Annotated in this window: 54 protein-coding genes and 3 pseudogenes (1 of these 57 running past the window's edge); 14 read left to right on the plus strand and 43 right to left on the minus strand. The window is 70.2% G+C overall.

Annotated elements, in window-relative coordinates; genetic code table 11:
* The 11 genes from ACTYVM_RS25765 to ACTYVM_RS25815 all read right to left on the minus strand — a co-directional run.
* Positions 1-798, minus strand: partial view of a putative T7SS-secreted protein gene (locus tag ACTYVM_RS25765; protein ID WP_445528245.1) — the 5' portion only. The gene continues 597 nt to the left of window position 1, outside the view; the window shows 798 of its 1,395 coding nt (coding positions 1-798); the start codon lies at positions 796-798; the stop codon falls past the left edge of the window.
* A gap of 29 nt (positions 799-827) precedes the next feature.
* Positions 828-1,145, minus strand: a complete 318-nt coding sequence (locus ACTYVM_RS25770; protein ID WP_445528246.1) for a hypothetical protein — start codon at positions 1,143-1,145, stop codon at positions 828-830.
* A gap of 8 nt (positions 1,146-1,153) precedes the next feature.
* On the minus strand, positions 1,154-1,570 hold the full coding sequence (locus ACTYVM_RS25775) for a pilus assembly protein TadG-related protein (protein WP_445528320.1): 417 nt from the start codon (positions 1,568-1,570) through the stop codon (positions 1,154-1,156).
* A 41-nt stretch (positions 1,571-1,611) separates the two neighbouring features.
* Positions 1,612-2,040 carry a TadE/TadG family type IV pilus assembly protein gene (locus ACTYVM_RS25780; protein WP_445528247.1) on the minus strand — a complete coding sequence of 143 codons (429 nt, stop codon included), beginning with the start codon at positions 2,038-2,040 and terminating at the stop codon, positions 1,612-1,614.
* On the minus strand, positions 2,041-2,421 hold the full coding sequence (locus ACTYVM_RS25785) for a TadE family protein (RefSeq protein ID WP_445528321.1): 381 nt from the start codon (positions 2,419-2,421) through the stop codon (positions 2,041-2,043).
* Between the two features lie 113 nt (positions 2,422-2,534).
* Complete coding sequence (locus ACTYVM_RS25790; RefSeq protein ID WP_445528248.1) at positions 2,535-2,786, minus strand: hypothetical protein; 252 nt, start codon at positions 2,784-2,786, stop codon at positions 2,535-2,537.
* Between the two features lie 56 nt (positions 2,787-2,842).
* On the minus strand, positions 2,843-3,766 hold the full coding sequence (locus tag ACTYVM_RS25795) for a type II secretion system F family protein (RefSeq protein WP_445528249.1): 924 nt from the start codon (positions 3,764-3,766) through the stop codon (positions 2,843-2,845).
* Entirely contained in the window at positions 3,763-4,692 is a 930-nt protein-coding gene (locus ACTYVM_RS25800) for a type II secretion system F family protein (protein ID WP_445528322.1), read from the minus strand. The genes ACTYVM_RS25795 and ACTYVM_RS25800 overlap by 4 nt, the downstream gene beginning before the upstream one ends.
* A 44-nt stretch (positions 4,693-4,736) precedes the next feature.
* Positions 4,737-6,044 (minus strand): TadA family conjugal transfer-associated ATPase, encoded by a 1,308-nt coding sequence (locus tag ACTYVM_RS25805; protein WP_445528250.1) that lies wholly within the window; start codon positions 6,042-6,044, stop codon positions 4,737-4,739.
* Entirely contained in the window at positions 6,041-6,994 is a 954-nt protein-coding gene (locus tag ACTYVM_RS25810) for a hypothetical protein (protein ID WP_445528251.1), read from the minus strand. The genes ACTYVM_RS25805 and ACTYVM_RS25810 overlap by 4 nt, the downstream gene beginning before the upstream one ends.
* A 16-nt stretch (positions 6,995-7,010) precedes the next feature.
* Positions 7,011-7,739 carry an SAF domain-containing protein gene (locus ACTYVM_RS25815; RefSeq protein WP_445528252.1) on the minus strand — a complete coding sequence of 243 codons (729 nt, stop codon included), beginning with the start codon at positions 7,737-7,739 and terminating at the stop codon, positions 7,011-7,013.
* A 690-nt stretch (positions 7,740-8,429) separates the two neighbouring features.
* Here ACTYVM_RS25815 and ACTYVM_RS25820 point away from each other — a divergent pair.
* The 5 genes from ACTYVM_RS25820 to ACTYVM_RS25840 all read left to right on the plus strand — a co-directional run bounded on the left by ACTYVM_RS25820 (position 8,430) and on the right by ACTYVM_RS25840 (position 13,375).
* On the plus strand, positions 8,430-9,212 hold the full coding sequence (locus ACTYVM_RS25820; RefSeq protein ID WP_445528253.1) for a hypothetical protein: 783 nt from the start codon (positions 8,430-8,432) through the stop codon (positions 9,210-9,212).
* A gap of 146 nt (positions 9,213-9,358) precedes the next feature.
* Positions 9,359-10,243 (plus strand): HAD family hydrolase, encoded by an 885-nt coding sequence (locus ACTYVM_RS25825; protein WP_445528254.1) that lies wholly within the window; start codon positions 9,359-9,361, stop codon positions 10,241-10,243.
* A gap of 819 nt (positions 10,244-11,062) precedes the next feature.
* Positions 11,063-11,779 (plus strand): DUF8017 domain-containing protein, encoded by a 717-nt coding sequence (locus ACTYVM_RS25830; protein WP_445528255.1) that lies wholly within the window; start codon positions 11,063-11,065, stop codon positions 11,777-11,779.
* Between the two features lie 117 nt (positions 11,780-11,896).
* Complete coding sequence (locus tag ACTYVM_RS25835) at positions 11,897-12,547, plus strand: hypothetical protein (RefSeq protein WP_445528256.1); 651 nt, start codon at positions 11,897-11,899, stop codon at positions 12,545-12,547.
* Between the two features lie 357 nt (positions 12,548-12,904).
* Positions 12,905-13,375 (plus strand): hypothetical protein, encoded by a 471-nt coding sequence (locus ACTYVM_RS25840; protein ID WP_445528257.1) that lies wholly within the window; start codon positions 12,905-12,907, stop codon positions 13,373-13,375.
* A 76-nt stretch (positions 13,376-13,451) separates the two neighbouring features.
* Here ACTYVM_RS25840 and ACTYVM_RS25845 read toward each other — a convergent pair whose 3' ends face one another.
* From ACTYVM_RS25845 to ACTYVM_RS25870, 6 genes are all read right to left on the minus strand, one after another.
* Positions 13,452-14,150 carry a hypothetical protein gene (locus ACTYVM_RS25845; protein WP_445528258.1) on the minus strand — a complete coding sequence of 233 codons (699 nt, stop codon included), beginning with the start codon at positions 14,148-14,150 and terminating at the stop codon, positions 13,452-13,454.
* Between the two features lie 8 nt (positions 14,151-14,158).
* Complete coding sequence (locus ACTYVM_RS25850) at positions 14,159-14,674, minus strand: hypothetical protein (RefSeq protein ID WP_445528259.1); 516 nt, start codon at positions 14,672-14,674, stop codon at positions 14,159-14,161.
* Positions 14,675-14,805: 131 nt separating this feature from the next.
* Positions 14,806-15,324: a hypothetical protein gene (locus ACTYVM_RS25855; RefSeq protein WP_445528260.1), complete on the minus strand. Its 519-nt coding sequence runs from the start codon at positions 15,322-15,324 to the stop codon at positions 14,806-14,808.
* A gap of 149 nt (positions 15,325-15,473) precedes the next feature.
* Positions 15,474-16,865, minus strand: a complete 1,392-nt coding sequence (locus tag ACTYVM_RS25860) for a putative T7SS-secreted protein (RefSeq protein ID WP_445528261.1) — start codon at positions 16,863-16,865, stop codon at positions 15,474-15,476.
* A gap of 5 nt (positions 16,866-16,870) precedes the next feature.
* Positions 16,871-17,182: a hypothetical protein gene (locus ACTYVM_RS25865; protein WP_445528262.1), complete on the minus strand. Its 312-nt coding sequence runs from the start codon at positions 17,180-17,182 to the stop codon at positions 16,871-16,873.
* A gap of 112 nt (positions 17,183-17,294) precedes the next feature.
* Positions 17,295-17,609, minus strand: coding sequence for a WXG100 family type VII secretion target (locus tag ACTYVM_RS25870; protein ID WP_445528263.1), 315 nt, complete (start codon positions 17,607-17,609; stop codon positions 17,295-17,297).
* A gap of 269 nt (positions 17,610-17,878) precedes the next feature.
* Here ACTYVM_RS25870 and ACTYVM_RS25875 point away from each other — a divergent pair, with 269 nt between their 5' ends.
* Both ACTYVM_RS25875 and ACTYVM_RS25880 read left to right on the plus strand, forming a co-directional pair.
* A complete protein-coding gene (locus tag ACTYVM_RS25875; protein ID WP_445528264.1) occupies positions 17,879-22,621 on the plus strand; it encodes an FtsK/SpoIIIE domain-containing protein in 4,743 nt (1,580 codons plus the stop codon).
* Between the two features lie 143 nt (positions 22,622-22,764).
* A complete protein-coding gene (locus ACTYVM_RS25880; RefSeq protein ID WP_445528265.1) occupies positions 22,765-23,256 on the plus strand; it encodes a hypothetical protein in 492 nt (163 codons plus the stop codon).
* On the opposite strand, the gene ACTYVM_RS25885 is transcribed toward ACTYVM_RS25880, so the two are convergent.
* Together ACTYVM_RS25885 and ACTYVM_RS25890 are read right to left on the minus strand one after the other, a co-directional pair.
* Positions 23,249-24,961, minus strand: a complete 1,713-nt coding sequence (locus ACTYVM_RS25885; RefSeq protein WP_445528266.1) for a serine/threonine-protein kinase — start codon at positions 24,959-24,961, stop codon at positions 23,249-23,251. The genes ACTYVM_RS25880 and ACTYVM_RS25885 overlap by 8 nt on opposite strands.
* Before the next feature lie 42 nt (positions 24,962-25,003).
* Positions 25,004-25,852, minus strand: a complete 849-nt coding sequence (locus tag ACTYVM_RS25890) for a menaquinone biosynthetic enzyme MqnA/MqnD family protein (protein ID WP_445528267.1) — start codon at positions 25,850-25,852, stop codon at positions 25,004-25,006.
* A gap of 355 nt (positions 25,853-26,207) precedes the next feature.
* Here ACTYVM_RS25890 and ACTYVM_RS25895 point away from each other — a divergent pair, with 355 nt between their 5' ends.
* The gene (locus ACTYVM_RS25895; protein WP_004984723.1) at positions 26,208-26,411 is read left to right on the plus strand and encodes a cold-shock protein; all 204 of its coding nucleotides are present in this window, start codon (positions 26,208-26,210) and stop codon (positions 26,409-26,411) included.
* Between the two features lie 261 nt (positions 26,412-26,672).
* Here the strand turns inward: ACTYVM_RS25895 and ACTYVM_RS25900 are convergent, their stop codons facing one another.
* Positions 26,673-28,625: an AMP-dependent synthetase/ligase gene (locus tag ACTYVM_RS25900; RefSeq protein ID WP_445528268.1), complete on the minus strand. Its 1,953-nt coding sequence runs from the start codon at positions 28,623-28,625 to the stop codon at positions 26,673-26,675.
* A 283-nt stretch (positions 28,626-28,908) separates the two neighbouring features.
* On the opposite strand from ACTYVM_RS25900, the pseudogene ACTYVM_RS25905 reads away from it, so the two are divergent.
* A pseudogene (locus ACTYVM_RS25905) lies at positions 28,909-29,818 on the plus strand (MaoC family dehydratase).
* Between the two features lie 81 nt (positions 29,819-29,899).
* Here ACTYVM_RS25905 and ACTYVM_RS25910 read toward each other — a convergent pair.
* The 8 genes and pseudogenes from ACTYVM_RS25910 to ACTYVM_RS25945 form a co-directional block, all read right to left on the minus strand.
* Positions 29,900-30,211, minus strand: coding sequence for a DUF4229 domain-containing protein (locus tag ACTYVM_RS25910; protein ID WP_445528269.1), 312 nt, complete (start codon positions 30,209-30,211; stop codon positions 29,900-29,902).
* A 103-nt stretch (positions 30,212-30,314) separates the two neighbouring features.
* Positions 30,315-30,839 (minus strand): GNAT family N-acetyltransferase, encoded by a 525-nt coding sequence (locus tag ACTYVM_RS25915; RefSeq protein ID WP_445528270.1) that lies wholly within the window; start codon positions 30,837-30,839, stop codon positions 30,315-30,317.
* Between the two features lie 25 nt (positions 30,840-30,864).
* Positions 30,865-31,314: pseudogene (locus ACTYVM_RS25920) on the minus strand (uracil-DNA glycosylase family protein); the annotation flags it as partial.
* 56 nt (positions 31,315-31,370) lie between these two features.
* Complete coding sequence (mqnE, locus tag ACTYVM_RS25925; protein ID WP_445528271.1) at positions 31,371-32,534, minus strand: aminofutalosine synthase MqnE; 1,164 nt, start codon at positions 32,532-32,534, stop codon at positions 31,371-31,373.
* Positions 32,535-32,624: 90 nt separating this feature from the next.
* A complete protein-coding gene (locus ACTYVM_RS25930) occupies positions 32,625-33,080 on the minus strand; it encodes an Lrp/AsnC family transcriptional regulator (RefSeq protein WP_400033315.1) in 456 nt (151 codons plus the stop codon).
* Between the two features lie 100 nt (positions 33,081-33,180).
* Positions 33,181-33,852: a UbiX family flavin prenyltransferase gene (locus ACTYVM_RS25935; protein ID WP_445528272.1), complete on the minus strand. Its 672-nt coding sequence runs from the start codon at positions 33,850-33,852 to the stop codon at positions 33,181-33,183.
* A 212-nt stretch (positions 33,853-34,064) separates the two neighbouring features.
* Positions 34,065-34,733 carry an NAD(P)-dependent oxidoreductase gene (locus ACTYVM_RS25940; RefSeq protein WP_445528273.1) on the minus strand — a complete coding sequence of 223 codons (669 nt, stop codon included), beginning with the start codon at positions 34,731-34,733 and terminating at the stop codon, positions 34,065-34,067.
* Positions 34,734-34,771: 38 nt separating this feature from the next.
* Positions 34,772-35,749, minus strand: coding sequence for an EamA family transporter (locus ACTYVM_RS25945; RefSeq protein ID WP_445528274.1), 978 nt, complete (start codon positions 35,747-35,749; stop codon positions 34,772-34,774).
* Between the two features lie 40 nt (positions 35,750-35,789).
* Here ACTYVM_RS25945 and ACTYVM_RS25950 point away from each other — a divergent pair, with 40 nt between their 5' ends.
* Positions 35,790-36,719, plus strand: a complete 930-nt coding sequence (locus ACTYVM_RS25950; RefSeq protein ID WP_445528275.1) for a LysR family transcriptional regulator — start codon at positions 35,790-35,792, stop codon at positions 36,717-36,719.
* 80 nt (positions 36,720-36,799) lie between these two features.
* Here the strand turns inward: ACTYVM_RS25950 and mqnP are convergent, their stop codons facing one another.
* Entirely contained in the window at positions 36,800-37,702 is a 903-nt protein-coding gene (gene mqnP, locus ACTYVM_RS25955; RefSeq protein WP_445528276.1) for a menaquinone biosynthesis prenyltransferase MqnP, read from the minus strand.
* Complete coding sequence (locus tag ACTYVM_RS25960) at positions 37,699-39,156, minus strand: menaquinone biosynthesis decarboxylase (protein WP_445528277.1); 1,458 nt, start codon at positions 39,154-39,156, stop codon at positions 37,699-37,701. The genes mqnP and ACTYVM_RS25960 overlap by 4 nt, the downstream gene beginning before the upstream one ends.
* A gap of 86 nt (positions 39,157-39,242) precedes the next feature.
* On the opposite strand from ACTYVM_RS25960, the gene ACTYVM_RS25965 reads away from it, so the two are divergent.
* Positions 39,243-39,632 (plus strand): PLD nuclease N-terminal domain-containing protein, encoded by a 390-nt coding sequence (locus ACTYVM_RS25965; protein WP_400033202.1) that lies wholly within the window; start codon positions 39,243-39,245, stop codon positions 39,630-39,632.
* A gap of 26 nt (positions 39,633-39,658) precedes the next feature.
* On the opposite strand, the gene ACTYVM_RS25970 is transcribed toward ACTYVM_RS25965, so the two are convergent.
* Positions 39,659-40,426 (minus strand): CDP-alcohol phosphatidyltransferase family protein, encoded by a 768-nt coding sequence (locus ACTYVM_RS25970; protein ID WP_445528278.1) that lies wholly within the window; start codon positions 40,424-40,426, stop codon positions 39,659-39,661.
* Between the two features lie 140 nt (positions 40,427-40,566).
* Here ACTYVM_RS25970 and ACTYVM_RS25975 point away from each other — a divergent pair, with 140 nt between their 5' ends.
* Positions 40,567-41,091: a nucleoside deaminase gene (locus ACTYVM_RS25975; RefSeq protein WP_445528279.1), complete on the plus strand. Its 525-nt coding sequence runs from the start codon at positions 40,567-40,569 to the stop codon at positions 41,089-41,091.
* On the opposite strand, the pseudogene ACTYVM_RS25980 reads toward ACTYVM_RS25975, so the two are convergent.
* From ACTYVM_RS25980 to hemL, 8 genes and pseudogenes are all read right to left on the minus strand, one after another.
* Positions 41,015-41,404, minus strand: a pseudogene (locus tag ACTYVM_RS25980) (SRPBCC domain-containing protein); the annotation flags it as partial. The gene ACTYVM_RS25975 and the pseudogene ACTYVM_RS25980 overlap by 77 nt on opposite strands.
* 25 nt (positions 41,405-41,429) lie before the next feature.
* A complete protein-coding gene (gene ccsB, locus ACTYVM_RS25985; RefSeq protein ID WP_445528280.1) occupies positions 41,430-42,533 on the minus strand; it encodes a c-type cytochrome biogenesis protein CcsB in 1,104 nt (367 codons plus the stop codon).
* Positions 42,530-44,323 carry a cytochrome c biogenesis protein ResB gene (gene resB / locus ACTYVM_RS25990; RefSeq protein ID WP_445528281.1) on the minus strand — a complete coding sequence of 598 codons (1,794 nt, stop codon included), beginning with the start codon at positions 44,321-44,323 and terminating at the stop codon, positions 42,530-42,532. The genes ccsB and resB overlap by 4 nt, the downstream gene beginning before the upstream one ends.
* A gap of 3 nt (positions 44,324-44,326) precedes the next feature.
* On the minus strand, positions 44,327-45,088 hold the full coding sequence (locus tag ACTYVM_RS25995) for a cytochrome c biogenesis CcdA family protein (protein WP_445528282.1): 762 nt from the start codon (positions 45,086-45,088) through the stop codon (positions 44,327-44,329).
* A gap of 6 nt (positions 45,089-45,094) precedes the next feature.
* The gene (locus tag ACTYVM_RS26000; protein WP_400033214.1) at positions 45,095-45,760 is read right to left on the minus strand and encodes a TlpA family protein disulfide reductase; all 666 of its coding nucleotides are present in this window, start codon (positions 45,758-45,760) and stop codon (positions 45,095-45,097) included.
* Positions 45,761-45,826: 66 nt separating this feature from the next.
* Positions 45,827-47,119 carry a polysaccharide deacetylase family protein gene (locus ACTYVM_RS26005; RefSeq protein ID WP_445528283.1) on the minus strand — a complete coding sequence of 431 codons (1,293 nt, stop codon included), beginning with the start codon at positions 47,117-47,119 and terminating at the stop codon, positions 45,827-45,829.
* A gap of 122 nt (positions 47,120-47,241) precedes the next feature.
* The gene (locus ACTYVM_RS26010) at positions 47,242-47,943 is read right to left on the minus strand and encodes a histidine phosphatase family protein (RefSeq protein WP_445528284.1); all 702 of its coding nucleotides are present in this window, start codon (positions 47,941-47,943) and stop codon (positions 47,242-47,244) included.
* The gene (gene hemL, locus ACTYVM_RS26015; RefSeq protein ID WP_445528285.1) at positions 47,940-49,256 is read right to left on the minus strand and encodes a glutamate-1-semialdehyde 2,1-aminomutase; all 1,317 of its coding nucleotides are present in this window, start codon (positions 49,254-49,256) and stop codon (positions 47,940-47,942) included. The genes ACTYVM_RS26010 and hemL overlap by 4 nt, the downstream gene beginning before the upstream one ends.
* A 341-nt stretch (positions 49,257-49,597) precedes the next feature.
* Between hemL and ACTYVM_RS26020 the strand changes: the two genes are divergently transcribed.
* Complete coding sequence (locus ACTYVM_RS26020) at positions 49,598-50,236, plus strand: hypothetical protein (protein ID WP_400033222.1); 639 nt, start codon at positions 49,598-49,600, stop codon at positions 50,234-50,236.
* Between the two features lie 285 nt (positions 50,237-50,521).
* Here the strand turns inward: ACTYVM_RS26020 and ACTYVM_RS26025 are convergent, their stop codons facing one another.
* The gene (locus ACTYVM_RS26025; protein WP_445528286.1) at positions 50,522-52,258 is read right to left on the minus strand and encodes a DEAD/DEAH box helicase; all 1,737 of its coding nucleotides are present in this window, start codon (positions 52,256-52,258) and stop codon (positions 50,522-50,524) included.
* 87 nt (positions 52,259-52,345) lie between these two features.
* Positions 52,346-52,549, minus strand: a complete 204-nt coding sequence (locus ACTYVM_RS26030; RefSeq protein WP_023544341.1) for a cold-shock protein — start codon at positions 52,547-52,549, stop codon at positions 52,346-52,348.
* Between the two features lie 288 nt (positions 52,550-52,837).
* On the opposite strand from ACTYVM_RS26030, the gene ACTYVM_RS26035 reads away from it, so the two are divergent.
* Positions 52,838-53,179, plus strand: coding sequence for a hypothetical protein (locus tag ACTYVM_RS26035; RefSeq protein ID WP_445528287.1), 342 nt, complete (start codon positions 52,838-52,840; stop codon positions 53,177-53,179).
* A gap of 37 nt (positions 53,180-53,216) precedes the next feature.
* Here the strand turns inward: ACTYVM_RS26035 and ACTYVM_RS26040 are convergent, their stop codons facing one another.
* Both ACTYVM_RS26040 and ACTYVM_RS26045 read right to left on the minus strand, forming a co-directional pair.
* Positions 53,217-54,701 carry a sensor histidine kinase gene (locus ACTYVM_RS26040; RefSeq protein WP_445528288.1) on the minus strand — a complete coding sequence of 495 codons (1,485 nt, stop codon included), beginning with the start codon at positions 54,699-54,701 and terminating at the stop codon, positions 53,217-53,219.
* Entirely contained in the window at positions 54,702-55,427 is a 726-nt protein-coding gene (locus ACTYVM_RS26045; protein WP_445528323.1) for a response regulator transcription factor, read from the minus strand.
* Between the last annotated feature and the right edge of the window lie 93 nt (positions 55,428-55,520).

Consider the following 55,520-nt stretch of genomic DNA (forward strand, 5'->3'; position numbering starts at 1 on the left):
CAGGCTCCCCTCACCGCCCAGCCAGAGCACCAGGTCCGCGGCGAGTGCAACGACGCTGGCCAGCAGCGCCACCGCGTCGGCGATCGCGGCGATGACCTGGCCGATGACGGGGATCCACCCGAGGGCGAGGGACAGCACACCTGCCCACAAGGCGATGCGTCCAGCCCATTTGGAGATCAACTGAAGCATGTCGACGTGCTCGTGGACCCAGTTCTTGAACTTGTCCTTGAAGCCGTCCTTCAGTCCGTCGCCTTCGATGACGTCGTGGATCGCGTCGGCGGCAGCCTTCGCAGCGTTGTCGCGGATCCCCTTCGCGGTCTGGAGGGCCTCCTTCGCCGCCTTCAGGCTGGAAGAGGCCTGTTCCTTGTGCCGGTTGTACTTCTTGGTGTCCGGATCGTCCTTCGGAGTGTCGTCGGGCTGCCCGTCGAGGGAGCGCTGCGCCGAGGTGAGGTCGCCGTGGGCCTGCTCAGCGTCAGTGAGCGCCTTGTCGGCCATCTGCTGGGCGCGATGCAGTTCGGAGGCGTACTCGTTGCTGCACACGTTCTCGCGCACCTGGGTGCCGAGGGCGGTGGCCGCCTCGTCGTAGCGCTTGAAGGCCTTGCGCAGCTTGTCGCCCGCGCCTTTCGACGATCCCTCGAACTCCTTGGCGGCCTTGCCCTGCCAGTTCTTGACGGAGCCCAGCGCCTTGATCTCGCGGGCCTCCTTCTCGATGGCCTCGGCGGTCTTGCGCAGCTGCCGGCCGAGTTTCGCGACCTCGTACGGGTCACCGGGTATCGGATCGGACGTCTCGTCCAGCACCGACCAGCGGTGGGAGGCGGGCCGACCTGTCACTTCTTCGCCCCCTTCTTCCCGTCCTCGTCGGTGTTCCGCAGTGCTTCGGCGAGTTCGTGGTCGATCTTCTCGTACGACTGGGCCGCGGCCTTGGTGATGCCGTGCAGCGACTCCAGCTCCTCGGTGAGCTTTCGCCGGTGGATCTTCCAGTTGCTGTCGAACTTCGAGAAGGCGTCGAGGATCCGCTGCGAGCCGAGCTCCGAGACTCCGAACCCTTTTGCCGGGTTGCCCCGTTCGGCGAAGGTGTCACGGATGCGCTTCAGTGCTCTGGCGCACTCCTTGATCCGGTCGATGTCCGCTTGCTGATCGCTCATGGATGCCATCACCCCACCTCGTTCTTGGCCACCGCCCGACCGTGGACGACCACGCTGCCGCCGTAGAACACGCCGGTGAAGACGGGCGAGTACGTCAGCTGGATATCGACCTGGACCTGGTCGGCGTCGGCTGCCACGCAGTGGCTCGCGGCGATGTCGGCGCCCGTCATGCTCATCTCCCGGGCGAAGGCCTTCACGCGGGCGTCGCAGTTGCCGTAGTTGATCGGTGCCGGGCCGCCCTCGTCGTTGTAGAGGGCCTCGCGGTCGATGTCCTGGGCGGCGTAGCGGGCCGCCTGTTCCGCTATGTCCGCGGCGCGTTCGCGCTTGGAGATGGACAGGCCGCCGTCGATGACGAAGGCGGACAGGGCGAGGAAGACCAGGGCGAAGATGATGACCGCGCCGGCGCCCGAGCCGCGGTCGGACATCCGGGAGCGACGGGTCTGCCACCAGGTCTGTCGGGCATGCCTCACGCCGACCTCCGGAACGGATCCAGCGGCGAGCTGAAGCTCGCGGACAGCCTCGTCGGGATGTTCAGGCCCAGCGACGCCAGGCCGCGCACCTCGCAGCTGACCTCGACCGTGAACAGGGTGTCGGGGGCGAAGCCCGCGCTCGTCTGCACCACCGAGACCGGGCCCGAGCAGACGTCCGTCAGGTCCGCCTCCGCCGCCTTGCGCGCCTCGGACATGGCCGTCGGGTGGTCCTTCTGGATCGAGCCCGCGCGAGCCGCGTCCCGTGCCGCGCCGTCGACCGCGCCGCGGCCCTGGACGAGCTGACCGAAGGCCACCAGCACCAGGATGAACAGGATCATCACCGGGGCGAGGATCACGACCTCGATGGTGGACAGGCCGCTGTCGTCACGGGTGGACGGGAGAGACCTCCGGGGAGAGCGGTTCATCTAGTTGCCGCCCTCCCGCACGAACCTCTCCACCGGGCCGGACGACTGCGCGTGCACCGTGAGGTTCAGGCCCGGGAACACCGTCGGGATCCGCGCCGAGATCTCCACGCCCACGGTGTTCTGCTCCGGCTGGATCATTTTGACGTCCGGTGACAGGACCAACTGGGGGCCCAGTTGGCGGATGTAGGCGTCGACGACGTTCCGCGCCTCGCCCCGCCAGGCGCCGGGCTGCTCGTCGGCCGTGGCGCGGGCCTTGCGGGCGCCGGCCTGGGCCGCCGCCTGGGCGACGTGGTCGGCGAAGAAGTACAGCGCGAACTGCACCGTCGCGAAGATCATGAAGAACAGTACGGGAGTGAGCAGCACGAACTCGATCGCGGTCATCCCGGAGTCGCCGCGGCCGGAAGCCGACTCCCGTACGGCCTCCGCCCGGCGGCGTGTCCACGTCCGTATGCGCTGCACCACGTCCCCGATCCCCGTTCGCCGTCAGTTCGCGGTCAGCAGGTACCGCTCTGATTGGCACCCTTGATGCAGTCGCCGACCTTGTTGGCACCCTCGCTCAGCGCGGAGTTGATGATGGCGGCCACCACGCCCACGATCGCCACGACGACCGCGGAGATGATGACCCACTCGACCGCGGAGGCGCCGCGGTCCAGTTCGCCGGAGCGGGCGCGCTGCACACGTCCGCCCAGGAAGGTGACCATGAAGTCCACGGCCGGGATCCCGGTGTGGAAGTCTCGTCCGTTCATGACAGTGGTTTCCTCTCGAATGCGGGGCAGTTGGCAGGGTTGTCAGGGTCGGCGGCTCATACCTGGAACACCCGCATGGCCGCCGGGTAGATCAGGAACACCAGGAAGCCCGCGCACAGCAGCAGCTGGGCCACGAGCATCGACTGGGACTTCTCGCCCGCGCTGCCCTCGATCTCGGCCATCTCGCGGTGGCGCATGGTCTCGGCGCGCGAGGCGAGCGACTCGCGCACCTTCGCGCCGTCGTCCGCGACCAGGGCCAAGGAAGCCGACAGGTCCTTCAGCTCCTCCACGCCCAGTTCCTCGCCGAGCTGGCCGAGCGCCTGCCACTGGCTGATGCCGGTGATCCGGGCGTCGGCGAGCGCGTTGCGGATCCGCTGGTTCGCCCAGCCGTCGGACACCTCGGCCGCCGCCATCAGCGCCTCCGGCAGACCCCGGCCGCCGGCCAGGCTCATGGACACCAGGTCCAGATACGCGCCGATCACCCGGCGCAGGTCGCGGCGCTTGTCGGCCGCGTCCCGCCGGATCTCCAGATCGGGCAGGAAGAAGAACAGCGCCGCGCACAGCAGCGCCAGCCAGACCGGGATGACCGGGCTGCGGCCGAAGCCCAGCGTGTAGACCACGGCGAACAGCAGCGGGCCGAAGAACAGCCCCGCCACCGACAGCAGCACCTTCGTCGCCAGGAACCTCTCCCAGCTGCGCTCCAGCACGGCGAGGTCGGCGCGCAGCGAGCGCTGCTCCCAGCCCTGCTGCACATAGAACTCGGCGACGCGTGCGCCGACCTGGGCGCGGAGCGTGCCGAAGCGGCCCGCCTCCTCCCGGGCCTGGTGCCGCGTCTCGTACACCGCGCCCCGCGCCCGCATCGCGTCGATCCGCGCGACCTGCGCGACCGCGCTCCGCCGTGACGGCATCAGCGCGCGTACGAGGGCGTAGACACCGAGGCCGAGAACCGCTCCGACCACGACCGGCACCGTCAGGTTCACCGGCGTACCCCTTCCTCCTGCTGGGCGGGCGTGCGCGGCCGTACGAACTGCACCGCCGTCTCGTCCCGCACCAGGAAGCGTTCCGGCGTCTCGATCGTGGACAGCTTGCGCAGCCACCAGAAGCCGAGTGCGAACAGACCGCAGACGAGCGCGAGGACCAGCTGGCCGACCGGGGTGCCGTACGGCGACACGAAGTCGCGGTTGAAGATGGACAGTCCGAGCACGAAGGCGACGGAGACGGCGACGACGATCTGCACTGAGCGCCGGGTCGAGGCCCGCTGGGCCATCACGCGCTGGCGCATGTCGACCTCCTCGCGCGCCGACTTGGCCAGGGCGCCGAGGACCTGGCGCAGACCGGGCCCGCGCAGCCGGGCGTTGAGGATGAGGGCGGCGACGATGATGTCGGCGGAGGCGTCGTCGATCTCGTCGGCGAGCAGTTGCAGCGCCTCGGGCAGCGGGGTGCGGGCGCGCAACCGGTCGACCAGGGCGTCCAGATGGGGGCGCAGGACCGGGGCGGCGGCGCGCGCCGAGGCCGGGATGGCCTGCTCCAGGCCGACCGCGCCGGCGATCGTGTCGCGCAGCGACTCCGTCCAGGAGGCCAGGGCCTCCACCCGGCGCATCGCGGCCCGCTCCTGAGCCGCACCGCCGAAGAGGCGGTCCCAGAAGAAGACGAGGACACCGGCCGCGACGCCGGCGACCGCCCACCGGGTGAGCAGGAGGACGGCCAGGCCGACGAGGGCGGCGACGGAGCCGCGCCGCCCGGCGAAGCGGAGCAGTTCGCTCGCCCGCTCGGCCGCCCTCTGCTTCTCGTGCTGGGGCTTGGCGGGCAGTCCGCGTACGGCGACGACCAGCAGGGCGAGGCCGCCGCCGACGGCCACGCCGGAACCGATCGAGTACAGGACGGTGCTGGAGAACAGGCCGCCCATGGAGCCGAGCGAGCCGAGTGCCACCGGGTGTCCGGTCACGCCGCTCACCCCCAGGATCCGTGGGGCTGGTAGCCGTGCGCCATGAGGTCCTCCAGGCAGGCTATGGGCGCGTGCGGGACGACCCGGCCGTCGGGCGTCTCGGCGAACACCTCGCTGGACAGCACACGGCCGTCGACGCCGTTGACCTCGCGGACCGAGGTCACACTGCGCTGAAGCCGGCCGCCGCTCTGGAAGTTGTTGCGCCGCTGGATGAAGACGACGAAGTTCACCGCGCCCGCGATCAGCATCTGGCTGGCCTCGATGGGCAGCCGCTCCGTCGCTTGCAGCGCGTAGGTGGAGATGCGGTTGAAGACCTCGCTGGAGCTGTTGGCGTGGATCGTGGACAGCGAGCCGTCGTTGCCCTGCGACATCGCGTTCAGCATGGTCACGATCTCGTCGCCGAGCACCTCGCCGACGATGACGCGGGAGGGGTTCATGCGCAGCGAGCGGCGCACCAGCTCGGCCATGGAAATGCTGCCCTGGCCCTCGGAGTTGGGCAGCCGTTCCTCGAACGCCACCACGTTGGGGTGCAGATCGGGGAAGGTGTCGAGGCCGAGCTCCAGCGCCCGCTCGACCGTGATGAGCCGCTCGTGCGGCGGGATCTCGTTGGCGAGGGCGCGCAGCAGCGTGGTCTTTCCGGCGTTCGTCGCGCCCGCGATCATGATGTTCTTGCGGGCGCGGACCGCGCAGGCGAGGAAGTGCCCCAGCTCCGGCGCGAGCGTGCCGTTGCCGACCAGGTCGGAGATGAACACCTTGCCCATCCGGGCCCGGCGGATGGACAGCGCGGGCCGGCGGGTCACGTCCATGACGGCCGACAGACGCGATCCGTCCGGCAGCCGCAGGTCGAGCTGCGGGTTGGCGGAGTCGAAGGGGCGGGACGACAGACCCGAGTAGGCGCCGAGCACCTGGATGAGCTCGATCAGCTCCTCGTCGGTCTCGGCGACCGGCTCGCCCGTGACCTCGCGCCCGTCGGCGTACCCGACGAACACCTGGTCGCAGCCGTTGATGTCGATGTTCTCGACCTGCGGGTCGTCGAGGAGGGGCTGGAGCCGGCCGACGCCGAACAGCGCCGCGTGCACGGCGGCCGCGTACTGTTCCTCGGTCTCGGCGTCCAGCGGCGTACGGCCCGCGTTGATCTCGGCGCGGGCGTACTCCTCCAGGATCTGCGCTATGACCGCGCGGGCGTACTGCCGCTCGTCCTCGCCGGACATCGGCGTGACGCCGTTGACCTGGTCGAGGCGGCGCTGCTCGGCGATGCGGTCACCGGCGTCCTGCCGGAACCTCTTGACCAGCTGGTGGTCGACAGCGGTCACCGCCCGGCCCCCGGCTGACCGTTCATCTGGCCCTGGTGGGACTGCTGAGGGGCGGCTTGCCCGCCCTGGTACGCCTGCGGGGCCTGTGACGTCTGCTGCCCCTGCGGCGCCTGCTGCGCCTGGTGGGCCTGATGCGCCTGCGCGGACACGGCCCAGGCGGCGCCGTACTGCTGGTACAGGTCGGCGGTGACCTTGCGGGCCGAGCGGATCAGCAAGGACTTGTCGAGGCGGCCGCGCCTGCGCCCGGCCAGCTGCTCGGAGCCCGCCGGGTCGTCGGCGATGGTGCCGACGACGCGCGCACCGGTCTGGGCGTGCACCAGCATGTCGTTGACCTGGCCGGAGACCTTGCCCGCGGTGTTCGGGTCGGCGACCAGGACGACGCCGATCACCGGGGTCGCCAGGCTCGCGGCGCCGCGCGGGCCGCCGTGCAGCTTCGCGGACAGCGCGGCGGCGCGGTCGCGGACGCGGGCGATGGACTCCGGCTCGGTGCGGGAGACCAGCAGGACGAGGGAGGCGTGCGGGAACAGTTCCACGGCGGGGGTGTCCCCGCTGATCCGGCCGCAGTCGGCGATGACGTCGGCGGACGCGTTCGGGGAGTCGGCCAGGGAGGCGAAGGCGTGGCCCAGGGTGGGCCACAGCCCGGCGAGGCCGGCCGCCTGCTCGGCGACGCCGAGTCCGACGAGGACCTCCAGGCCGCCACTCAACGGCTGTACGTGATCCCAGAGTTGGTCGGGCACGAGGCCGCGGCGCGCGGTCGCGGCGATGGACAGCATGCCGACGTTCGGGTTGAGCGGCCCGCCGTGTGCGGCGGCGCTGCGGTAGACGAGGTCGCCGCCGGCCGGGTCCGTCTCGGCGAGCAGCACGCGTCGCGGCCAGACGGCGGCCAGCGCGACGGCGGCGGTGGTGACGCCGGGCGAACCCTTGTCGGCGGCCAGTGCGATGAGGGCCATGGGTACGCTGCCGTCCTCAGTTGCCGGGAACGACGACGACGGCGACGGAGCCCGCGGAGGCGGCCTGGGTCACGGCGGCGGCGTCGGACTGGTCGACGAGGAGGGTGAGCGAGAGGTTGCCGGTGCTCACGGCGGCGTCGCTGTTGTCGCTCTTGGAGCTGACCCGCGCCTTGTCGACAAGGAGGTTGCCACCGGCGGACGAGCCCGTGGAGTCGCTGCTCCCGCCGGAACCGGAGCTGGAGGCTGCGGAGTTGTCGCCGACGCGGTAGACGGCGACGATGTCGCCGCTCTTGATGTCCGCCGGGTACTGCCCCTCCTTGAGGGCGACCCCGACGGAGGCCTTGCCGGCCGGAAGACTGCTCTTCGCGGCGAACATCTGCCCCATCACGACCGTGTCCTTGTAGATCGTGGACTTGGCCTTGAGGGTCGTCAGGGTGCCCAGCTGCGCCCACCGGACGTAGTTGACGGAGTCGTCGGCGGCCACCATCACCGAGGTGACGTCGTTGGAGGTGACGGACTCTCCGGCCTGGATGTCGCGCGTCACCCTGACGACCTCGATCCGGTCCCCGGCCTGCAGCACGAGCATCGTGGCGCCCAGCGCGCCCACCAGGATGAGCAACACCGCCAGGGCCGCAAGGGCCGGTTTGCGCTCGCGAGGCGCCGTGGGAAGCCGGTCACCGACCGACGGCTGAGCCGGAGCCGCGGAACGTCCCGCACCCGCCCCCGTACGCTCCTGGATCTTCACGCAACCGCTCCCCGTACACCCAAGATGTCGTCTGCCACGTTCTGCCAAGCTCTTTGCATGGGTTGCAAACCCGGACACTCCACCAGCGATCCGGGCGATGTCGCGAGTATCCGGCGCGGGGGCGAGTGTCAAGCCATCGCACGGTATCAGCCGCACATAAGCCCCTCAAGGCCAGTCAGGCCCCGTGGGAAACAGTCGACTTGCTGTTACCTGTCCGCAACGCGCCATCGACACGGCCCGGTTGGCCACGGGCTCACTGAGCCCACACGAGTGCGCGGCAGCAAATCCCCCACGGACCCGGCATACCGCCCGGCGAAGCCCGACGGTCCCGCGACCATCAGGCGCCCACGACCCCTGCACGAATTACTCACGAAGCCGCAGACGGGTCATGCCATGATCCTTTCCATGAGGCGAGTTCCCCTGGCCGCGACCGTCACCGTGCCTGCCTTTGTCGCCCTGCACGCCTGCCGCGAACGACACGGCCGAGACCGCCGACAAGCCCTCCACGTCAGCATCTGCGGGGACGACACCACCCACGGCTCCGTCAAGCCTGAGACCGGTGAACGGCCCCGCCGAGGAGGCGAAGCCGGGGTGGCGGCGGCGTGACAGCGGGGCGCGGGTGTCGCGGGTGGACGGCATCTCCTGCCGCGCCGCGGCATCCGACACCCTGCCAGGACCCTCTAGAGCGAAATGTGGCCACGCGACAAAGAAAGCGAGCCAGCGGTTTCGCAACCCGTCCGGCCCGCCTGGCAAACCAAGAACCTCACCGGTAATGTCGCCGTTCCTGAACCGACTTCCTGCCCCTGGGAGCTGACCGTGAACTGCCGTTCTCTACCTTTTGCCGTCGCGTTCACAGCGACCGCGGCCTTGTTGTTGACGGCATGTGGCAGCGGTGACGATTCATCGAAGAGCAACGACAAGATCGCAGGTGCGGAGCAGGGCAGCGCAACAGGGACGGCCTCACCAAGCGCAAGCGCCTCCGATTCCGCGAAGCGGCCTGTGATCACGCTACCGAGTGACGTCAAAAACGTCTTCGAGGGTTGGAAGACCGGAGACGCCGCCAAGGACGCTCTTCTCTCGGATGTCGAAAACCGTATCAACGCGACCGATGCCGCCATCACCGCAGCGAACCCCGACTCTGAAGCCCTCGGCTTCTACTACAAGGGCGAGGCCCTGGCCGGAGCTGCCGAGTGGGTCCAGGGATACGTGAAGGAGGGCAAGTCGATCACTGGCTCGGTTCGCTTCTTCAATCCGGAGTTGAAGCTCGTCGACAAGGACACCGCCGCCTTCGCCTACTGCGCGGACGAGACCAAGGCCTTCGACAAGGACCGCAAGACCAACAAGGCCGAGAAGACCACGGTCTCGAAGACGTCGTATGTCGCATACAATACCCGCGTCGAGAAGAATGAACAGGGCGTCTGGCAGACAACGAGCCTTCTCTCACAGAGGGGAGACGCGAAGTGCACCCTGTGAAGTCACGGAGGCAGTGGCTTTTGGCAGGCTTGACGGCTGTCGCACTTGCATTGACTTCCGGTACCGCGTCCGCAGATCGAGGAGGCGGCAATTCACAAGGAAGCGCGCAAGTGAGCGGCGGCCGATCCGGGGGCAGCATCGTCTCCATGGTTCGCTTCTCCGGCAACACTTCTGGAAGTACCAAGAAGGGTTCCGGGAATGTCACGCCAGTAGGGGACTGGAGCCCACCCGCCTGCTGGTACGAGCCCCGCTCGGCCACGGAATTCTCGAAGTACGTCGAGGACTCCTACAACGAAGCCCTCAATACACCAGGTCAGGCCAACTACGCCAGAAGGAGTATCGGCGAATTCCGCGACACTTACAAGGACGGCACGTACAAGAACTACAACCTCGACAAGGCAGACGAGGGCAACTGGTGGGTCGCCGTCCGTGACGAGAGCCGGTGGATGGACCCGGAGGCCCAGGTCTGCGACCGGCAGCCGTTCTGGGTCGAGAACGGCACCGCGCCCGCTGTACCCAACGCCGTCACGCCACAGGTCCTCGCTGAACTCGCCTACAAGAGAATCCTGCTCCCCGACACCGACGTCACCCTCGCGCCGCAGAACGTGACCAAGGTCAACCTACCGACATGGGCCTGGCTTGACTCGTCCACGTTCAAGCCAGTCCAAGTGACCGCCTCCCTCAACGTGGCTGGCCTCAACATCCAGGCGACGACCACCGCCACGCCGGTCTCCCTCAATCTCCACCCCGGGACGCAAGACGCCGAAACCTACCCGGCCTCCGGCGAGTGCATCATCAGCGCCGACGGCTCCATCGGCGAGCCTTACTCTCGAGGAAGGGCAGACGAGACCCCTCCGTGCGGTATCAGGTACCTCCGCTCCTCCGGTGATGGCACCTTCCAGCTTAGGGCGACAGTCACCTGGAAGGTGAGCTGGACGGGCACGGGCGGAACCGGCGGAGATCTGCCGGACGGCGCCTTTGGAAAGAACCAAGCCGTCACGGTCCAGGAAATCCAGGCTGTGAACCGCTAATTCGATTGAACCCGCAGATGTCTCGACGATGTTGAGACGGGCCGGTCCAGCAGGGTTGGCCGTGATCGTGGCAGCGACGCCCAGCAGTAGAAGAAGGAGACGTCGCCGGTGTAGCGGTGTCTGCGGGCTACCAGGACGCTGGTGCCGTCATCCTGGTGTCCGTCGTAGGTGTCGTCCGCGCGGACGTCGAGCCAGGCCCAGCTTCTCCCGAGCCGATCTCGAAGCCATAGGAGTCGACATGGTCCACAGGGCTGTTCGAAGTGCGAGTTCAACCGCGCCACCGCCCGGCTGATCTCCTTCAACTCAGAGGCGGACACGGGTATGTGATCCGCCACTATATTCCCCGTTCATACACTGCCCACAAGGCCGCCCACATTCGCGCCATCGGACTCAACTGGCACAGCGGTCCCCCCGCTGTGCCGTATGCGCTTTTTGCCCCAGCACCCAATCGCGAGCAAAGACAAGGTCCCTGCTGGCTTGCCCTACCCAGGACCCCCAACGGGCGCGCAAGGACTCGACGAGGAGCCTCGGCCATGCTCTGCAATCGCCCTTCGAATATCGTTGCGACCCATGTGGCCAGGAGAGCAGCCGCCAGGGGGCGGACAGAACCCTCAACAGCCTTTGCCTGAAGGGCAGTCGAACCCATACCAGCAGCCCGGTTACCAGCAGACTGGCTACCGCCAGCCGAACCCTTCCCAGCAGCAGCCCCAACCGTGGAACGCGCCAACCCTGCCATCCGGGGCAGCGGCACCGCGTCCTCCGGGCGGCGGCGTCCGCAACCGCACCAAGTTCATCGCCGTCCTGACGGCAGGAGTGATCGTGATCGCCGCGGGCATGACGGGCTACCTCCTGCTCGGCGGCGGCAAGGACGACAGCGTCGCCCCCGACCCGTCTCCTCAGGGGAGTTCGGCCGACCCGCGGGACGCGGACACGAACAGCGACGCCGCCACCGTGGAAGGCTGGAAGGTCGTGGTGAACCCGGCCGCGGGGATCAAGTTCGAAGTTCCGCCGGAGTGGGCCCTCCAGTCCACCGACTGGGTCACCTACGTCTCCGACGACAACGACCCGGACGACGAGCCCCTGGTCGCAATGCGCGCCCCCGCCTTCCTCAAGGAGCGGTGGTGCTCCTCGGACGACGACAAGAACGGCACCCTGGAGCACACGCCGCTTGCGGCGGCCGGCTCCCGGGGCAACAACGGCGCCAAGAGCACCGAGGAGATTGCCGGCGCCGACCCGAAGGCCTGGATATACGGGCAGTACACCCAGCCCGACAAGACCAAGGTGACGTCAGGCACCGTCGAACCGTTCACCACGAACTCCGGCCTCAAGGGCAGCCTCGGCACCGCCTGGTCCGCGGGCGTGGAGAAGTCGAAGAAGTGCACCACGGACGGCAAGGCGTGGACCTTCGCCTTCAAGAACGCCCAGGGGGACTTGGCCTCCTGGTCATTCTTCGGCGCGAAGGGCGTGCCGGACGAGGTGCCCGACGCGACCGTTCGCAAAATCGCCGCCACGGTACGGACCTACGAGGTCTCTTAGGGTCTCGGCGAGGGTTCGGGGCGCCGCCCGTAGGAGCCGGATGAGCTTGGTGTTCCACGGGAGGCACCGATAGCGTCGCTGCTCTCTGTTGTCTCCATTCCCGACGGGGAGCCGACTGTGAAGCGCCGTTCCTTGCCCGTTGCTGCCGCACTCGTCGCAACCGCAACCTTGCTGACTACGGCATGTGGTTCAGAAGGCGGGGACTCCAAGGGCAACGACGGGATCGTCGGTGCCGATACCGGCGACACGGCGGTGTCGGCTTCAACGAGTGGTGGCGCGACAACAGGCCGACCCAAGATCTCGCTCCCTAATGACCTCACGGACACCTTTGAAGGATGGAAGACGGGTGACGCCGTTCACGACGCGATTCTCGGCGATGTCGCGCGGACGGTCGACGTGACCAACTACGCCATCACCAAGGGCGATGCCGACCTCCCTGAACTCGGCTTCTACTACCGCAGTGGCGCTCTGGCCGACGCCAAGGACTGGGTCGAATCCATCGTGAAGGACGGCTACACCATCACGGGCACGAACCGGTACTACAACGCCAAGGTCGACGTATTCGACCCCACTTCCGCGGGCGTCGTCTACTGCGAGGACCAGGGCAGGGCCTACGCCAAGGACCGTGAGTCCAACAAGGTCTACAGGACCGAAGTGACCGACAAGTCGTACGTGCTCTACACCACGCGCCTCGAGAAGAACGAACAGGGCGTTTGGCAGACGACGAAGCTGACGTCGCAGAGGGGCCACAAGTCGTGCACGCCATGACGTTTCAAGGCCGACTCATCCTGTCGACTGGACCAGAACCGGCGGTACCGGCGGCGACCTGCCCAACGGCACCTTCGGAGCGACACAGGACATCACCGTCCAGGAGATCCAGGCCGTCAATCGCTGACTCACCATGTCAGCGCTTTCGACTGAACCCATTGATCGCAGGAGTCCGCTGTGCATCGCCGCACTTTGCCCGTTGCTGCCGTGCTTGCCGCAGCCGTATGCCTGCTGTCGACCGGCTGCGGAGCGGGTGCCGTGTCCAAGGGCCAGGACGAGATCGCGGGGGTGGACTCCGGAGACGCCTCCACCTCTTCGCCGTCGAGTCCGTCGTCAGGCGGTGTGGACCGCCCGGACATGACGCTTCCCGATGACGTCAAGGAAGACTTCGAGGGCTGGAAGGCGGGTGACGCCGCCGAGGACGCGGTGCTGGCCGATGCCGGAAGGGCTCAGACGGCGGTGACATACGCCGTCACGCAAGGCGACCCGAACTCGGCGGCGTTGGCGTTCTACCAGGCGGGGACCGCGCTCGCCGGCAGCCGGGCATGGGTGAAGTCGATCGTTGACGCCGACCTCACCTACTCGGGGTCGGTGCGCTATCACGCCGTGAAGATCAGCCTGTTCGGCAAGAAGTCCGCCAACGTCTCCTACTGTGCCGACGAGACCGAGGCGTTCAACAAGAACCGGAAGACCCAGAAGGTCGACAGGGTTCCGCCGACCAGTGACTCCTACGTGCTGTACAGCACACGCCTGGAGTTGAACAGCAACGGCGTGTGGCAGACGACGAAGCTTGAGTCGCAACGCGGGAACAAGGCGTGCACAGCCTGAGAGCCAGGCGCGGACGGCCCGCCTTGGGCACGGCCAAAGGCAACCTGCCCGATGCCGGCCAACCAACCGGTCCGGCTCAGCCAGTGTGCTCGTCAGTGATGGCGATACGCCGGGCGAAAGTGTCGAGGTCGGGAAGGGCGGCGTAGAGACGGCCCAGTTCGTTGGTGAAGGCTACGAGCCGTACGTCCGCTGCGCTGGCCTTCACGCGCCAGTAATACGTGAGGACGCCCACCAAGCCGTCCGGATCCTCCGGGTCTTCCTGTTTGAGCGGCACGAACGCCAGACTGCGCAGGCCGGAAGCCAGGAAGTCCCCGACGAACTCCTCCTCGATCGAGTTCTTCCCACCCGTCTCGATGTGGTAGAACGAACCGGCGTAGTGCACTTCGGCCGACGCGTCGTCGCGCACCTGTTCCCAGATGCCAAGGAATACCGGAACCGGCGGCTTGCGCAGGTCGGGCCAGTACAGCAGGTGGTAGTGGGCGTCGAGGAGACCGAACAGTCGGCCGTAGACGTCGAGGATCTGGGCCGCGACCCGCTCATGCAGGTCATCGCTGATCCGCCCGCCGACGAGCTCCTGCTGCCGGATGACCAGGGCCGAGGCGATCTGCTCGGCGTACTCGGACGCGTCCGTCCACGGAGTGCCTTCGAAGACGGCAGGCAGCGCGACCCACTCCGGGCCCGGGTCACCGACTTCCAACCCATGGTGGGATGCCGTATGCGGCCACTCTCCGGGCTCAGGCAGCAGAGAGGGCATCGGCGAAGGCAGATCGGTCATCGGGCACCTCAGGCGTTCTGGTCTTGCTGTGAAGGCTGGGAGTCGCCGGCGGATCGCCACCGGAACGTGGTCATCACGGCGTCGAAGAGGTCGACGAGCAACAGGGACACTTCACCGTCCACGTCCTCGGCGCCGACGGTCGAAAAGGCTACGGTCAGCCACCGCCACGACTGCCCGGGGACCGGCGTCTGATAGTCGACACGGCGCGACGGGAACTCGACGCCACGCTCCGGGTCAGCCTGTTCAGTCCGCTCGGTGCGTACGGCGGGTGCGCCGTCGAGTTCCAGCAGCTCCCTTCCGTCCCCGGAACCGGCCATGAGCAGGGCTGCCTCCTGCGGATCGAGACCCCCTTCTCCCGTCAGGCGGGTCTCGGACACCAGGATCGAGGCGGGCACGGAGATGCCGTGCATCAGCTCGACCGGCAGGTAAAGGTCGAGTCCATCGGCCTTCCTGGCCTCCTCGATGCGCTGCCACAGCCTCGCCTCGAGATCCCGCCGGTAGGCGAACACCTCGTCGCGCGGCATGCCCTCGAAGGCATGGTCGAGAACCCGCTTCACGGCGCGCTCGGTCCTCTGACGAAGTGGGACCTGTCGCCAGCCCGGGGGCAGTACGAGGGCGTACGAGTTCACAGGCGCAGTTGATTGCGGAGGTACGTTCACAGCGCATCCCGCCTCTCCGCGGCCGCTCGCCTGCGGGACGCGCGGCGGGTGAGGGCTCCGTGCGTGAGGATGCCGAGAGAGGCAACGCAGGCCGCGAAAGCCACCCAGCAGGGAATCGCCCAAAGGCTGCCCCGTAGTCCCCCGGAACCGGACATGGTCCAGTACCCGCTGAACACAGTGAACAGAACCCCTACCAACCAGAAGTGCGGTGGCGGCACTGCGGTATCGAGAGTGAGCGGCAGGGATCCGTCGAATACGCCCTTGCCGGAGTTGCGCAATAGGTAGCCGACGAACCCGTTGGTCGTCTTCGGCCGCGGTCCTGGCTCCCGCTTGAGCAACTCGGGCGCGTGCCAGAGCAAAGTGGCCGGCAACAGCAGTACCCAGCAGACGTTCCATCCACCGAAAAGCAGGATTCCCGCATCTCGGCTGTGATGGTCAGCACCCAGAAGCCACATCGCAAGCACCAACAGGCCAGTCCACGCCCAGTATCCGAGGAAGCTGAACGTCAGCACCACGTACCCATACTCGCGAACGAGTGGCGGCAGGGATTTCCCTCTTCCTCTTCGGGCTCTGTCCTGTTCAGCGGCGCGCCGGGCAAGCTCTGTCTCGATAGGGGAAGGCGGAGCAGCACTGCCGGGCTTTCCTGCTGCCATTCTGGCGATCCTCACCACGGTGATCCTGTTTCGACAGTGGCCCAACTCTTTGTTTCTGTCCAGAAATTGTCACCGAGGAAGTAGGGGGCGGTCGATCCGAAACCCTTGTCGAACGCGTCCACTGCCGTCCCCGCGAAGAACAACCCTTCGCTGAGCCGGATGGCACCCGAACCTCCCTCGATCGCACCAGCGATCTGTGCAGAATCCGGGAATCGCGATGCCGCCCCGTTGAGATACGCCTTCAGCGGGGCGGCGTCAGAGCCGCCGCCCAGGATGTTCTTCAGTGCGCTCAGCTTCGGCAGGGGCTGCCCGGCCAGGACCTTGGCATCCGCCAGTGCGCCCTTATCCGCGGCCCACATGGCTCGGTTACCCTCGCTCATCACCTTCCGGGCCCATTCCCACTCCTCGCTCCCTTTCACCCCGGTCTTGAGGATCCGTCCGGCCCTAGACATGTCAGGACGCCACTTCAGCCTGGCCGCGTTCCGAGCCGCTTTCCCAAGATTAATCGCCTCCTCCCCACGCATGGCTGACCGCACCCCCTTCTCCGCCAACTTCATACCCTGTCCGGCGAAGCGCCCCAGACCCAGAGTTGCCAGCGCGAAAACGTCCAGTCCCACGTCGATCCAGCTTCCCTCGCCCGCCGCCGCCAAGCCGCCATGCAGAAGCAGGGCAACAATCGTCGCCCCCCACACAATCGAAGTGAGGATGTTCAAGCCGGGGATGAACAGTGAGATGACCGCGCAGGCGGTTGCCACCCAGCACAGGATGTTCGCGATGTCGTTCAGCAGCCGGGAATGGTCGCCCACCCAGTTCTTGAACTTGTCCCAGCCCTTGTCGTGCAACCCGTCCTTGCTGATCGCCCGCTTGATCTTTCCGGCCCAGTGCCCGGCTCTCTCGTCACGGTGGCTGATGGCCTTGTCGAGCTTGCTCCGGGCCGCGCCGAGGTCGTCCTCGGCGCGTGAGAGCGCATGCTGCCTCGCCGTCTCCGCCCTCCGCTCAGCGTCCGTCGGCTCGTTGTCGGACTTCTTGTGCTGCCCATGAGGGGGCTGGTGGGCATCCACCCGCCGCTTCGCCTCCTGGGCGTCCTCCAACGCGGCGTCGGCCTGCTTCTGGCACTCCTGAAGGTCGTCTGCCCAGTGACCGAGATATCCGGAGACATGGCTGTAGCGGTGGTGGGTCTTGCCGAGTTTGCCCGCCAGATCGTCGGCCTTTTCGCGCAACGTGCCGGCGTACTTGCCCTTGAGTGCCTCAGTGTCCCGGCCGATCGCCCTGAGCCGCTCGACCTGCTCACCGATCGTCGTCGCCAGCTTGCCCAGCCGCCGCGACTCGCGGCGCACCTCCTCCACATCCCCGGGAACGGGGTCCTCGCTCGCCAGCGGACTCCAGTCGGTCGGTCGTGCCACCTGTGTTACTCCCCCGGCCCCTTCCGGGCCTTGCTCTTGCCCTTCGTGGACTTCTCCAACTCGCGATCCAGGTCCTTGAACGCCTTGTGGCACTCCTCGGTCAATTCACCAACGCCCTTGATGCCGCCCAGCAACTGCTTGCGGCGGTAGTCCCAGTTGTCCGCGAACGCGTCCATCGCGCTGGTGATATGACTGGATCCCCAGATGCCTCGCAAGTCCTTCTGATGCTTCTCCGTGTGCTCGAACTCGTACTGGATCTTCTTGAGGGCCTTGGCCGACTTCTTCAGCAGGTCGTCATCGACGGTCAGATCAGTCATGGTTCCGACGCGAGCCCTCCTCCAGCGACGTGCACGTTCGTCTTGTTACAGGAACGACGGGGTGCGGTCGGGCGCAACTCGTGCGCCCCACCGCACCCCGGTAACCCAGAGGTCACTTACCCCGCTGGGTCCGTGCCAGTTCCTCGTCCAGGTTCTCGTAGGCTTCCTTGGCCTTCGTCAGGAACTCGGAGAGGCCGTGGAGGCCGTGGATGGTCTTCACGGCGCCCTTGGCGAACTCCTTCATGGAGTCCTCGTAGGCTCCGGAGGCCTTCTGGGTGGTGAAGCCGTTGTCCACCAGCTGCTTGACCCGCTTCTCGATGGACTTGATCTTGTCCTCGAGATGGTCCATGTCCTTGAGAAGGTCGCTCGCGGCCTTCTCCATCTCCGAATAAGTAAGGTCTGCGCCCTTGTTGCCGGCCTTGCCCATGACGGCTCCCTCCCGTTTTGCTGCCGCAGGGACTTCCCCCGTGGCTCTGTGGCGCGGATGCGTCGACCGCATCGGCCGGCAGCCCTCGTCCGGCCGTCCGCATGCGCAAAGATCTTACGGGTGGGGCAAGTGGTGATACAGGGATGTCAGTTGGAGGAACCGTGAACCGGTGCACATCCCGTTGCGCCGGGGAACCGCCGGACGGCTAAGGTCGCTTCGACTGTGTTCTGCGCTCCGGGGGTGGCCCGAGCACTGCGAGGAGGACGAGTGTGCGCCTGAGTCTGACCGTCGTCGATCCGCTCGGCGGCACCAGTGCCGACGTCGTACTCGACGCCGATCCGGAGTCGTCGGTCGGCGACGTCACCCGGGAACTGGCCGAGCACCTCGGGCTCGGCGGCGGAGCGCAGATCATCTCCCTCGCGGGGCACCAGCAGGGGGCCGGGCACGGACCCGGCGGGGCCCCGCAGGCGTACGTCGACGGCTATCCCCTCGATCCCGGTGCCACCGTCGTCGGGTCGCCGCTGCGCGAGGGCGCCGTCGTCAGCCTGCACGATCCCGCGGGCTGCCAGCTCGGAGAGCCCACCGGCATCGTCGAGTTCCGGGTGGCCGGCGGACCCGGGGCCGGGGCCGTGCACCGGCTCGGCGTGGGGCGGTACGACATCGGCAGCGGGACCACCGCGCACCTGCGCATCGACGACCCCGAACTCGCCGGCCGCGCCGCCACCTTGTCCATCGCCATCGACGGCACCTGCGAAGTCACCCTCCGCGGCGAGCACAGCACCGACGCCAAAGACTCAAAAGAGTCGGAAGGGTCCAAGGAATCCAAGGGGTCTAAGGGGTCGAACGGGTCCAAGGGGTCCAAGGGGTCCAAGGGGTCCAAGGACAGTAAAGGCGGCAAGGGCAGTAAGGGCGGTCAGGGCAGTAACAGCGTCTCGGCGGAGAAGCGTCGCGAGGAGAAGGACGGCGTCCGGCTCGACGGTGCGGACTTCGACGGGGGCGACTGGCCGCTCGGCGCGCAGCTCGCGCTCGGCAACAGCCTGCTGGAGATCACCCGTTACAGCCCGCCGAACGCGGCCCTGAAGTGGTCGGACGACGGAGCCGGCCTCGACTACAACCGGCCTCCCCGGCTGCGCCCGGCCGAACGCCAGACGCACTTCGCGCTGCCCGGTCCGCCCGGCGAGTACGAGGCACGCCCGCTGCCGTGGCTGATGGCGTTGACGCCGCTGGTGGGTGCCATCGTCTCGGTCGTGATCTTCGGCCGCTGGTACTACATGATCATGGCTCTGCTGAGCCCGCTGATACTCGTCGCCAACCACTTCATGGACAAGAAGCAGGGGCGCAAGTCCCATGCGAAGCAGGTCAAGGAGTACAAGGAGCACAAGGAGCGGATCGAGGAGGATGCCCGGGAGGCCCTGCGCACGGAGCGGCTCGACCGAAGGAACGCCATCCCCGACCCGGCCGCCGTCCTCACCTTCGCCACCGGCCCCCGTACCCGGCTGTGGGAGCGCCGCCGCACCGACGCCGACCACCTGCTGATCCGTGTCGGCACCGGCCGGGTGCGCTCCGAGGTCGTCCTCGACGACCCCGAGCAGGACGAGCACAAGCGCCAGGTCACCTGGCGCATCGAGGACTCACCGGTCGCGCTGCCGCTGAAGGACCTCGGCGTCGTCGGCATCGCCGGACCCGGTGACTCCGCGCAGGCGCTGGGCAGATGGGCCGTCGCGCAGTCCGCGGTGCTGCACAGCCCCCTGGACGTGCAGTTCTACGTCCTCACCGAGAACGACGCGCACTCCCGCTGGGACTGGGTGCGCTGGCTGCCGCACGCCCGCCCCTCGGGCGGTCAGGACGTCAACGTACTGATAGGGACCGACTCCGAGACCGTCGGTGCCCGCGTGGGTGAGCTGACCCAGTTGCTGGACGCCCGGCAGAAGGCGCTGAAGGAGAAGGGCAGCCGGAGTGACGGGCCGGCCTTCTCCGACCCCGACATCGTCGTGGTCTGGGACGGATCCCGCCGGCTGCGCTCACTGCCCGGGGTGGTGCGGCTGCTGCGCGAGGGGCCGGCCGTCTCCCTGTTCGCGATCTGCCTCGACGAGGAGGAGCGGTTCCTGCCGGGCGAGTGCCAGGCGGTCGTGCTGGCCGAACCGCGCCGTACCGACGACGACACCGGCGTCCCGGCTTCGGCCCCCCAGACTGCCGTTGGCGGCTTCCCCTCCTTCCAGGCCTGGCACCAGACGGCGCAGCCGGGAGAGCAGGCCACCGAGAAGGCCCCCGAACTGCGGCTGCGCGTGGAGCAGACCGCTGCCCGGCGGCGGCGGGATGTGCGGCCCGACTTCGTCTCGCCGGCCTGGTGCGCGCGGGTGTCCCGCTCCCTTTCGTCGCTGCGCGACATCAGCGGCGAGACCGAGGACTCCGCACTGCCGGCCGCCAGCCGGCTGCTCGACGTGCTGCAACTCGAGCCGCCCACGCGGGACGGGATCGCCGCGCGCTGGCGGGCGGGCGGGCAGTCGACGATGGCGGTCATCGGCGAGTCGTACGACGGCCCGTTCGGCATCGACCTGCGGCGCGACGGCCCGCACGGTCTGATCGCCGGTACGACCGGTTCCGGAAAGTCGGAGCTGCTCCAGACCATCGTGGCGGCGCTCGCGGTGGCGAACACGCCCGAGAACATGACGTTCGTGCTCGTCGACTACAAGGGCGGCTCGGCGTTCAAGGACTGTGTGAAGCTGCCGCACACCGTCGGCATGGTCACCGACCTCGACGCGCACCTCGTCGAGCGTGCCCTGGAGTCGCTGGGGGCCGAGCTGAAGCGGCGCGAGCACATCCTCGCCGCCGCCGACGCCAAGGACATCGAGGACTACCAGGACCTGGTGCGCCGGGATCCGTCGCACGCGTCCGTGCCCCGACTGCTCATCGTCATCGACGAGTTCGCGTCCATGGTGCGCGACCTGCCGGACTTCGTCACCGGCCTGGTCAACATCGCCCAGCGCGGCCGCTCCCTCGGCATCCACCTGCTGCTGGCCACGCAGCGGCCCAGCGGTGTGGTCTCCCCCGAGATCCGCGCCAACACCAACCTGCGCATCGCGCTGCGCGTGACCGACGTCGGCGAGTCCACGGACGTCATCGACGCCCCCGAGGCCGGGCACATCTCCAAGAGCACACCGGGCCGTGCGTACGTCCGCCTGGGGCACGCGTCCCTGATCCCCTTCCAGTCCGGCCGCGTCGGCGGACGCCGGCCCGGCGCGGCCGACCCCCAGGCGCTGGCCCCCTGGGCATCCCCGCTGAGCTGGGAGGACCTGGGCCGCGCGGGGCTGCGGAAGCCCAAGTCCGAGGCGCGTGAGGACGACGAGATCACCGACCTGAAGGTGCTGGTGGACGCCGTGCGGGAGGCCAACCAGGTGCTCGGCGTCCCCGCCCAGCACTCCCCCTGGCTGCCCGCCCTGGAGGAGACCCTGCTCCTGGACGACATTCCGGCGGTGCGGGCCCAGGGCGCGCTGCCCGCCGCCCCGTACGGCATGGAGGATCTGCCCGCCGACCAGGCCCGCCGCCCGGTGGCCGTGGACTTCGCCACCTTCGGGCACCTGCTCGTGGGCGGCGCGCCGCGCACCGGCCGCTCGCAGCTGCTGCGCACCATCGCCGGCTCGCTGGCCCGGACGCACTCCTGCGCCGACGTCCACCTGTACGGCATCGACTGCGGCAACGGCGCCCTGAACGCGCTGACCCGGCTGCCGCACTGCGGCGCGGTCGTGGGACGCAACCAGGTGGAGCGAGTCGTACGGCTCTTCACCCGGCTGACCGGCGAGCTCAACCGGCGTCAGGACCTGCTGGCCGAGAAGGGCTTCGCCGACATCGGCGAGCAGCGGGCCGCGGTCGCCGAGGACGAGCGGCTGCCGCACATCGTGCTGCTGCTCGACCGCTGGGAGGGCTGGCTGCCCACGCTGGGCGAGCACGACCACGGGGACCTGACCGACCAGGTCTTCGCGATGATGCGGGAGGGCGCGAGCGTGGGCCTGCACGTGGTGCTCACCGGTGACCGGCAGGTGCTGTCGGGACGGATCTCCTCCCTGACGGAGGACAAGTACGGTCTGCGGCTCGCGGACCGCGGCGACTTCTCGATGCTGGACATCAACGCCCGCAAGGTGCCCGAGGAGATCCCCCCGGGCCGGGCCTTCCGCGCCGAGACCGCCGCGGAGACGCAGTTCGCGCTGCTGTGCGAGGACACCACCGGTCAGGGCCAGTCGGCCGCGCTGATCGCCATCGGCGACGTGGCGGCGGCCCGGGACGCGGACGTGCCGCGCTCCCGGCGGCCGTTCCGGGTGGACGTCCTGCCCAGCCGGATCTCCTTCGCGGACGCCTGGGCGATGCGCGACCCGGCCACGACGTCCTCGCCGCTGTGGGCTCTGGTGGGTGTCGGCGGTGACGAGCTCACCGCGTTCGGGCCCGATCTGGCCGAGGGCGTACCGGCGTTCGTGATCGGCGGTCCGGCCAAGTCGGGCCGCAGCACGGTGCTGATGAACTTCGCGCGGTCCTACCTCGCCCAGGGCGTCCGTCTGGTCGTCGCGGCCCCGCGCCAGTCGCCGTTGCGCGAACTGGAGGGTCAGGAAGGCGTGTTGAAGGTCTTCACCGGCCGCGACATCGACGAGGACGAGCTGGAGGAGGCCGTCGGGCCGGCCACGCCCGAGCAGCCGATCGTCGTCCTGGTCGACGACGCGGAGGTGCTGGACGACTGCGACGCGGAGGACGTCTTCAAGCGCATCGTCGAGCGCGGCGGCGAGGAGGGCCTGGCCGTCGTCATCGCCGGTGACGAGGAGGAGATCTGCGACGGCTTCTCCGGCTGGCAGGTCGACGCGAAGAAGGCCCGCCGCGGCATCCTGCTCTCCCCGCAGGACAGTTCCGCGGGCGACCTGATCGGCATCCGCACGACCCGCAGCATGGTCGGCGACCCGATCGCCCCGGGCAAGGGGATGCTCCACCTGGGCAGCGGTGAGCACATGACCGTGACGACGCCGTTGTAGCGGGCGGCATGAGCGCGGGATCGGCGAGGCCGAGGCGGCGGAAGGCCGCGCCGGCGGCTCTGCGGTACGAACACCACCGGGGGCGGCGGGAGGGAACGCGGACGGGCCGGAGCGACGCGTCGTGCGGTCTCATATGTCTGTTCGTGCTCGTTGTGGTGGCACTCCTCGTGCTGCCGCTCATCGCGTCGTCGGCCTGGGGCCGGCAGGTATGGGGTGGGCTCGCCCCCGCCTGGCCCGGCGGCGGTTACGGTTTCGCCGCCACGGTGGGCGCCACTGTGCCGCTCGCGCCGGCCGCGATGATCGCCCCCTTGATCCGCATCGGGTGGAGCAGGAGCAAGGCAGGCGTGCTCGGCTGGGCGGCCGCCGCGCTGCCGGGACTGGCCTGGTGTGAGGCGAACGTGTTCGTGATCGACGCTAGCTTCCGGCCCAAGTTTCGAAGCGACTGGGACGCTTCCTGCTACGCTCGGGGCGGTTCCTGCTGGGTCAATGTGCACTACCCGTTCATCTGGGCCGTCGGACTGGTCACGACGCTGACCATGTCGGCGGTCCTGGTCGTCCTGATCGTCAAGTACGTGGCCAAGGACGACACAGCAGACTTCGGGAGGGACGACGTCCCTTCCCTCGCCGCTACTTGACCTTGGACAGCCGAGCCCGTGGGTTCCCCTCCGCCGAGCTGTCCGCCGCGTACGTGAGGTCGTCGCCGGCGGGGGTGAGGCGGACCGTGTGCGGGGCGGGGTCGCAACCCGCGTGGTTGGTCTTCGCGCCCCGGGAGACGGTGACCAGCTGGGTGCTCGTCACCTGCTTCAGGGTGAGTACGTCGTCGCAGACGCCGCCGAGCTGGTCCGTCTGCCGGAGGGTGCCCAACTCCTCGCCCACGGCGGCCTGGTGGACGGTCAGCCGGAAGTCGCCGAGGGGCAGGGTGCCGTCGAGTGCGGTGCCCTGGCCCTCCCAGGTGCCGAGGTAGCGGGCGGGGACGGGGGAGGCGGCGGTCGGCCCGGTGGAGCGGTGGTCGCCGCTCGCGGTGGCGGCCGGTGTCGACGCCCCGCCCTCGCCGTCGCCGCGGTCGGCCCGGAACGGGAACAGCCACAGCGAACCGACGGTCACCGCCGCCAGCGCGCCCGCGACCGCGAGGACCACGGTGCAGCTCAGGCGGCGGCCCCGGTCGCCCGCGCCGGGTGCCGCGCCGCCGGTCACGGTGAGGGAGAACCGGCCGGGACCGGAGGCCGGTGCGGTGGTCCCGTGCGGGGGTGCGTTCTCCGGGCCGGAGCGGGTGGGGGGCGGCGCGGCCTCCATGAGAGGTGGCGGGCCGAAGGCGCCGCCGGGTACGGCTTCCGCGGGTTTTGGGGGTTCACCGGCGGCGTCCGCGGCGGTGCCGGGTACCGAGGCCCTGCTGAACCCCAGCGGACCTGACGACGGCTGAGGTGGCGCCTCCGCCGTCGTCGCCGCCGCCTCCAGGTTCAGCAGCGACACGGCGCTGCGGCTGACCTGTTCGACCAGGCGGGGCGGGAGCCAGCCGGCCGCGACCAGGCGGGAGGCGCCCTCGGGGGCGAGGCGGCGGGCCACCTCGCCGGGGCCGGGCCGGACGCCGGGGTCCTTGGCCAGGCAGGCCGCGGCCAGGTCCCGCAGGTCTCCTGCCAGGGTGCCCAGTTCGGGTTCCTCGTGGACGACCTGGTACAGGAGGGCCGCCGAGGAGTCGCCCCGGAACGGGGGCTCGCCCGTCGCGGCGTACACCAGCACCGCGCCCAGGGAGAAGACGTCGGCCGCCCCCGTGACGCCCTTGCCGAGGATCTGCTCGGGCGACATGTAGCCGGGCGAGCCGACCGAGACACCGGTCGAGGTCAGGGAGGCGGTGCCGTCGGTGGCCCGGGCGATGCCGAAGTCGATCAGCAGCGGACCGTCGAGCGTGAGCAGTACGTTGGACGGCTTCACGTCCCGGTGCACCAGGCCCAGTTCGTGCACCGCCGCCAGCGCCTCGGCCAGGCCTGCCCCCAGTACCCGTACGCAGTGCCCGGGCAGCGGGCCGACGTCCGCGACCGCCGCGGCGAGGGAGGGGCCGGCCGCGTAGGCGGTGGCCACCCACGGCACCGGCGCCCCGGGGTCGGCGTCCAGGACCGGTGCGGTCCAGGCGCCGCCCACCCGGCGCGCGGCCTCGACCTCGCGGCGGAACCGGGCGCGGAACTCCCTGTCGAGCGCGAAGTGCGGGTGCACGATCTTCACCGCGACCGTGCGGCCGCCCGCGCTGCGGCCCAGATAGACACGGCCCATGCCGCCGGAGCCCAGCCGGCCGAGCAGCCGGTAGGGACCCACGGTGGCGGGCTCGTCGGCTTCCAGCGGCTGCATGGCGCGTCCCCTCCCCCGTACGCCTCCCAGCAGGGTAGTGCGCTACCGCCGGAGCAGCTCCACCTTCACGTCCGCCGGGAAGCCGGTCGTCGGGCCGACGCGCCGGGCGAACTCGGCCACCGCGGCCACCTGCGGGTCGCCGAAGCTGAAGTCGAGGGTGGTGAAGTACCGCTCCAGGACCTCCTGGTCGAAGGCCTCCCAGCGGGCCGCCTGCTCGGCGGCCTTGCCGACCTCCTCCAGGGACAGGTCGCGGGAGGCCAGGAAGGCCTCGTGCACCTTGCGGGTGATGAGCGGCTCGCGCTCGGCGTAGTCGCGCCGCGCCGCCCAGATCGCGAAGACGAACGGCAGTCCCGTCCACTCCTTCCACAGCTGCCCGAGGTCGTGCACGTCGAGTCCGTAGCGCGGGCCCTCGTGGAGGTTCGCGCGCAGGGCGGCGTCGCCGATGAGCACCGCCGCCTCCGCCTCCTGCATCATCAGGCTCAGGTCGGGCGGGCAGGTGTAGTAGTCGGGGTTCACCCCGTAGCGCTCGGCCAAAAGCAGCTGGGCGAGGCGGACGGAGGTGCGGGAGGTCGACCCGAGGGCGACCCGGGCGCCGTCGAGCCGGTCCAGCGGGACCTGCGAGACGATCACGCACGACATCACCGGGCCGTCGCAGCCGACGGCGATGTCGGGGAAGGCGACCAGCTCGTCCGCGTGCTTGAGGAACTCGACGAGGGTGATCGGCCCGATGTCGAGTTCTCCCCGTACGAGCCGCTCGCTGAGCTTCTCCGGGGTGTCCTTCGTCAGCTCGAGGTCGAGGAGCGTGCCGGTTCTCGCGAGCCCCCAGTACAGAGGCAGGCAGTTGAGGAACTGGATGTGGCCGACGCGCGGCCGGTTGCGAGAATTGTCCACATCGGGAGGCTAGACCCTGCGGGGCGCGCTCCCCCCGCCGCCCCCACCGCCCCGGGGCCCCGATTGGCGCAGTCCCCGCCATCCTTCTGTAAGGCCCTGCCGACCCCCCTGCGTCAACCTCTCACCAGAACCTTCAAACATCCGGGTGAAGTGATCTTGGCCTCTATTGCATTCGGCTGCCCACATGCTAGGCTCGCCAGCAAGTTGCAGTTTGGTTTCCCTTGCAGTACAGAGCCTGCGGAGCATGTGACCGCGGGCTCTGGTCGTTTTCAGACGTATGCAGTTGTGCGGCGATTTCGTTATCACACTTGCAGGTTCTGGAGCAGGGCGACCCTTTGAGCCCATGGGAGGGCTTATGGCTACCGGAACCGTGAAGTGGTTCAACGCCGAAAAGGGCTTTGGTTTCATCGCCCAAGAAGGCGGCGGCCCCGACGTCTTCGTCCACTACTCCGCAATCAACGCGACCGGTTTCCGCTCCCTCGAAGAGAACCAGCAGGTGAGCTTCGACGTCACTCAGGGTCCGAAGGGCCCGCAGGCGGAGAACGTCACCCCGGTCTGAGCGTTCGCGCGCAGTATCCGATCTGAGTGCAGTACCCAAGGAGCCCCGCGCCGTCCGGCGACGGGGCTCCTGCCTTTCCCGGCCGGAGTGTCCGAACCCCGACATACCGCCCGGTGAATTCCCTGCGAACTCTTTCCGGGGCATCGCCGGAATCGGACACTCCGGAAACGAATGCCGCGCCGCTCCCTGGAATGACCGGAGCGAGGCAAAGGCCGCGGCGGCCGTGCGGGGGCCCCGCGGCGGTTCGCCCCCTTGTGGACGCTACGCGTACAGCCCCTCGACCTCCCGCGCGAAGTCGCGCAGGATCGCCTCCCGGCGCAGCTTCATCGTCGGGGTCAGGTGCCCCGCCCGTTCCGTGAAGTCCACGGGCAGGACGGTGAAGCGGCGGATGGACTCGGGACGGGAGACGAGTTCGTTCGCCTCGTCCACGGCGCGTTGCAGGACCGCCGCCAAGTCCGGGTCGTCGACGAGGAGTTCCGCGGGGACGGGATGCCTTCCGTTCATCCGACGCCAGTGGGTGACGCCTTCCATGTCCAGGGTGATCAGGGCGGAGACATAGGGGCGGCGGTCGCCCAGCACCATGCACTGGGAGATCAGCGGGTGGGCGCGGAGCCAGTTCTCCAGGGGGGCGGGGGCGACGTTCTTGCCGCCCGCGGTGATCAGGACCTCCTTCTTGCGGCCCGTGATCGTCAGGTAGCCGTCGTCGTCCAGGCGGCCGATGTCGCCCGTCGGGAACCAGCCGTCGTGCGTCGCCGGCACCACCCCGCCCGCGTGCGGGTTCCAGTAGCCGCGGAGGATCTGGCCGCCGGCCAGCAGTACCTCGCCGTCCGCCGCGATGCGCACCCGTGTGCCGGGCAGCGGCCAGCCGACCGTGCCCAGGCGGGGCTTCTGCGGGGGCGTGACCGTGGCCGCGCCCGTCGACTCGGTCAGGCCGTAGCCCTCGTAGACCTCGACGCCGGCGCCCTCGTAGAACGCGGCCAGGCGGCGACCCAGCGGGGAGCCGCCGCAGATGAGGTAACGCAGGCGGCCACCGAGGGCGGCCCGGATGCGGCGGTAGAGGAGGGCGTCGTAGAAGGCGCGGGCCGTCTTCAGGGCGCGGCTGGGACCGGGGCCGCTGCCGTGCCTGCGGGCCTCGACCGCCTCGCCGTAACGGCAGGCCACCTCGGCCGCGCGGTCGAAGGACACCACCCGGCCGCCGCGCTCGGCGGTGGCGCGCGCGTTGTTGTACACCTTCTCCAGCATGTACGGGATGGCCAGCAGGAACGTCGGCCGGAAGCCCGCCAGGTCCTCCAGCAGGTCCTCCGACTTCAGGCTCGGCGCGTGGCCCAGCCGGACGCCCGCGCGGACGCAGGCCACCGCGACCATGCGGCCGAAGACGTGGGAGAGGGGCAGGAAGAGCAGCGTCGAGGCCTCCTCCGACGTCCTCGCCTTGAAGGCCGGGTAGAGGACCGCGATGGCGTTGTCGACCTCCGCCAGGAAGTTGCCGTGGCTCAGCGCGCAGCCCTTGGGGCGGCCGGTCGTGCCCGAGGTGTAGACGAGGGTGGCGAGCGTGTCGGGCCCGAGGACGCCCCGGCGCACGTCGACCTCCTGGTCCGGGACGCCCGCGCCGCACTCCGCCAGGCGGTCGAGGTGGCCCCTCTCCATGACCCACACGTGGCGCAGGTCCAGCAGGCGCTCGCGCTCCGGGCCGAGGGCCGCGGCCTGCCGGGCCGTCTCCGTCACCAGGACGACCGCGCCGGAGTCCTGGAGGATCGAGCGGGTCTGGAAGACGGAGGACGTCGGATAGACGGGGACCGTGACCAGACCGGCGGCCCAGGCGGCGAAGTCCAGGAGGGTCCACTCGTACCTGGTGCGCGCCATGACCGCGATCCGGTCGCCCGGCGCCAGGCCCTCCGCGATCAGGCCCTTGGCCATCGCCAGCACCTCGCCGGCGAACTGCGCGGCGGTCAGGTGCGTCCAGCCGCCGCCGGTGTCCCGGCGGCTGAGCACCCGGCGCTCGGGGTCCGCGCTCGCGTTCTCGAACGGCAGGTCGGCCAGCGAGCCGTGCGTCACCGGCGCCACCAGCGGCGGGACGTACGCCTCGCGCACCTCGCCGTCCAGTCGGCGGGTCCGCGGTGCCACGAACGCCGGGCCCGCGTCGGGGTCGTAGTCGAACCCCGACGCCGGCGACGGGCCCGGGCCGGGGGACGACGGGGACGGGTACGAGAGGGGCATGGCGGCTCCTGGGACCTGCGGCTGCGCGCCGCTCTGCTGCGGTGATACGCGCCGCGCTCACCGGTCGTTCACCGGGGTGGCGCGCTCTGAGGTGTTACCGCCGGTTGCCAAAGGAATCGTACGGGGCCGGGATGGCGAGTGCGTGCGGGTTCGGGAAGGGTCCGGAGACGGTCCGGGGCCGGGGCCGTGTACTCCCCCGATCTCCCGGTGCCCCCGCCCGACGTAGGATTACCTCCGGTAACCCGTGGTGGGGCAGGGAGGATGACCCCCTGGGGAGAGGGACATGGCCGACCACTTCGCGGGCTTCGCCCGCACCGCGTCCACGCGGGACCTCCGCCTGACGACGGCTCTGGTCCGCGGCGCCCTGCGCTCCCCCTTCAAACGGCCCCGCCCGGACGCCTCCTTCCCCCGCACCCGGCTCGTGTTGCCCTCCGTCCGCGTCGACCTCGCGCGGCTGGCCGCCTACGAGCGGGTGTGCGGCTTCGCGGCCGGCGACGACGCGCTGCCGATCACCTATCCGCACGTACTGGGCTTTCCGGCCGCCATGAGCCTGATGAGCGACGGGCTTCCCGCTGCCGCTGCTCGGACTGGTGCACACCTCGGTCACCCTCATCCGGCACACCGCCCTGTCCGCCACGGACGCCTACGAACTGAGCGTGCACGTCGCCGGGTTGGCTCCGCACCGGCGCGGCACGGAGGCCGCCGTCGTCACCGTGCTCAGGACGGCGGGCGGGGACGTCGTATGGGAGTCGACGAGCACGTACCTGGCCCGCCACCGCACCGACGGGCCCGCACCCGGGCCCGCGCGGCGGGAACACGGACCCCTGCCCGCCGTCGCCGAGTGGTGCCTCGGACCGGACGTGGGGCGGCGCTACGCGGCCGTCTCCGGGGACCGCAATCCGATCCACCTCCACCCGCTCACCGCCCGGCTGTTCGGCTTCCCGCGGGCGATCGCGCACGGCATGTGGACCGTCGCCCGCTGTCTCGCCGCCCACGGCGCCCCCGACGCCGCCCTGGTCCGGGCCCGGTTCGGATCCCCGGTGCTGCTGCCGGGCACGGTCGTCCACGCGGCCGACGCGCTCGGCCACTTCGAGCTGCGCGACACCTCCGGGACGGGGGTCCCCCCGCTCGAGCGACGGCGAGAGTGGGGGAGGGTCCACCTGACGGGCCAGGTGCTTCCACCGCCCGCGTGAGCGCCGTCGGGGGCGTGGTGGCCCTCCTGGACTCCGGCGCGGACCGCCCGGGTCAGCCCACCGGCCGGATCAGAACGTCAGTCAGGACGTCGACCCCTGGGCCTGCTCCTGGGACCGCAGCCGGTCGTCGGCAAGGTCCTCCTGGCCCGCGTTGGCCTCGAAACTCGCCTTCATGCGGTCCACCCGCTCGGCCACCTGCACCGACGCGCGGTCCCGCTCCTTGCGCAGGGCGACGAAGCTGATCGGGGCCGAGAGCACCAGGGCGAGCGTGGCGATCCACAGGCCGTTGGAACCGCCGAGGCCGCGCGGGGCGAGGCCGGAGTAGACGAGGCCCCAAACGACCAAGAGGCAGCCCACGAAGATCCCGAGGCGCATCAGCGTGTAGCGGAGCATCTCAATCCACTCTTCCCGTTCCGAAGGTTCCCAAAGGGGCACCGTCCAGTGAAGCACGCCGAGCGCGGGATCCCGCAGGCGGGTGCCAAGCGCCGGTCAAGCCTCAGGTCAACGGAAGAAGCATGATCACGTCGTCCCGGTCGTCGCCCGGCTCGACGCGGATGGCGCCGGGCACCCGTCCGACCTCCTTGTAGCCGCAGGAGGCGTAGAACCGCTCCAGGCCGAGCCCGCCGCGGCAGGCGAGCCGGACCGCCTCGATGCCCGGGAAGCCGCGGGCCGCGTCCGCGGCGGCCGCCAGCAGGTCCCGTCCGTAGCCCCGACCCTGGTGGCGCGGGTGCACCATCACCGTGTAGAGCCAGAGCCAGTGCGTCATCAGCCGGTGGGTGTTGAAGGTCAGGAAGGCGGTGGCGGCCACCCGCCCCTCCTCGTCGTGGCCGACCAGCAGCCGGGAGCGGCCCTCGGCCAGCACCAGGAACTGCTTGACCAGTTCCGGACGTATCTCCTCCCGCGTCACGGGCGGCAGGAAACCGACCGCTCCGCCGGCGTTCGTGACGTCGGTCCACAGGTCGAGGATGCCGTCGCGCAGGGCCGGGTCGACGGTGGGGTCAAGGGTGAAAGTAAGGGGCATCGAGTGATCGTATCTATTACATCAGGGCGCGCGCAGCCACTTTCAGCTCGGGCTCCACGAGCCTGAGTCCGGCCGCGAGCCAGGGTCCGCACGCCACCGTCTCGCGCAGGCTGGGCGACTTGTGGATACGGCGCTTGCCGGGCGCGGACCGGCTGAACTTGAAGTGCTTGACCGCGTTGGTGACATACGTCCCGCCCGGGTCGATGCCCGCCTCGGCCAGCGCCCGGTCATGGAGCTTCCCCGCGGGCCCGACGAAGGGCCGGCCCCGTCGGTCCTCCTGGTCCCCGGGCTGCTCGCCGACGAACATGACCCTGGCGTCGGTGTCCCCGGCGCCGAACGCGGTCCGGGTGGCGTCCCGGTGCAGCGGGCAGCCCCGGCAGCCCGCGGCCGCCTCGCGCAGGGCGGCCAGGTCCGCGTGCTCGGGCACGAAGGGCGCCGCGGTGCAGGCGTCCTCGGGTGCCTTCGTGGTGGCCATGCCGGGCGGGTACCCGCCCGGCATGGGGCGTCACCGGGTGCGGCGAGCCCGCGGGCTCACACGCGCATCGGCTGCGGCGACTCGCGGCGCGCCGGGTCCGGGCCGTCGTACTCCCGGATGGTCTCGTAGCGCGTGTTGCGCTCCACCGGGCGGAACCCGGCGTCGCGGATCAGGTCCAGCAGGTCCTCGCGGGTCAGCTTGTTCGGGGTGCCGTAGTTGTCCGCGTCATGCGTGATCTTGTACTCGACGACCGAGCCGTCCATGTCGTCCGCGCCGTGCTGGAGCGCGAGTTGGGCGGTCTGCACGCCGTGCATCACCCAGAACACCTTGACGTGCGGGACGTTGTCGAAGAGCAGCCGCGAGACGGCGAAGGTCTTCAGCGCCTCCGCGCCCGTCGCCATGGTGGTACGGGCCTGGAGGCGGTTGCGGACCTTGCCGTCCTGCATGTCGACGAAGTCGTGCTGGTAGCGCAGCGGGATGAAGACCTGGAACCCGCCGGTCTCGTCCTGGAGTTCACGCAGCCGCAGCACGTGGTCCACGCGGTGGCGGGGCTCCTCGATGTGCCCGTAGAGCATGGTGCACGGGGTCTTCAGGCCCTTCTCGTGCGCCAGCCGGTGGATGCGCGACCAGTCCTCCCAGTGGGTGCGGTGGTCGACGATGTGCTGCCGGACCTCCCAGTCGAAGATCTCCGCGCCGCCGCCGGTCAGGGACTCCAGGCCGGCGTCGATCAGCTCGTCGAGGATCTCGGAGGCGGACAGCCCGGAGATCGTCTCGAAGTGGTGGATCTCGGTGGCCGTGAACGCCTTCAGGGACACGTTCGGCAGCGCGGCCTTCAACTCGCGCAGGGAGCGCGGGTAGTAGCGCCACGGCAGGTTCGGGTGCAGGCCGTTGACGATGTGCAGCTCGGTGAGGTTCTCCGACTCCATCGCCTTGGCCAGCTTCACGGCCTCCTCGATGCGCATCGTGTACGCGTCCTTCTCGCCCGGCTTGCGCTGGAAGGAGCAGTACGCGCAGGACGCGGTGCACACGTTCGTCATGTTGAGGTGCCGGTTGACGTTGAAGTGCACCACGTCGCCGTTCTTGCGGGTGCGCACCTCGTGGGCGAGACCGCCGAGCCACGCCAGGTCGTCCGACTCGTACAGCGCGATGCCGTCCTCACGGGTCAGGCGCACACCCGCCCTGACCTTCTCCTCCAGCTCGCGCTTGAGCCCGACGTCCATGCCTCTACCTCTTTCCTGAAGACTGCGACCACCGTACTCCGCCACCTTCCGGGCGAAGGCGCCCCCGAAGGGCGCTCCGCGCGCGGACGATCACACCTGTTCGGGCAGCTCGCCCACCCGGTTCTCCCACTTCGTGGACAGCACGATGGTGGTGCGGGTCCGGGAGACGCCCTTGGTTCCGGACAGCCGACGGATGATGCTCTCCAGTCCGTCGACGTCCGGGGCGCGCACCTTGAGCATGAAGGAGTCGTCGCCGGCGATGAACCAGCAGTCCTCGATCTCGGAAAGGTCCTTCAGCCGCTGCGCCACGTCCTCGTGGTCGGCGGCGTCGGAGAGCGAGATGCCGATCAGGGCGGTGACGCCGAGACCGAGCGAGGCGGAGTCCACCGTGGCGCGGTAGCCGGTGATGACGCCGGCCGCCTCCAGCCGGTTGATGCGGTCGGTGACACTCGGTCCCGACAGGCCGACGAGGCGTCCCAACTCCGCATAGGAGGCCCGGCCGTTCTCCCTCAGGGCCTGGATGAGCTGCCTGTCCACCGCGTCCATGCGATCGAAGCCTTCCACTGAAGAGATCCGACGAGAGATCTGAAGAAAGTTCCTGAAGTGTCGAGTGGTACTGGTACTGCTGGAGAACGCCACGCGGCACTCACGCGGGCCGGGAGCCGCCCAGTTCGCCCTCCCAGCGACGGTAGAGACGGTGGGGCACGCCCACCGAGTCCAGGGCCCGGCCGGCGACGAAGTCCACGAGGTGCTGGATGTGCGTCGCCCCGGCGTAGAAGGCGGGCGAGGCGGGCAGGACGGTGGCGCCCGCGTCGTCCAGCGCCACCAGGTGCCGCAGCGTCCGACCGTTCAGCGGGGTCTCTCGTACGGCCACGACCAGCGGCCTGCCCTCCTTGAGGGTCACGCTCGCCGCCCGTTGCAGCAGGTCCTTGGACAGCCCGAGGGCGACGCCCGCCACACAGGCCGTCGAGGCGGGCACGATCAGCATGCCCTTCGCCGGGTACGACCCCGAGGACGGACCGGCCGCCAGGTCACCGGCGCTCCAGTGCCGCACCCCGGTGAGGTCCACGTCGAACGTGCCGGGCTTGCCGTCGGCGCCGAGGGACAGCCAGGCGCGCAGGTCGTCCCGCCAGTGGGCGTCCCGGAAGGAGATGCCGGTCTCGTCGAGCAGGGTGAGCCGCGAGGCCCGGCTGACCACCAGGTCGACGCTCTGTCCGGCGTCGAGCAGCGCACGCAGCACAGCGGCCGCATACGGCGTGCCGGACGCTCCGGACACCCCCACGATCCAAGGCGCGCGCTGCGTTTCTCCTGCGTTCACGCGGCTAGCCTACCGGCGGGGCGTGGCGGGCTCAGGTCCGGCTCGTACTCGCCGCGGTTCTCGGCCTCCGCCGCTGCCGGGACGGGGGGCAGTTGCCGTAAGTCAGGTCGCCGAAAACGTGTCCTCCAGCTTGCCGAGTTCGACGGCAAGCCGCACGCCACTGACGCGTGCGGCCGTGCGGGCCCGGGACGGCAGCCTGCCCGTTGGCCGGCTCACGCTGACGGGCGTTCGTCGTAGTGGACGACCGTGACGAGGTGTTCGGGGCCAGGGGTCTCGAGTTCGTCGACCGCGGCGACGGCCAGATCCTCGGCACTGATCCACGATCGGCCGTCGGCGCCGGTGAGCAAGGTGTCGGTGCCACGCCGATAGCGGCCGGTTCGTTCACCGGGCTCGAGCAGGGCCGGCGGGCTCAGGTAAACCCAGTTGGCACCAGCATGGGCCTGGCAGGTCCGCAACTGAGCGATCCCCGCGGTGGCGACGGCCTTCAACTCGGCGGGCACATAAGCGGGGTCGTCGGCGACCAACAGGTCCCGGCCGCCGGGGCTGCGCAACGCGCCCGCGCCACCGATCACCAGAACGCGAATCCCGAGCTGTGCGGCGATGTCCAGCACCGTGCGGGTGGCGTCGACCAAGAACTCCTGGTCGACCGGAACGGTCCGTACGGTCAGTACGACAGCGTCCGCGGCGCCGTTGGAGGCAGAGCCTGCGAGCGCCTCGCGTACGGCGCACGGGTCATTCGCGTCGACCGCCATCGGCGTGACCTGCGGATCCTCGCTCTCGGGCTTCCGGGACAGCGCAAGCCCCCGGTGTCCGCGTGCACTGGCCTCGGTGATCACCCGCCTACCGACCATCCCGGTGGCGCCGAGCACGGCGATCGTCATGCCGGTCCTCGTCGAACCTGTCTTCCTTACGGTTGTATTCATCGGATCCGTCCTCCTCGGATCTGGTCCTCTCCCCTGCGATCCGCTGCGGGCCTGCCGCGCGCGATGCGGTCGGACTGGTTCGGAGGGTTGAGCTGCGCGGCCAGCAAGGCAGCGAGAGCGAGAGCGAAACCAAGGGTCTGCAGCAGGCTCAGTGACTCGCCCAGCACGGCGCCGACGACGGCCGCTACCAGCGGAGACAGCAGCACCAGCGGTGCGGACGCGCCGACCGCCAGCTTTCCGATCCCGCGGAACCACAGCGTGTACGCGATCAGCCCACCCATGCTGCCGAGCCATAGATAACCCCCGACCGCTCCGGCGTCGATCCGCTGCGGCACCCCCTCGATCGCGAGGGTGAGCGGAAGCAACAGCAGGCCACCGGCCGCCAGTTGCCAGCCCGCCAGGGCCAGTGGGCCGACCCCCGCGGGGCGGCCCCAGCGCTTGGTGAGGACGACCCCGCCGGCCATGGTGGCCGTACCGCCGAGGCCGGCGAGCACACCGGCGACGTCGAGTCGGGCCCCCGGCCCGAGCACGACGAGTCCAACACCTGCCACGCCGATCACTCCCCAAGCCAGTCGCCAGATCGTCGGCCGGTCATGGAGCACCGCGGTGGCCAGGGCGGCGACCAGCAGCGGCTGCGCGGCGCCGAGGGTGGCGGCGACACCGCCGGGAAGTCGTTCGGCCGCCAGGAACAACAGGGGGAAGAAGGCTCCGATGTTGAGCACGCCGAGGACGGAGGCCTTCCACCACCAGGCTCCTCGCGGGAGCACGCGGGTGATCGCCAGGGCGAGCAGCCCGGCGGGCAGGGCGCGCATCAGCCCGGCGAACAGCGGATGCCCGGGCGGTAGTAGTTCCGTGGTCACGGCGTACGTGGTGCCCCAGGACGCGGGGGCGAGTGCGGTCAGCGCGACGGTCGCCACCTGTTGCGCGTACGAGGTCCGCGGCGGGCCCGGTGACAGCTCGGTCAGGGAATGCATGCGGGAAAGTCTCGCCAGCATGTCACCATGAACGCAAAGCATGTTTGTCATGGCAGCCATGAACCAGCACGATGATGGTGTGGATCTCCAGCAGATGCGATACGTCGTCGCCGTCGCCGAAACCCGCAACTTCACCCGCGCCGCGGAGCGCTGTTCGGTGGTGCAGTCGTCACTCAGTCACCGGATCGCCGGCCTGGAACGGGAGCTCGGGGTCAAGCTGTTCGCCCGGTCCAGCCGCCGCGTCGAGCTGACCAGCGCCGGAGCGGCGTTCCTCGTCGGCGCGCGCGAGTGCCTGGCGGCTGCGGACCGCGCGGTCACCGACGCTGCCGCCGCGACCGGCGTGGTACGCGGCCGGCTCGCCGTCGGCGTGATCGTGACCACGGCTGCCGTTGACGTACCCGAACTGCTGCAGCGCTACCGCGCCCAGCACCCGGATGTCCGCGTCCTTCTCCGTTCGGGACGCAGCGACGAACTGGCGGCGGCGATCCGGAGCGGCGAGCTGGACACCGCCTTCCTCGGCCTGCCGGAGGGCGAACGGCCGTCCGGTGTGGAAACCGTCGTCCTCGATCACGACGAGCACGTCCTGGTGGTGCCGGCCGGACACCGGCTCGCGGGCGTCTCCCAGGTCACGTTGCAGGAGATCGCCGAGGAGACGTTCGTGGACTTCGTGGGCGGGACCCCTGCCCGGGCCCAGTCCGATCAAGCGTTCGCCGCTGCCGGGCTGAACCGCGATGTCGCGTACGAAGTAGGCGTCGTCGAACTGATCACCCAGCTGATCGCGCGCGGGCTCGGCGTCGCACTGCTGCCGTCGGCGTTCATCCGGCCGTTGATCGCCCACGACCCCGAACTGGCCCTGGTCCCGGTGATCGACGGACCGCGTCGTATCGAATATCTGGCATGGAGCCGATTCAACCCGAGCCCAGCCACCCGCGCGCTGCTCGACGTCCTCGGGGTCAAACCACAGCCGTAGCCCAGCCGTAGCCCTTCCTGTGCCGGCGGACTCCGTCGTCCCGCGTGGCCGGGGAGTCCACGCCGCCGCACGCCGACGCTCTACACCGTCAGCCCCCGCACCAGCAGATCGAGCAGCGCGCACACGAAGAGCGCGATGCCGATGAACCCGTTGACGCTGAAGAACGCCCGGTTGAGGCGGGACAGGTCGTGCGGCCGGACGATCGTGTGCTCGTAGACGAAGGCGCCCGCGACGACGACCAGGCCCAGCCAGAAGAAGGCGCCGGCGCCGGTGGCGAGGGCGTACCAGACGAACAGCGCGGTGGTGACGAGGTGGCAGGCCCGTGCTCCGCGGATGGCGGCGGGGACGCCGAAGCGGGCCGGGACCGACTTCACGCCGACCTCGCGGTCGGTCTCCACGTCCTGGCAGGCGTAGATGAGGTCGAAGCCGCCGATCCAGACGCCGACGGCCAGGCCCAGGATCACCGCGTCCCAGGACCAGCTGCCGGAGATCGCCAGCCAGCCGCCGATCGGGCCCATCGCCTGGGCCAGGCCCAGGATGGCCTGCGGGAAGTTCGTGAACCGCTTGCCGTAGGGGTAGACCACCATCGGGACCACCGCGACGGGGGCGAGCGCCAGGCAGAGCGGGTTGAGCAGGGCCGCGGCGGCCAGGAACACGACGAGCGCGACGAGCGCGCCCGTCCAGGCGTGCCGCACCGACATCGCGCCGGTCACCAGTTCGCGGTGCGCGGTGCGCGGGTTACGGGCGTCGATCTCCCGGTCGATGATCCGGTTGACCGCCATCGCGAACGTGCGCAGCCCCACCATCGCCACGGTGACGAGCAGCAGCCTGCCCCAGTGGATGGTCCTGTCCCACTCGTACATCGCGGTCAGGGAGGCGATGTAGGCGAAGGGCAGCGCGAAGATCGAGTGCTCGATCATGACCAGGCGCAGGAAGGCCTTGGTGCGTCCCGGTTGCGGGATCGCGGCGGACGCCGAGCTCACAGGCCGTACTCCTTCCAACGGCGGTCCACCAGGGCCGCCGTGTCGGGGTCCGAGAGGACCATCTCCGGCCACCCGCCGTCCCGCGTGTAGCCCTCCTCGGGCAGCTTTTTCGTCGCGTCGATGCCCGCCTTGCCGCCCCAGAACTGCTGGTAGGAGGCGTGGTCGAGGTGGTCGACGGGGCCTTCCACGACCGTGAGGTCGCGGGCGTAGTCCGTGTTGCCGAGGGCCCGCCAGGCGACCTCGTGCAGATCGTGCACGTCGCAGTCGGCGTCGACGACCACGATCAGCTTGGTCAGCGACATCATGTGTGCCCCCCAGATGGCGTGCATCACCTTCTGGGCGTGCTTGGGGTACTTCTTGTCGATCGAGACGATCGCGCAGTTGTGGAAGCCGCCCGCCTCGGGCAGGTGGTAGTCCACGATGTCCGGGACGATGATCTTCAGCAGGGGGAGGAAGAAGCGCTCGGTGGCGCGGCCGAGCGGTCCGTCCTCCGTCGGGGGGCGGCCCACGACGATCGACTGGAGCAGGGGCCGCCTGCGCATCGTCACGCAGTCGATGGTCAGTGCCGGGAAGGGCTCCTGCGGGGTGTAGAAGCCGGTGTGGTCGCCGAACGGCCCCTCGGGCAGCATCTCGCCGGGCTCCAGCCAGCCCTCCAGGACGACCTCGGCATGCGCCGGGACCTGGAGCGGGACGGTCTTGCAGTCGACCATCTCGATCCGCCGGCCCGCGATGAACCCGGCGAACAGGTATTCGTCGATGTCGCCGGGGAGGGGGGCGGTCGAGGCGTACGTGACGGCCGGAGGGCAGCCGAAGGCGATCGCCACCGGCAGCCGCTCGCCGCGCCGGGCGGCGACCTGGTAGTGATTGCGGCTGTCCTTGTGGATCTGCCAGTGCATGCCGATGGTGCGCTTGTCGTGGCGCTGGAGGCGGTACAGCCCGAGGTTGCGGATGCCGCTCTCCGGGTCCTTGGTGTGGGTGAGCCCCAGGTTGAAGAAGGAGCCGCCGTCCTGGGGCCAGGTGAAGAGGGCCGGCAGGGCGTCGAGGTCGACGTCGTCGCCGTGCAGGACGACCTCCTGCACGGGTGCGCTGTCGGACTTCACCTTCTTCGGCGGTACGTGCGTCATCGCGCCGAGCTTGCCGAACGCCTCGCGCACGCCCACGAAGCCGTGCGGCAGCTCGGGCCGCAGCAGCCCGCCGATCCTGTCGGAGATCTCGCCGTACGACTTCAGGCCGAGGGCCTTCAGCAGCCGCCGGTCGGTCCCGAAGACGTTCATGGCCAGCGGCATGGCCGAGCCGCGCACGTTCTCGAAGAGCAGCGCGGGGCCGCCGGACTTCTGCACCCGGTCGACGATCTCACCGACCTCCAGATACGGGTCGACCTCGGCCTTGATGCGCTTGAGGTCTCCCTCGCGCTCCAGCGCCCTGAGCAGGGAACGAAGATCGTCGTACGCCATGGGGTCCAGTATCCCCGAGCGGCTACCCTGGCCCCGTCACGGGGCCGGTGCAGGGCCCCTCCGCCGCTTTCCAGGGGGTTCTCGACATGCTCAGGGTGCTGCTCTACGTCGTGCCGCTGGCACTGACGATCTTCGCGTTCATCGACTGCCTGAACACGCCGGAGGACGAGGCCAAGCACCTTCCCAAGGTCGCCTGGGTCTTCATCATCCTGCTCTTCTGGATCGTCGGCCCGATCGTCTGGCTCGCCGCGGGCAAGGACCGCCGTCCTCCGGCGAACGGTCGCACGCCCTCGGAGTGGCACCAGAACCAGCGGCTCGATTACATCGCCCCGGACGACAACCCGGCGTTCCTGAAGTCCCTCGCCGAGGAGAACAAGAAGGACGAGGACCTGCTGAAGAACTGGGAGGCCGATCTGCGCCGCCGCGAGGAGGAGCTGCGCCGCAAGGAGAACGGCGAGGAGCCGAAGAGCAGCTGAGCGGCCCCGGTCGGGGGGCGATACGGCTAGCGCAGCCGGGACGACGACAGGATCGATAGCAGGTGGGCCGGGACCATCACCCAGGTGATGGCCGCGAGGGCGATCAGCGCCCAGCGGGTGACGTCGGCTCCGCCGGTGACGGTGTCGCCGACGGCCGCGGCCAGCAGGAGCAGGGAGGCCTCGATGCCGTTGGTCACCCGGTGGATCTTGAACGCGGCGGCCAGCCGGCGCACCGTGGCCACGCCCTGCGAGCGCGGCCGGGTGGACTCGTCGTCGGCGACGGCCAGCCCGCGCCGGGCCCGGGCCACGTCGACCAGGTCGGTGGAGGCCTTCAGCAGGACCACGCCGAGGGCGGTCGCCAGGCCCAGCGACACCCAGCCGCCGAAGCCGGACCGCGCCGCGTGGAAGCCGGCGCCCACCATCAGCGCGGCGTCCGCGAGGTAGGCGCCGAGCCGGTCGACGTAGATGCCGACCGCGCTGTTCTGGCCCTTCCAGCGGGCGACCTCGCCGTCCGCGCAGTCGAAGAGCAGGAAGAGCTGCATCAGCACGACGGCCAGGACGGGACCGGTCAGGCCCGGGATCAGCAGCGCCGCCCCGGAGGCCATCCCGCACCCGACCATGGTCCAGGTCAGCTGGTCGGGGGTGACGGGGGTGCGCACCAGCTGCCGGGTCAGGCGCAGCGAGATCCTCCGCATGTACAGGCGCCCCGCCCAGTGCTCGCCGTTGCGGCTCGCCAGTTTCGCCTGCGGCTGGCAGACCTCCCGCAGCTCCTCCAGGACCGGAGCAGCAACCATGACCGTTTCCTCCCACCCACCGAACCCGACTGCCGCGCGCGCGGCGATGATCGGGTCAGGGTACAGAGTGCGGGGCGCGCGGTTTCCGGGGGCGTGCGCGGGCCGTTGCCGCGGGGCGGACGCGTCAGCACAGTGAGGGCATGGATCGGGAACAGGCACGTTCATGGCTCGCCACCGCCCTCGCCGAGGCCCGCGCCGGGCTGGCCGAAGGGGGCGTCCCCATCGGTGCCGCGCTCTACGGAGCCGACGGCACCCTGCTCGGCCGCGGCCGCAACCGCCGCGTCCAGGACGACGACCCGTCGACGCACGCGGAGACGGCGGCCTTCCGTGCCGCGGGGCGGCAGCGCTCGTACCGCGGCACGACGATGGTGACCACGCTCTCGCCCTGCTGGTACTGCAGCGGGCTGGTCCGTCAGTTCGGCATCGCGCGGGTGGTGATCGGTGAGGCGGCCACGTTCCGGGGCGGGCACGCGTGGCTCGCGGAGCACGGTGTGGAGATCGTGGTCCTGGACGACGCGGAGTGCGTCGCGTTGATGCGGGACTTCATCGAGCGGCATCCGGACCTGTGGAACGAGGACATTGGTGAGCCACCACTTCGATCAGACGTTCGAAGCGACTCCGCCAGCGTCGCTCCGTCCCCGCCTCGCCCCGGAACTCGTGGGTGAAGCGGAGCACGGAACCGTCCTCCCCGTCGCGCTCCAGATGGAAGCGGACGCGGCCGCTGCCCTCCACGGTGTACTCGGCGACCCGGTCCACGTCCCACGCGGTGATCCGCCCGCTGCCCAGGCCCCGCAGGCTCACCGCGCCGCCGAGCCGGGGTTCCAGCTCGTCGGCGCCGGTGAACCAGCGCGCCAGCCCCTCCGGTGTGGTCAGCTCCGGCCAGACCTGGTCCATGGGCCTCGGGAGCCGCACCAGGAAGGTGAGCAGGTGCGTGTTCCCGTGGATCCGGCTGGTGCCCTGTTCGATGGAACCGGTCATGACACCAGTGTCGCCGAGGGGCCGGTCAGACGCCCGAGTACGAGTGCTTGCCGCTGACGAAGATGTTCACGCCGTAGTAGTTGAACAGCCAGCAGCCGAACGCGATCAGCGCGATGTAGGCCGCCTTGCGGCCCTTCCAGCCGGCCGTGGAGCGGGCGTGCAGGTAGCAGGCGTAGGCGACCCAGGTGATGAAGGACCAGGTCTCCTTGGGGTCCCAGCCCCAGTAGCGGCCCCAGGCGGACTCGGCCCAGATCGCCCCCGCGATGATCGTGAACGTCCACAGCGGGAAGACGGCGGCGTTGACGCGGTAGGAGAACTTGTCCAGGGACGCCGAGGCCGGCAGCCGCTCCAGGACCGAGGTCGCGAAGCGGCCGGGCTTCCCACCGGAGGCGAGCTTGTTCTCGTAGGAGTCCTTGAACAGGTACAGCAGGGTGCCGACGGCGCCGACGTAGAAGACCGCGCCGCAGAAGATCGCGGTGGAGACGTGGATGTACAGCCAGTACGAGTGCAGGGCGGGCACCAGCTGGTCGCTCGCCGTGTAGAGCACCGTGACCGCGAGGCCGAGGTCGAGCAGGACGGTGGTGGTCAGGAACAGGCCGAGCCAGCGCACGTTCTTCTTCAGCGCGAGCAGCAGCAGGTAGACGCCGACCGCGACCGTGGAGAAGGTGATGTTGAACTCGTACATGTTGCCCCACGGCGCCCGCTGCACGGAGGCCGCGCGGGCGATGACGCCGCCGAGCGCGAGGAGGAAGCCGAGGACGCTGAGCGACACCGCGATCCGGCCGTACAGGTCGCCCTTCTCGTCGCCGCCGTGCGCGCCGGGCCCGTCGGGCACGTCACGGGCGCCGGCGGCGGACCGTACGACCACCTCGGGGCGTTCCAGCACGGCGGTGCTCCCGGCGGACTTCACCGTCACCGCCGGGCCCCGCGCCCCCGCCGCGCCGTCCTTGCCGGTCAGCGCGGCGGCCGTGCGGGCCACCTTGCTGCGGCTGCCGAAGAGCCACTCGGTGATGTACGCGAAGAAGGCCAGGGTGTAGACGGCCATCGCGGAGTAGATCAGCGTGTTGCTGATGTTGGCCAGGTTCTCGTTGGTCGCCGTGGCGAGCTCTGTTGCGGCGGCGAGAGTCACTTCTCCTCAGCCCCTTCGGCGGGTACGGGGGTGCCGGCGTCCGGCTCCCGGTCGGGGTCGGCGTCGGCCTGTGCGGGCGCCTTGTCGTGGACGAGGGCGGCCAGGTCGCCGAGCTCCTCGGGGAGTTTCGCGGACTCGCTGCGGCCCAGGCCCGCCATCTCGACGACGGTCACGCCGTCGGCGCCCCGCACCGCGCGCACCCAGACGCGGCGGCGCTGGATGAACAGGGAGCCGGCCAGTCCGGCGATGGCGGCGAGCGCTCCGGTGAGCGCCCAGCCGGTGCCCGGCTGCTGCACGATCTGGAAGCCGGCCCACTCCTTGATGTCCTTGTCGAAGGTGATGGAGCCGGCGCCGTTCGGCAGCGTCATGGTCTCGCCGGGCAGCAGCCGGGCGGCCACGGGGTTGCCCTTGGCGTCCTTGAACTGCTTGAGGTTCGGGTTCTTGGTGTCGAGCTGGTAGACGTTCTGCGGCACGCCCGCGTCGACGCCCAGGTCGCCGTGGTACCCGGTCAGCGCGAGGACGGGGAAGTCCAGCGCCGGGAACTGGGAGAACATCGTGCCCTTGCCGGCCCCGGCGAAGGTCGGCACGAAGAACGCGGAGAAGCCGAGCTGCTCGGACGTGCCCTGGGCGTTCCTGTAGCCGTCGAGCACCTTGATCGCGCCCTGCGAGGTGACGTTGGAGTCGACCGGCAGCAGCGGCACGGCCTGGTGGTAGACCACGTTGCCCTTGCCGTCCCGGACGGTGACGGTGGGGGCGTAGCCGTGGCTGACGAGGTAGACCCGGGCGTCGTCGACCTTCAGCGGGTGGTTGGGCGAGATGCTGGCGTTCCGCTCCTCGCCGTGGGCGCCCAGGCTGTAGGCGATGTCCGCCCGGTACACGCGCGGCGTGCCCTTCTGCGGGCCGGTGCGCTCGTAGGTACCGGTGAACTTCTTCAGATTGAAGCTGAAGGGCACCAGATCGTCGTCGTTGAAGAGGTTGCCGGACTTGAAGTCGTCGTACTGGGTGAGGGTGTTGGTGAAGCCGTCGCCCTCGACGATCAGCTTGTTGCCCTCGGTCTTGTACAACTGGCCCCAGGCGAAGGCGATCAGCATCACGATCAGCGCGATGTGGAAGACGAGGTTGCCGGCCTCGCGCAGATAGCCCTTCTCGGCGGCGACGGCGTCACCTTCCGGGTGGGCGCGGAAGCGGCGCTGCTTGAGGATCCTCAGCGCGGTCTCGCGGACCTCCTCGGGGGCGGCGGCGGTGCGCCAGGTGGTGTACGCGGGCAGCCGGGTCAGCCGCTTGGGGGCGCCCGGCGGGCGGCTGCGCAGCTGGCCGACGAACTGCCAGGTGCGCGGCACGATGCAGCCGATGAGGGAGACGAACAGCAGGATGTAGATCGCGGAGAACCACACCGAGCTGTAGACGTGGAACAGGCCGAGCCTGTCGTAGATCGGCGCGAGCACGGTGTGCGCCTTCTGGAAGGCCTCGACCTTCAGCGCGTCGGTGCCGCTCTGCGGGATCAGCGAGCCGGGGACGGCGCCGAGGGAAAGCAGGAACAGCAGCATCAGCGCGACCCGCATGGAGGTGAGCTGCCGCCAGAACCAGCGGACCCAGCCGAAGACCTCCCGCCAGGTCCAGGCGAGCCGGCCGGCCAGTCCGGGCGCCCGGTTGCCGCCGAAGGAGCCGGGGACGGCTGTCTCGGCGGGGGCGGTGGACAGCTGGGAGCCGGCGGCGCCGAGGTCCTCGTCGCCGGGCGGCACCACCGCCGTGGTCCCGTCGTCCGTCGTACTGGTTGGCGTCTTGCTCATGGATCAGATCCCCACAGTGAAGCCGGTGGACCAGGTCTGCATCTCCTGCACCAGCCGGTCCCAGGCGCCGGTGAGCAGCAGCACGCCGGTCACGATCATCATCGTGCCGCCGACGCGCATCACCCAGACATAGTGGCGCTTGACCCAGCCGAAGGCTCCCAGCGCCTTGCGGAAGGCGATCGCGGTCAGCACGAACGGAATGCCGAGGCCGGCGCAGTAGGCGACGGTCAGCAGCGCGCCGCGCCCGGCGCTGGCCTGGGTGGAGGAGAGGGCCACCACGGAGGCGAGGGTCGGGCCGATGCACGGGGTCCAGCCGACTCCGAACAGGGCCCCGAGGAGGGGTGCGCCCACCAGGCCCGTGGTGGGGCGCGTGTGGAAGCGGAACTCGCGCTGGGTCAGCCAGGGCATCAGGCCCATGAAGAAGACGCCCATGAGGATCATGAGCACGCCCAGCACCTTGGACAGGGTTCCCTTGTAGTCCTGGAGGGTCTGCCCGAAGAAGCCGAACAGTGCCCCGCCGGAGACGAAGACCACGGTGAAGCCGAGGACGAAGAGGCAGGCGCCGACGGCCATCCGGCCGCGCCGGGCCTCGGCCAGGTCCGTGCCGGTGACTCCGGTCACATAGGAGAGGTAGCCGGGCACGAGCGGCAGGACACAGGGGGAGAAGAAGGAGACGAGCCCGCCGAGCACGGCGACGGGCAGCGCGAGCAGCAGGGCTCCGCTGAACACCGTCTGGTTGGGATCAGTGGCTGCGGCCAGTAGCACGGCGGCTCACTTCTCCGCGACGACCGGGTCGAGCATCTTGCGCAGCTTGTCCTCGCTGAGCGCCTGGAGAGCGCGCGCGGCGATCTTCCCGTCCCGGTCGACGATGATCGTGGTGGGGATCATCTGCGGGTTCAGGGTGCCCTTCTGGAAGCGGAGCATGAGCTTGCCGGTCGGGTCGTACAGGCTCGGGTACGGCACGTCGAACTGCTTCTCGAACGCGAGGGCCGGCTGGGTGCTGGAGTCCCGCGTGTTGATGCCGACGAACTGCACGCCCTTGCCGGCGGTGTCCTTGGCCACCTTCACCAGGTTGGGCGCCTCGGCCCGGCACGGCGAGCACCAGGAGCCCCAGACGTTCAGGACGACGACCTGGCCCTTGTAGGCGCCCATGTCGAGCTGCTTGCCCTCGAGGCTCTTCCCGGACAGGTCGGGGGCGGGCTTGCGGTCGGCCTTCGGCACGGTCGCGATGCCGTCGGCACCGGTGATGAAGTTGGTGTTGCCCGAGCCGCCGGAGGTGCCGCCGGAGCCGCAGGCGGACAGGGCGAGTGCCAGGGCGGCGCTCCCGGCGGCGAGCAGCGCGGCACGGCCACGGACGCGGCTGGGACGCGTGCGGTGCGGACGGGGCGTGCGGTTCGCCCGGTTCGAGCACTGGGGGGCACGACTGACGGCACTCATGTGAAAAGTTTCGCATGCCCCTTCCGGGGATCTTGCGCACCCCCCTCACGGCCGGAAAAGCGCATTTCAGGCGGCCTTCGAGGGGGCCTTGGCAGGTGCCGTGCCGGCGCCTGCGGCATCCTCGAGGAACTCCTTCCAGCCGCCCGCCGGCCGCTGCCCCACGTCGAGGGTGCGCAGCGTGGCGAGCACCTCGGGCCTCTGCACGTCCATCCAGTCGACGAACTGCCGGAAGGAGACCATGCGCACGTCGGCACCCTTCTCCCGCTCCCGCGCGATGTGCTGGAAGGCCTCTTCGACGGCGTCCATGTAGATGCCGCCGTTCCACTGTTCGAAGTGGTTGCCTATGAAGTACGGCGCCCGGTTCGTCTCGTATGCCCGCTTGAAGCCCTGGATGTAGGCCTGCCCGGACTGCCTGCGCCAGCCCGGGTAGTTGTGGGCGGGGGCGTTAGTGGAGTTGACCGACTGGTTGGCGAGCATGTTGTAGTCCATCGAGAGGACCTCGAAGCTGTGCCCGGGGAACGGTATCTGCTGCAACGGCAGGTCCCAGATGCCCAGCCGCTTGTCCGGCCACACCTGGCGGCCTCCGGGCGAGGACGCGTCGTAGCGCCAGCCGAGCTCGCGGGCCGTGGGCAGCAGCCGGTTCTGGCCGAGCAGGCAGGGGGTGCGGCCGCCGACGAGTTCCTTGTCGTAGTCGAAGGGCAGCGCGGGCAGGTCGCTCCAGCCCGTGTTGGTCCGCCACTGCTTCACGAAGCCCTTGGCCTGGTCGATCTCGCTGCGCCACTGCCGGGGCGTCCAGCCCGCGACCGAGCCGCCGCCGGAGCAGAAGTGGCCGTTGAAGTGGGTGCCGATCTCGTGGCCCTCGAGCCAGGCGCGGCGGACGTTGGTGAGCGTGGCCCTGACGTGCTCGTCGGTCAGGTAGCCGATGTCGGAGGCGCCGCGCGGGTTGTTCGGCGGGTCGTACAGACGCTTCTTCGACTCCGGCAGCAGATAGAGCCCGGAGAGGAAGAAGGTCATGTGCGCCTCGTGCTCCTTGGCGAGGTCCAGGAAGCGCGGGAACAGCCCGTTGCCGACCTCGCCGGCCCCGTCCCACGAGAAGACGACGAACTGCGGCGGGGTCTCGCCCGGCTCCAGCGGGACCGGCGCGGCCGGCTGGTGCGGCTGCCTGCCGGTGAACGAGGTCGAGCCGTCGCCTAGGGGACGCACGGGGGGCGTCGTCCGCGCACTCGGCCTGGGCGTGCTCGCACGGGGGGAGGCGGCACTGCCCCGGGCCGGGGACTCGACCGTGCCGCAGCCCGCGAGCCCGGCCGCTGCGGCGCCCGCGCCGAGGCCGAGTAGTCCCCTTCGGGAGAAGGTGCGCATGGAGATCCCCGATTCGTCACTGCCGCTGATGGTCACTCACTCAGAGGCAGTGACGAACGCGGGGGTTCCGCGAACCAATATGAACTTCACAACAAGCGCACAGGCAAAGGCGGAGTGCTGCCTTACGCGCCGAACGCCTTGCCCTGCCCCTTCACCGGCTTGGCACCCGCGAGGAGATGGGCCGGCACCAGGTCACGGGCCGGCTCGGTGTAGCCGACGGAGACGATCCGGTCGCCCCGGAAGGTGAACGTCGTCAGCGAGGCGAGCGTGCACTGCCGCTTGCGCGGGTCGTGCCACAGCCGCCGCCGCTCGACGTAGGAGCGCACGATCCAGATCGGCAGCTGGTGGCTGACGAGCACCGCCTCGTGCCCGCGCGCCCTGTCCTTGGCCGTGTGCAGCGCGCCCATCATGCGCACCACCTGGTCGAGGTACGGCTCGCCCCAGGACGGCTTGAACGGGTTGACCACGTGCTTCCAGTTGGCGGGCCGGCGCAGCGCGCCGTCGCCCACGCCAAAGGTCTTGCCCTGGAAGACGTTGGCCGCCTCGATCAGCCGCTCGTCGGTAGCCAGGTCGAGTCCGTGCGCCTTCGCTATCGGCGTCGCCGTCTCCTGCGCCCGCTCCAGCGGGGAGGCGACGACGTAGGTGATGTCGCGCGGGGCGAGGTGCTCGGCGACCCGCTCGGCCATCTTCCGGCCCAGTTCGGACAGGTGGTAGCCGGGCAGCCGCCCGTACAGGATCCCTTCCGGGTTCTCGACCTCGCCGTGCCGCATCAGGTGGACGACGGTGATGTCGTCCTGGCCGTTCGTCTCGGGGGCGTCGCTCATGCCGTCGCCTCCGCCGCCGCACGGGCCGCCGCCGGAAGGGCGTCGGCGATCCGCTCGAGTGCCCGCTCGTCGTGCGCCGTGGAGACGAACCAGGACTCGAAGGACGACGGCGGCAGATAGACGCCGTTCTCCAGCATCGCGTGGAAGAACGCGGTGAAGCGGAACGACTCCTGCGCCTTGGCGTCCTCGTAGTCGCGCACCGGGCGGTCCGTGAAGAACACGGAGAACATGTTGGAGGCGTTCTGCAGGGTGTGCGCCACGCCCTCCTTGGTCAGCGCCTCGGAGACCAAGGCCTGGACCTGCCGCGAGACGGAGTCGACCGTGGTGTACGCGACGTCGTCGAGCAGGCGCAGCTGGGCGAGCCCGGCGGCGGTGGCAACAGGGTTCCCGGAGAGGGTTCCGGCCTGGTAGACGGGCCCGGCGGGGGCGAGGTGCGCCATGACGTCGGCGCGTCCGCCGAACGCTGCGGCCGGGAATCCGCCGCCCATCACCTTCCCGAAGGTCATCAGGTCGGGCTCGACGCCGTCGACGCCGTACCACCCGGCCCGGCTGGTACGGAAGCCCGTCATGACCTCGTCGGAGATGTACAGGGCGCCGCCCGCGGCGCAGAGGTCCTTGAGCCCCTGGTTGAACCCGGGCAGCGGCGGCACCACGCCCATGTTGCCGGGCGAGGCCTCGGTGATCACGCAGGCGATCTCGCCCGGGTGCGCGGCGAAGGCGGCACGCACCGCGTCGAGATCGTTGTACGGCAGCACGATCGTGTCGCCGGCCTGCGCGCCGGTGACGCCGGGGGTGTCGGGCAGGGCGAAGGTGGCGACGCCCGACCCGGCCGCGGCGAGGAGGGAGTCGACGTGTCCGTGGTAGCACCCGGCGAACTTGATCACCTTGGACCGCCGGGTGAACCCGCGGGCGAGGCGGATCGCGGACATGGTGGCCTCGGTCCCGCTGGAGACCAGCCGCACCCGCTCCAGCGGGCCGACCCGGTCCACCATCTCCTCGGCGAGCGCGACCTCGCCCTCACCGGGCGTCCCGAAGGACGTGCCGTGCACGACCGCCTCCTGCACGGCGGCGATCACCTCGGGGTGCGCGTGCCCGAGGATCATCGGACCCCAGGAGCACACGAGGTCGACGTACTCCCGTCCGTCGGCGTCCTTCAGGTACGGACCGCTGCCGGAGACCATGAACCGGGGCGTACCGCCCACGGCGCGGAAGGCGCGCACCGGCGAGTTCACGCCGCCGGGCGTGACGGCCGCCGCACGGTCGAACAGCGCCTGCGAGACAGGGGCTTCGTAGGAATAGGGCAGTTCGCTCATGACCTGCGACTTCTCCGATTTCTCGGGGGTTCTCCGAATACGGTGGGCAGTGACCTGTTCAGGGTAGGCCAGCGACGGGGGCGGACCGGGGGCGGTGCGGCCAGGACCGGCCGGATCCAGGTGCGGCGAACGGCGGATTCGCGGATTCGGAGCGACCCATCTGCGAAACTGGGCTCCGCGTACGTATGGACAGGCGAAGGGTCGTGTCGGGGACCGTCCGGATCCCGCGGGCAGATGGTTGGGCGCACGTTTCGGCGGGCGGCCGCGGGGGAGGTCACTGACACGATGATCGGGTTGCGCAGCGGGCGCCACGCGTCCTAGAAAAGCAGTCGGGTGGAGATATGCATCGCGGTGGCGGACTGGGCGAGGGGACTGACGGCCTGGGTCCTCGACGTGCCCGGCGGGGAAGGCACCGGCGCGACGCTGAGGAAGCAAGCGAAGCACGCCAGGCACGGGATGTACCGAGTGAGTCCGAGCGGAAGGACCGGCGAGGCGACCGCCGGGCCGAGCTGCTGGGAGCAGGGAGCAGGAATGGTGGTCGGGTGGGGGTGACGTACAAGTACTTCGGCGCGCCCGACGGTGCGACGGCGGCCCGCGTCCCGATCTCGATGCGGCCCGAGGAACTCGGCGGCGACGAGCTCGGCATGGGCGGCATGTTCACCAAGATCAAGCCGGAGACGATGGCCGCCATGGTGCTGACCGGCATCGAGGGCGTGCCCCTGCACAAGGTGCCACCGCTGGAACTGGTCGTCCTGCACCCCGACTACGCGGTCGTGAAACTCCCGACGACCGCGGTCGACCCCCTGCGCGACATCGGCGAGGAAGCGGTCGGCGCGGCCGCCTTCATCTGGTCCACGGTCCCGGACCGCGGCGGCCCACGCGACGCGTTCAACGTGTACCAGCTGCTCCACGAGTGGCAGGACTTCAGCCACCGCCTGCACGAGGCGGGCCACCAGCCGTACTGCCTGGTGTGGCCCTGACCTGTGGTGCCGCGGCGTTCGGGCGGGGCTTTCGGGTCCCGCCCCGTGCCGGGTGGGGCCGTCAGGCGGCCGGGGCGCGCGAGCACGCCCCGCACACGTCACCAGCAGCGCTGCGCCGACGCCGTGTCGAGGCCGCGCCGACGTCGTACTAGCTAGTGCCGCGACAGGCAACGTCTGCCCCGCCGCGACGCCCGGCACGCTCCCCCAAGCACTTCGAGCAGGGGGGACCCCCAGAGCACGCACCGGACGCCGCCCCTTGACGGGCAAACGTTGCCCGCCGCGGCACTAGGTCGCGGAGCCGCGCCGGTCGCCCCGGCGGTCGGAGCCGCGGCCACCGGCGCCGGAGGAACCGCGGCCGCCCGTGCCGGAGGAGCCGGGTGTGGCTCCGCCGGACGACGGGCGGCGGCCGGAGCCGCGGGCCGTCTTGCCGGAGGCGGAGCCGGAGCCGGTCGTGGCCCGGCGGCCGGAACCGCGGCCGCCCGTTCCGCCCGCGGCGTTCTTGGTCCCGTCGGCTCCCGCCCGGCGGGCGGCACCGCGACCGCCGGACGCGGAGGCGCCGTCAACCGCACCGGCCGAAGCGCGGCGGTTCCGGCCGCCCGTGCCGGTGGCGGCGCCCGTCGCCGGTCCCGCCCCAGCGCCGTTTCGGCGCCGTCGGCCGGAGCGCCTGCCGGGCTCGGTGCCGGCCTTGCGGTCCGGGCGGGACGCCGGCGGCGTCGCGGGCTGGGGCACCTCGATGGTGACGGCCACGCCGGAGGGCTCGCGGGCACCGGTGAGGGTGGCCAGTTCCACGTCGCTCGACTTGATGCTCGCCGTCCGGGGACGGATGCCCGCGTCCGACATGAGGCGGGTGACGTCCCGCTTCTGCTCGGGCAGGACCAGCGTGACCACGCTGCCGGAGCCGCCGGCACGCGCCGTGCGGCCGCCCCGGTGGACATAGTCCTTGTGGTCGGTGGGGGGATCGACGTTCACCACGAGGTCGAGGTTGTCGACGTGTATGCCCCGGGCCGCGACGTTCGTCGCCACCAACGCAGTGACCTGGCCGTTCTTGAACTGCTCCAGGGTGCGGTTGCGCTGCGGCTGCGAGCGGCCGCCGTGCAGTGCCGCCGCGCGGACACCGACGGCCAGGAGACGCTTGGCGAGCCGGTCGGCGGACCTCTTGGTGTCGAGGAAGAGGATGACCCGGCCGTCACGGGCCGCGATGCGCGTGGTGACCGCCTTCTTGTCGGTCTCGTCCTGGACGTGGAGCACGTGGTGCTCCATGGTGGTCACCGCTCCCGCGGACGGGTCCACGGAGTGCACCACCGGGTCGGTCAGGAACCGCTGCACCAGGCGGTCGATGTTGCCGTCGAGGGTGGCCGAGAAGAGCATGCGCTGTCCGTCCGGCCGCACCTGCTGGATCAGCTTGGTGATCTGCGGCAGAAACCCCATGTCGGTCATCTGGTCGGCTTCGTCCAGCACCGTGATGCGTACGTCGCCGAGCACGCAGTCCCCGCGTTCCACGAGGTCGTTGAGCCTGCCGGGGGTCGCCACGAGCACCTCGACGCCGCGCCGGAGCGCACCGGCCTGCTTCGTGATGGACAGCCCGCCGACGACGGTGGCCAGCCGGAGGTTCACGGCCGACGCGTAGGGGGTCAGCGCGTCCGCGACCTGCTGGGCGAGTTCGCGGGTGGGCACCAGCACGAGGGCGAGGGGCGCCTTGGGCTGCGCGCGCAGTCCGGCCGTGCGGGCCAGGAGCGCCAGCCCGAACGCGAGGGTCTTGCCGGACCCGGTACGTCCCCGTCCCAGCAGGTCACGGCCGGCGAGGGAGTTGGGGAGCGTGGCGGCCTGGATCGGGAAGGGCGTGGTCACGCCCTGCTCGGCAAGGGTCTTCAGCAGCCCCGCGGGCATGTCCAGACCCGCGAAGTCCTCGACGGCGGGAAGAGCGGGCGTCCTGCTCTCCGGCAGCCGGAACTCCCTCGGCGACGCGGAGGACGGGGATGATGAGGCACGCCGGTTGTTCGGCTTCTGGGGTCTGCGGGACATGCGGTGGTCGGCCTTCCTCGAAACAGCACAAACCGGGGTCAGCACCATGTCGGTGCCGACCCCGGTGAGCAGATACGCGCCCGGCGATCAGGCGGGGACGATGTTCTCCGCCTGCGGGCCCTTCTGGCCCTGCGTGACGTCGAAGGAGACCCGCTGGCCCTCCTGGAGCTCACGGAAGCCCTGGGTCGCGATGTTCGAGTAGTGAGCGAAGACGTCGGGACCGCCGCCGTCCTGCTGGATGAAGCCGAAACCCTTTTCGGCGTTGAACCACTTCACGGTTCCCTGTGCCATGACTTTCTCCTTCTGTAGGCAGAGGCCCCATCCGGAGATGCCGGAAAAACAAATAATGCGCCCATAGGAGAAACATTCCCGTCAGGCGCACATAGGTTCATGGGTACCACAACTGCAACGTCAAAACCGTAGCACAGTCCGGCGGGTCCGCGCCGGGTCGACGGTGGACCCGAAGGCGACGATGGCGTGGCGGTCGGACACGGCCGGTGACCGGACCGGTTTCCCTCCGGCAGCGCCCCTACGTACTGTAGGGGGTCGGCTCGCCACTCAACCACCGACGGGGGACCCATGCAGGAAGCACGCGGTACGGGGCGGCCCGGTGCTTCGCCCGGGGAGAACGGGCAGGGCGGGCTCGGGCCGACCGTCGTCCTGCTCGTCGTCAGTCTTGCCATCGCCGCCGTCGGCGTCTATCTGCTGTGCGGCTTCGGGCTGCACAGCCTCAACCCGCGGCCGCGGCTGTTCCGGGCCGGTTTCGCCACGGCCGGGGTGATCGTCGCCGTGGTGGCGGCCGGCGCGGCGGTGGGGAACCTGGCGTGGCTGCTGACGGCGTCCCGCAGACGCACGGCCGCGGGCGGCCCCCCGCGCGGCGCGTCCGCCGAAGGCCGGCGCCCCGCGCGGGCCGCCGAGTAGACCCGGCCGCTCCCCACCGAGTGGACCCGGTTCCGCCTCAGGTGCCGCGGTCCGGGTCCCGGGCCGGACCGCGGGGCCCAATCGCCCCTCCGCCCGTGTCGTGGTGGCCCCGTTGGGCGCCCGCGGTGAACCCGATGACCGATCCGCCGCCCTCGCGGCGGAACGCGAACGGCGCGCCGCCGTGGGCCAGGGCCACCTCGCGGACGATGGACAGGCCGAGGCCGGATCCGGGCAGGGAACGGGCGTCCGCGGCGCGGTAGAAGCGGTCGAAGACGCGTATCAGGTCGCCGGCGGCGATACCGGGCCCGCGGTCGAGGACCTCGACGCGGACCATGCCCGGCCGTGCGGGTCCGGCGACGGCGATCTCGATGGGTGCCGTGCCCTCGCGGTCGAACTTGACGGCGTTCTCCACGAGGTTGGACAGGGCCCGCTGAAGCATGCCCGGCCGGCCCTGGATCGTGGTGTCTCCGCTGGAGCGGACCACGATGTCGCGTCCGCTGCGCCGGCGCGCCAGCCCCGCGACGTCCTCGGCGATGTCGGCGATGTCGACCCGCTGCACGGGCTCGGTGTCGGACTGCCCGGCCGCGAGGTCGACCAGTTCGTTGACCAGGTCGGTCAGTTCGCGGGCCTCCTGGGTCAGGTCGGCGACCAGTTCCTCGCGGGTGGCGGGCGGCAGTTCGTCGATGCGGCGCAGCAGGGAGATGTTCGTGCGCAGGGAGGTCAGCGGTGTCCGCAGTTCGTGGCCCGCGTCCTGGACCAGGCGGCGCTGGTCCTCCTCGGACTGGGCGAGCCTGCCCAGCATGCGGTCGAAGGAGCGGCCGAGGCGGCCCACCTCGTCGTAGCCGGTGACGGGCACCTCGACGCCGAGCCGCCGGGTGCGGGCGACGTCCTCGGCGGCGGAGGTGAGGACCACCAGCCGGCGTGTGATGCGGCGGGCCAGCCACCAGCCGCACAGGCCGGCGGCGACCACCACGGCGCCCATCAGGATCAGGGTGCGCTGCTGGAGCGCGCGCAGCAGGTCCTCGGTGTCGCTGAACTCCTGGGCGACCTGCACGGCGCCGTGGCCCTTGCCGAGGGCGACGGTCGCGACCCGGTACACCTCGCCCCCGACGACCACGTCCTTGTACTCGACGGCCTTGCCGGCCTTCGCGGCGGCGGCAACGGCCTTGTCCTGGGCGGTCACGGGCAGCGGCGGTGTGCCGTGGTCGACGATCTCGCCGTGGGCGCCGAGCACCTGCACGTTGGTGCGGTTGGGCCGGACCAGCTCGTGCCCGGGGCGGGAGGAGGTGAAGTCCGCGGGCATCAGCTGGTAGCGCCGCACCTCGTCCTGTACGTCCTGGACGACCTGCGTGAACACCGACTGCTGGTCCACCCGCACCAGCCGGGCGGCGGAGTTGTACGACAGGATGCCGACGAGGACGGTGACAGCGGCGGTCACCGCGGCGAACGACACCGCGAACGTGGTCCGCAGCGACGACAGCCGGGGCCGCGGTCTGTCCAGCAGCCGCGCGAGGCGGCCCACTCAGTCCTCCCGGAGCACGTAGCCCACGCCTCGGACCGTGTGGATCAGCTGCGGCGCGTTCGGCTCGTCGAGCTTGCGGCGCAGGTAGCCGACGTAGACGGCGAGGTTCTTGGAGCCGGGGCCGAAGTCGTAGCCCCAGATCCGGTCGTAGATGGTGGAGTGGTCGAGCACGATCCCGGCGTTGCGGACGAGTAGTTCGAGCAGTTCGAACTCGGTGCGGGTCAGCTCCAGCTCGCGCGTGCCCCGCCACACCCGGCGGGCCTGGAGGTCCATGCGGATCCCGGCCGCCTCGATCTGCCGCTCGGGCACCTGCGGCTCCTTCGCGGATACGTCCCCCGCGCCGGCCGCGCCGCCCGCGCCGACGCCGACCGGGCTGGTGCGGCGCAGCAGGGCGCGCAGCCGGGCGAAGACCTCCTCGACGTCGAACGGCTTGACGACGTAGTCGTCGGCTCCGGCGTCCAGGCCGGCGATCCGGTCGGCGGTCTCCACCAGGGCGGTGAGCATGAGGATCGGGGTGCGGTCGCCCTCGGCCCGCAGCACCCGGCAGACCTGGAGCCCGTCGATGCCCGGCATCATCACGTCGAGGAGGAGGACGTCCGGCGGGTTCTTGTGGGCCTGGGCGAGTGCCTCGACGCCGTCGGCGACCGCCGTCACGTCGTAGCCCTCCAGTGTCAGGGCACGCTCCAGGGCGTGACGGATGGCACGGTCGTCTTCGGCGAGGAGCACAGTCTGAGGCACCCGTCCAGTCTGCCAAGGCCGCGGGCCCGCGGCCGATACGAATGGGCCTACGATCACCCTTTTTACCCGCCTCTCACCGAC

The sequence above is a fragment of the Streptomyces cyslabdanicus genome (genome assembly GCF_052663305.1).

Bases quoted from the DNA above. Each gene is read 5' to 3' on its own strand.
- ACTYVM_RS26030 (WP_023544341.1), bottom strand. From the start codon at position 52,549: ATGGCACAGGGAACCGTGAAGTGGTTCAACGCCGAAAAGGGTTTCGGC.
- ACTYVM_RS25915 (WP_445528270.1), bottom strand. From the start codon at position 30,839: ATGCCCCTTACTTTCACCCTTGACCCCACCGTCGACCCGGCCCTGCGC.
- ACTYVM_RS25810 (WP_445528251.1), bottom strand. From the start codon at position 6,994: ATGGCCCTCATCGCACTGGCCGCCGACAAGGGTTCGCCCGGCGTCACC.
- ACTYVM_RS25940 (WP_445528273.1), bottom strand. From the start codon at position 34,733: ATGACGATCGCCGTGCTCGGCGCCACCGGGATGGTCGGTAGGCGGGTG.
- ACTYVM_RS25825 (WP_445528254.1), top strand. From the start codon at position 9,359: ATGGTTCGCTTCTCCGGCAACACTTCTGGAAGTACCAAGAAGGGTTCC.
- ACTYVM_RS25900 (WP_445528268.1), bottom strand. From the start codon at position 28,625: ATGCCCCTCTCGTACCCGTCCCCGTCGTCCCCCGGCCCGGGCCCGTCG.
- ACTYVM_RS25885 (WP_445528266.1), bottom strand. From the start codon at position 24,961: ATGCAGCCGCTGGAAGCCGACGAGCCCGCCACCGTGGGTCCCTACCGG.
- ACTYVM_RS25930 (WP_400033315.1), bottom strand. From the start codon at position 33,080: ATGGACGCGGTGGACAGGCAGCTCATCCAGGCCCTGAGGGAGAACGGC.
- ACTYVM_RS25975 (WP_445528279.1), top strand. From the start codon at position 40,567: ATGGATCGGGAACAGGCACGTTCATGGCTCGCCACCGCCCTCGCCGAG.
- ACTYVM_RS25785 (WP_445528321.1), bottom strand. From the start codon at position 2,421: ATGACCGCGATCGAGTTCGTGCTGCTCACTCCCGTACTGTTCTTCATG.
- ACTYVM_RS26000 (WP_400033214.1), bottom strand. From the start codon at position 45,760: ATGAGTGCCGTCAGTCGTGCCCCCCAGTGCTCGAACCGGGCGAACCGC.
- ACTYVM_RS25950 (WP_445528275.1), top strand. From the start codon at position 35,790: ATGTTTGTCATGGCAGCCATGAACCAGCACGATGATGGTGTGGATCTC.
- ACTYVM_RS25945 (WP_445528274.1), bottom strand. From the start codon at position 35,749: ATGCATTCCCTGACCGAGCTGTCACCGGGCCCGCCGCGGACCTCGTAC.
- ACTYVM_RS25910 (WP_445528269.1), bottom strand. From the start codon at position 30,211: ATGCTCCGCTACACGCTGATGCGCCTCGGGATCTTCGTGGGCTGCCTC.
- ACTYVM_RS25960 (WP_445528277.1), bottom strand. From the start codon at position 39,156: ATGGCGTACGACGATCTTCGTTCCCTGCTCAGGGCGCTGGAGCGCGAG.
- ACTYVM_RS25800 (WP_445528322.1), bottom strand. From the start codon at position 4,692: ATGGGCGGCCTGTTCTCCAGCACCGTCCTGTACTCGATCGGTTCCGGC.
- ACTYVM_RS25845 (WP_445528258.1), bottom strand. From the start codon at position 14,150: ATGACCGATCTGCCTTCGCCGATGCCCTCTCTGCTGCCTGAGCCCGGA.
- ACTYVM_RS25895 (WP_004984723.1), top strand. From the start codon at position 26,208: ATGGCTACCGGAACCGTGAAGTGGTTCAACGCCGAAAAGGGCTTTGGT.
- ACTYVM_RS25965 (WP_400033202.1), top strand. From the start codon at position 39,243: ATGCTCAGGGTGCTGCTCTACGTCGTGCCGCTGGCACTGACGATCTTC.
- ACTYVM_RS26010 (WP_445528284.1), bottom strand. From the start codon at position 47,943: ATGAGCGACGCCCCCGAGACGAACGGCCAGGACGACATCACCGTCGTC.
- ACTYVM_RS26020 (WP_400033222.1), top strand. From the start codon at position 49,598: ATGCATCGCGGTGGCGGACTGGGCGAGGGGACTGACGGCCTGGGTCCT.
- ACTYVM_RS25865 (WP_445528262.1), bottom strand. From the start codon at position 17,182: ATGACTGATCTGACCGTCGATGACGACCTGCTGAAGAAGTCGGCCAAG.
- ACTYVM_RS25840 (WP_445528257.1), top strand. From the start codon at position 12,905: ATGACGCTTCCCGATGACGTCAAGGAAGACTTCGAGGGCTGGAAGGCG.
- resB (WP_445528281.1), bottom strand. From the start codon at position 44,323: ATGAGCAAGACGCCAACCAGTACGACGGACGACGGGACCACGGCGGTG.
- ACTYVM_RS25870 (WP_445528263.1), bottom strand. From the start codon at position 17,609: ATGGGCAAGGCCGGCAACAAGGGCGCAGACCTTACTTATTCGGAGATG.
- ACTYVM_RS25770 (WP_445528246.1), bottom strand. From the start codon at position 1,145: ATGAGCGATCAGCAAGCGGACATCGACCGGATCAAGGAGTGCGCCAGA.
- ACTYVM_RS26035 (WP_445528287.1), top strand. From the start codon at position 52,838: ATGCAGGAAGCACGCGGTACGGGGCGGCCCGGTGCTTCGCCCGGGGAG.
- ACTYVM_RS25780 (WP_445528247.1), bottom strand. From the start codon at position 2,040: ATGAACCGCTCTCCCCGGAGGTCTCTCCCGTCCACCCGTGACGACAGC.
- ACTYVM_RS25775 (WP_445528320.1), bottom strand. From the start codon at position 1,570: ATGTCCGACCGCGGCTCGGGCGCCGGCGCGGTCATCATCTTCGCCCTG.
- ACTYVM_RS25850 (WP_445528259.1), bottom strand. From the start codon at position 14,674: ATGCCGCGCGACGAGGTGTTCGCCTACCGGCGGGATCTCGAGGCGAGG.
- mqnE (WP_445528271.1), bottom strand. From the start codon at position 32,534: ATGGACGTCGGGCTCAAGCGCGAGCTGGAGGAGAAGGTCAGGGCGGGT.
- ACTYVM_RS25970 (WP_445528278.1), bottom strand. From the start codon at position 40,426: ATGGTTGCTGCTCCGGTCCTGGAGGAGCTGCGGGAGGTCTGCCAGCCG.
- ACTYVM_RS26005 (WP_445528283.1), bottom strand. From the start codon at position 47,119: ATGCGCACCTTCTCCCGAAGGGGACTACTCGGCCTCGGCGCGGGCGCC.
- ACTYVM_RS25820 (WP_445528253.1), top strand. From the start codon at position 8,430: ATGTGGCCACGCGACAAAGAAAGCGAGCCAGCGGTTTCGCAACCCGTC.
- ACTYVM_RS25790 (WP_445528248.1), bottom strand. From the start codon at position 2,786: ATGAACGGACGAGACTTCCACACCGGGATCCCGGCCGTGGACTTCATG.
- hemL (WP_445528285.1), bottom strand. From the start codon at position 49,256: ATGAGCGAACTGCCCTATTCCTACGAAGCCCCTGTCTCGCAGGCGCTG.
- ACTYVM_RS26025 (WP_445528286.1), bottom strand. From the start codon at position 52,258: ATGTCCCGCAGACCCCAGAAGCCGAACAACCGGCGTGCCTCATCATCC.